This is a genomic window from Pseudoalteromonas sp. NCCP-2140, from assembly GCF_023708065.1.
Taxonomy (GTDB): Bacteria; Pseudomonadota; Gammaproteobacteria; order Enterobacterales; family Alteromonadaceae; genus Pseudoalteromonas.
Genome location: NZ_BRCZ01000002.1, coordinates 403,700 through 461,370, shown reverse-complemented (window position 1 = coordinate 461,370; position 57,671 = coordinate 403,700). Strand labels below are relative to the sequence as shown.

The 57,671-nt window shown below is 40.5% G+C and carries 52 protein-coding genes (2 of these 52 running past the window's edge); 22 read left to right on the top strand and 30 right to left on the bottom strand.

Annotated elements, in window-relative coordinates; genetic code table 11:
* The 4 genes in view from NFU46_RS05970 to NFU46_RS05955 are tightly spaced (at most 54 nt apart) and all read left to right on the top strand, a layout consistent with a single transcriptional unit that may run on beyond the window.
* A protein-coding gene (locus tag NFU46_RS05970) for a M48 family metalloprotease (protein ID WP_251600579.1) crosses the window boundary here: on the top strand, positions 1–642 show its 3' portion. Its footprint begins 819 nt before the window's first position; 642 of the gene's 1,461 nt are visible here — the last part of the coding sequence; its start codon lies beyond the left edge, outside the window; the stop codon is at positions 640–642.
* Between the two features lie 54 nt (positions 643–696).
* Positions 697–1,044 (top strand): arsenate reductase (glutaredoxin), encoded by a 348-nt coding sequence (arsC, locus tag NFU46_RS05965; RefSeq protein WP_054563602.1) that lies wholly within the window; start codon positions 697–699, stop codon positions 1,042–1,044.
* A complete protein-coding gene (gene wrbA / locus NFU46_RS05960; protein WP_251600576.1) occupies positions 1,044–1,598 on the top strand; it encodes an NAD(P)H:quinone oxidoreductase in 555 nt (184 codons plus the stop codon). The genes arsC and wrbA overlap by 1 nt, the downstream gene beginning before the upstream one ends.
* Positions 1,595–2,050: a DUF2069 domain-containing protein gene (locus tag NFU46_RS05955; protein WP_251600573.1), complete on the top strand. Its 456-nt coding sequence runs from the start codon at positions 1,595–1,597 to the stop codon at positions 2,048–2,050. Before wrbA ends, NFU46_RS05955 begins: the two co-directional genes overlap by 4 nt.
* 86 nt (positions 2,051–2,136) lie before the next feature.
* Here the strand turns inward: NFU46_RS05955 and NFU46_RS05950 are convergent, their stop codons facing one another.
* A complete protein-coding gene (locus NFU46_RS05950) occupies positions 2,137–3,474 on the bottom strand; it encodes an ankyrin repeat domain-containing protein (protein WP_054563599.1) in 1,338 nt (445 codons plus the stop codon).
* A gap of 300 nt (positions 3,475–3,774) precedes the next feature.
* On the bottom strand, positions 3,775–4,365 hold the full coding sequence (locus tag NFU46_RS05945) for a phospholipid-binding protein MlaC (protein WP_251600728.1): 591 nt from the start codon (positions 4,363–4,365) through the stop codon (positions 3,775–3,777).
* A gap of 238 nt (positions 4,366–4,603) precedes the next feature.
* Between NFU46_RS05945 and NFU46_RS05940 the strand changes: the two genes are divergently transcribed.
* Positions 4,604–5,140 carry an acyloxyacyl hydrolase gene (locus NFU46_RS05940; RefSeq protein WP_405030605.1) on the top strand — a complete coding sequence of 179 codons (537 nt, stop codon included), beginning with the start codon at positions 4,604–4,606 and terminating at the stop codon, positions 5,138–5,140.
* A 39-nt stretch (positions 5,141–5,179) separates the two neighbouring features.
* The gene (locus NFU46_RS05935) at positions 5,180–5,326 is read left to right on the top strand and encodes a DUF2897 family protein (RefSeq protein WP_175080216.1); all 147 of its coding nucleotides are present in this window, start codon (positions 5,180–5,182) and stop codon (positions 5,324–5,326) included.
* A gap of 33 nt (positions 5,327–5,359) precedes the next feature.
* Here the strand turns inward: NFU46_RS05935 and NFU46_RS05930 are convergent, their stop codons facing one another.
* Complete coding sequence (locus NFU46_RS05930; protein ID WP_251600570.1) at positions 5,360–6,727, bottom strand: YjiH family protein; 1,368 nt, start codon at positions 6,725–6,727, stop codon at positions 5,360–5,362.
* Between the two features lie 71 nt (positions 6,728–6,798).
* Complete coding sequence (gene bamC / locus NFU46_RS05925) at positions 6,799–7,860, bottom strand: outer membrane protein assembly factor BamC (protein ID WP_175082799.1); 1,062 nt, start codon at positions 7,858–7,860, stop codon at positions 6,799–6,801.
* Positions 7,861–8,228: 368 nt separating this feature from the next.
* On the opposite strand from bamC, the gene NFU46_RS05920 reads away from it, so the two are divergent.
* Together NFU46_RS05920 and bcp are read left to right on the top strand one after the other, a co-directional pair.
* Positions 8,229–8,762, top strand: coding sequence for a glycine cleavage system protein R (locus NFU46_RS05920; RefSeq protein ID WP_054553746.1), 534 nt, complete (start codon positions 8,229–8,231; stop codon positions 8,760–8,762).
* Between the two features lie 10 nt (positions 8,763–8,772).
* Positions 8,773–9,252 (top strand): thioredoxin-dependent thiol peroxidase, encoded by a 480-nt coding sequence (gene bcp / locus NFU46_RS05915; protein ID WP_055199277.1) that lies wholly within the window; start codon positions 8,773–8,775, stop codon positions 9,250–9,252.
* Between the two features lie 156 nt (positions 9,253–9,408).
* Here the strand turns inward: bcp and queE are convergent, their stop codons facing one another.
* Positions 9,409–10,074, bottom strand: coding sequence for a 7-carboxy-7-deazaguanine synthase QueE (gene queE, locus NFU46_RS05910; protein ID WP_251600567.1), 666 nt, complete (start codon positions 10,072–10,074; stop codon positions 9,409–9,411).
* A gap of 122 nt (positions 10,075–10,196) precedes the next feature.
* Between queE and queC the strand changes: the two genes are divergently transcribed.
* Positions 10,197–10,877 (top strand): 7-cyano-7-deazaguanine synthase QueC, encoded by a 681-nt coding sequence (gene queC, locus NFU46_RS05905; protein ID WP_282658480.1) that lies wholly within the window; start codon positions 10,197–10,199, stop codon positions 10,875–10,877.
* An 88-nt stretch (positions 10,878–10,965) separates the two neighbouring features.
* On the opposite strand, the gene NFU46_RS05900 is transcribed toward queC, so the two are convergent.
* Together NFU46_RS05900 and gshA are read right to left on the bottom strand one after the other, a co-directional pair.
* Positions 10,966–11,574: a hypothetical protein gene (locus NFU46_RS05900; RefSeq protein ID WP_054551741.1), complete on the bottom strand. Its 609-nt coding sequence runs from the start codon at positions 11,572–11,574 to the stop codon at positions 10,966–10,968.
* A gap of 137 nt (positions 11,575–11,711) precedes the next feature.
* On the bottom strand, positions 11,712–13,286 hold the full coding sequence (gene gshA, locus NFU46_RS05895; protein WP_251600563.1) for a glutamate--cysteine ligase: 1,575 nt from the start codon (positions 13,284–13,286) through the stop codon (positions 11,712–11,714).
* A 392-nt stretch (positions 13,287–13,678) separates the two neighbouring features.
* Here gshA and NFU46_RS05890 point away from each other — a divergent pair, with 392 nt between their 5' ends.
* Positions 13,679–15,226: a PAS domain-containing methyl-accepting chemotaxis protein gene (locus NFU46_RS05890; protein ID WP_251600560.1), complete on the top strand. Its 1,548-nt coding sequence runs from the start codon at positions 13,679–13,681 to the stop codon at positions 15,224–15,226.
* A 59-nt stretch (positions 15,227–15,285) separates the two neighbouring features.
* Here the strand turns inward: NFU46_RS05890 and clpB are convergent, their stop codons facing one another.
* From clpB to rluD, 3 genes are all read right to left on the bottom strand, one after another.
* Positions 15,286–17,862: an ATP-dependent chaperone ClpB gene (gene clpB / locus NFU46_RS05885; RefSeq protein WP_251600557.1), complete on the bottom strand. Its 2,577-nt coding sequence runs from the start codon at positions 17,860–17,862 to the stop codon at positions 15,286–15,288.
* 98 nt (positions 17,863–17,960) lie between these two features.
* Entirely contained in the window at positions 17,961–18,683 is a 723-nt protein-coding gene (gene pgeF, locus NFU46_RS05880; RefSeq protein WP_251600554.1) for a peptidoglycan editing factor PgeF, read from the bottom strand.
* A gap of 5 nt (positions 18,684–18,688) precedes the next feature.
* Positions 18,689–19,666 (bottom strand): 23S rRNA pseudouridine(1911/1915/1917) synthase RluD, encoded by a 978-nt coding sequence (gene rluD, locus NFU46_RS05875; RefSeq protein ID WP_058585463.1) that lies wholly within the window; start codon positions 19,664–19,666, stop codon positions 18,689–18,691.
* A gap of 129 nt (positions 19,667–19,795) precedes the next feature.
* On the opposite strand from rluD, the gene NFU46_RS05870 reads away from it, so the two are divergent.
* Positions 19,796–20,554 (top strand): outer membrane protein assembly factor BamD, encoded by a 759-nt coding sequence (locus NFU46_RS05870; protein ID WP_054561898.1) that lies wholly within the window; start codon positions 19,796–19,798, stop codon positions 20,552–20,554.
* A gap of 323 nt (positions 20,555–20,877) precedes the next feature.
* Here NFU46_RS05870 and NFU46_RS05865 read toward each other — a convergent pair whose 3' ends face one another.
* Positions 20,878–21,216 carry a P-II family nitrogen regulator gene (locus NFU46_RS05865; protein WP_054551748.1) on the bottom strand — a complete coding sequence of 113 codons (339 nt, stop codon included), beginning with the start codon at positions 21,214–21,216 and terminating at the stop codon, positions 20,878–20,880.
* 139 nt (positions 21,217–21,355) lie between these two features.
* On the opposite strand from NFU46_RS05865, the gene NFU46_RS05860 reads away from it, so the two are divergent.
* Complete coding sequence (locus NFU46_RS05860; RefSeq protein ID WP_251600552.1) at positions 21,356–21,937, top strand: Tfp pilus assembly protein FimT/FimU; 582 nt, start codon at positions 21,356–21,358, stop codon at positions 21,935–21,937.
* A 67-nt stretch (positions 21,938–22,004) separates the two neighbouring features.
* Positions 22,005–22,538 (top strand): GspH/FimT family pseudopilin, encoded by a 534-nt coding sequence (locus tag NFU46_RS05855; RefSeq protein ID WP_251600549.1) that lies wholly within the window; start codon positions 22,005–22,007, stop codon positions 22,536–22,538.
* Positions 22,539–22,552: 14 nt separating this feature from the next.
* Here NFU46_RS05855 and NFU46_RS05850 read toward each other — a convergent pair whose 3' ends face one another.
* The 14 genes from NFU46_RS05850 to murJ all read right to left on the bottom strand — a co-directional run bounded on the left by NFU46_RS05850 (position 22,553) and on the right by murJ (position 41,157).
* Positions 22,553–22,987, bottom strand: a complete 435-nt coding sequence (locus NFU46_RS05850) for a type IV pilin protein (protein WP_251600722.1) — start codon at positions 22,985–22,987, stop codon at positions 22,553–22,555.
* 188 nt (positions 22,988–23,175) lie between these two features.
* Complete coding sequence (locus NFU46_RS05845; protein WP_405030610.1) at positions 23,176–26,373, bottom strand: pilus assembly protein; 3,198 nt, start codon at positions 26,371–26,373, stop codon at positions 23,176–23,178.
* 414 nt (positions 26,374–26,787) lie between these two features.
* Entirely contained in the window at positions 26,788–29,862 is a 3,075-nt protein-coding gene (locus NFU46_RS05840) for a PilC/PilY family type IV pilus protein (protein WP_251600543.1), read from the bottom strand.
* Between the two features lie 14 nt (positions 29,863–29,876).
* A complete protein-coding gene (locus NFU46_RS05835) occupies positions 29,877–30,359 on the bottom strand; it encodes a pilus assembly protein PilX (protein ID WP_251600540.1) in 483 nt (160 codons plus the stop codon).
* A complete protein-coding gene (locus tag NFU46_RS05830; protein WP_251600537.1) occupies positions 30,347–31,342 on the bottom strand; it encodes a PilW family protein in 996 nt (331 codons plus the stop codon). Before NFU46_RS05830 ends, NFU46_RS05835 begins: the two co-directional genes overlap by 13 nt.
* A 1-nt stretch (position 31,343) precedes the next feature.
* Positions 31,344–31,898: a type IV pilus modification protein PilV gene (pilV, locus tag NFU46_RS05825; RefSeq protein ID WP_251600534.1), complete on the bottom strand. Its 555-nt coding sequence runs from the start codon at positions 31,896–31,898 to the stop codon at positions 31,344–31,346.
* Positions 31,899–32,078: 180 nt separating this feature from the next.
* Complete coding sequence (locus NFU46_RS05820) at positions 32,079–32,789, bottom strand: LytTR family DNA-binding domain-containing protein (RefSeq protein ID WP_220095046.1); 711 nt, start codon at positions 32,787–32,789, stop codon at positions 32,079–32,081.
* Complete coding sequence (locus NFU46_RS05815) at positions 32,786–33,811, bottom strand: sensor histidine kinase (protein ID WP_251600531.1); 1,026 nt, start codon at positions 33,809–33,811, stop codon at positions 32,786–32,788. The genes NFU46_RS05820 and NFU46_RS05815 overlap by 4 nt, the downstream gene beginning before the upstream one ends.
* A 38-nt stretch (positions 33,812–33,849) precedes the next feature.
* Entirely contained in the window at positions 33,850–34,779 is a 930-nt protein-coding gene (gene ispH / locus NFU46_RS05810; RefSeq protein ID WP_251600528.1) for a 4-hydroxy-3-methylbut-2-enyl diphosphate reductase, read from the bottom strand.
* Complete coding sequence (gene fkpB / locus NFU46_RS05805) at positions 34,779–35,219, bottom strand: FKBP-type peptidyl-prolyl cis-trans isomerase (protein ID WP_055020954.1); 441 nt, start codon at positions 35,217–35,219, stop codon at positions 34,779–34,781. Before fkpB ends, ispH begins: the two co-directional genes overlap by 1 nt.
* Positions 35,216–35,716, bottom strand: coding sequence for a signal peptidase II (lspA, locus tag NFU46_RS05800; protein ID WP_251600525.1), 501 nt, complete (start codon positions 35,714–35,716; stop codon positions 35,216–35,218). Before lspA ends, fkpB begins: the two co-directional genes overlap by 4 nt.
* A gap of 9 nt (positions 35,717–35,725) precedes the next feature.
* Positions 35,726–38,551 carry an isoleucine--tRNA ligase gene (gene ileS, locus NFU46_RS05795; protein ID WP_251600522.1) on the bottom strand — a complete coding sequence of 942 codons (2,826 nt, stop codon included), beginning with the start codon at positions 38,549–38,551 and terminating at the stop codon, positions 35,726–35,728.
* A 25-nt stretch (positions 38,552–38,576) separates the two neighbouring features.
* Positions 38,577–39,503 carry a bifunctional riboflavin kinase/FAD synthetase gene (ribF, locus tag NFU46_RS05790; RefSeq protein ID WP_054561912.1) on the bottom strand — a complete coding sequence of 309 codons (927 nt, stop codon included), beginning with the start codon at positions 39,501–39,503 and terminating at the stop codon, positions 38,577–38,579.
* A 73-nt stretch (positions 39,504–39,576) separates the two neighbouring features.
* Positions 39,577–41,157, bottom strand: a complete 1,581-nt coding sequence (gene murJ / locus NFU46_RS05785; protein ID WP_285835530.1) for a murein biosynthesis integral membrane protein MurJ — start codon at positions 41,155–41,157, stop codon at positions 39,577–39,579.
* Between the two features lie 243 nt (positions 41,158–41,400).
* On the opposite strand from murJ, the gene rpsT reads away from it, so the two are divergent.
* Entirely contained in the window at positions 41,401–41,661 is a 261-nt protein-coding gene (gene rpsT, locus NFU46_RS05780) for a 30S ribosomal protein S20 (protein WP_054561913.1), read from the top strand.
* Between the two features lie 95 nt (positions 41,662–41,756).
* Here rpsT and NFU46_RS05775 read toward each other — a convergent pair whose 3' ends face one another.
* Positions 41,757–42,140: a response regulator gene (locus tag NFU46_RS05775; protein WP_054561914.1), complete on the bottom strand. Its 384-nt coding sequence runs from the start codon at positions 42,138–42,140 to the stop codon at positions 41,757–41,759.
* A gap of 150 nt (positions 42,141–42,290) precedes the next feature.
* Between NFU46_RS05775 and NFU46_RS05770 the strand changes: the two genes are divergently transcribed.
* The 3 genes from NFU46_RS05770 to smrA all read left to right on the top strand — a co-directional run bounded on the left by NFU46_RS05770 (position 42,291) and on the right by smrA (position 43,799).
* Entirely contained in the window at positions 42,291–42,734 is a 444-nt protein-coding gene (locus NFU46_RS05770; protein WP_251600520.1) for a hypothetical protein, read from the top strand.
* A gap of 100 nt (positions 42,735–42,834) precedes the next feature.
* Positions 42,835–43,080 carry a hypothetical protein gene (locus NFU46_RS05765; protein WP_054551958.1) on the top strand — a complete coding sequence of 82 codons (246 nt, stop codon included), beginning with the start codon at positions 42,835–42,837 and terminating at the stop codon, positions 43,078–43,080.
* A 137-nt stretch (positions 43,081–43,217) separates the two neighbouring features.
* Positions 43,218–43,799: a DNA endonuclease SmrA gene (smrA, locus tag NFU46_RS05760; protein ID WP_054561916.1), complete on the top strand. Its 582-nt coding sequence runs from the start codon at positions 43,218–43,220 to the stop codon at positions 43,797–43,799.
* Positions 43,800–43,861: 62 nt separating this feature from the next.
* Here the strand turns inward: smrA and NFU46_RS20450 are convergent, their stop codons facing one another.
* Complete coding sequence (locus NFU46_RS20450) at positions 43,862–43,996, bottom strand: hypothetical protein (protein WP_258535966.1); 135 nt, start codon at positions 43,994–43,996, stop codon at positions 43,862–43,864.
* A 97-nt stretch (positions 43,997–44,093) separates the two neighbouring features.
* Positions 44,094–45,014 (bottom strand): glyoxylate/hydroxypyruvate reductase A, encoded by a 921-nt coding sequence (locus NFU46_RS05755; protein WP_175082044.1) that lies wholly within the window; start codon positions 45,012–45,014, stop codon positions 44,094–44,096.
* Between the two features lie 123 nt (positions 45,015–45,137).
* On the opposite strand from NFU46_RS05755, the gene NFU46_RS05750 reads away from it, so the two are divergent.
* Positions 45,138–46,856, top strand: coding sequence for a lysophospholipid acyltransferase family protein (locus NFU46_RS05750; protein WP_130166992.1), 1,719 nt, complete (start codon positions 45,138–45,140; stop codon positions 46,854–46,856).
* Between the two features lie 50 nt (positions 46,857–46,906).
* Here the strand turns inward: NFU46_RS05750 and dapE are convergent, their stop codons facing one another.
* Together dapE and NFU46_RS05740 are read right to left on the bottom strand one after the other, a co-directional pair.
* Positions 46,907–48,085 carry a succinyl-diaminopimelate desuccinylase gene (gene dapE, locus NFU46_RS05745; protein WP_130166991.1) on the bottom strand — a complete coding sequence of 393 codons (1,179 nt, stop codon included), beginning with the start codon at positions 48,083–48,085 and terminating at the stop codon, positions 46,907–46,909.
* 70 nt (positions 48,086–48,155) lie between these two features.
* Entirely contained in the window at positions 48,156–49,574 is a 1,419-nt protein-coding gene (locus NFU46_RS05740) for an MATE family efflux transporter (RefSeq protein ID WP_130166990.1), read from the bottom strand.
* 234 nt (positions 49,575–49,808) lie between these two features.
* Here NFU46_RS05740 and NFU46_RS05735 point away from each other — a divergent pair, with 234 nt between their 5' ends.
* From NFU46_RS05735 to NFU46_RS05720, 4 genes are all read left to right on the top strand, one after another.
* Positions 49,809–50,462, top strand: coding sequence for an OmpW family protein (locus NFU46_RS05735; RefSeq protein ID WP_054561921.1), 654 nt, complete (start codon positions 49,809–49,811; stop codon positions 50,460–50,462).
* Positions 50,463–50,838: 376 nt separating this feature from the next.
* On the top strand, positions 50,839–53,007 hold the full coding sequence (locus NFU46_RS05730; protein ID WP_251600518.1) for a CapA family protein: 2,169 nt from the start codon (positions 50,839–50,841) through the stop codon (positions 53,005–53,007).
* A 9-nt stretch (positions 53,008–53,016) separates the two neighbouring features.
* Positions 53,017–54,912, top strand: a complete 1,896-nt coding sequence (locus tag NFU46_RS05725; protein WP_251600515.1) for a hypothetical protein — start codon at positions 53,017–53,019, stop codon at positions 54,910–54,912.
* Positions 54,912–57,671: the 5' portion of a poly-gamma-glutamate biosynthesis protein PgsC/CapC gene (locus tag NFU46_RS05720; RefSeq protein WP_251600512.1), read on the top strand. The gene runs 354 nt beyond the window's last position; only the first 2,760 of its 3,114 coding nucleotides appear in the window; its start codon is at positions 54,912–54,914; its stop codon lies off the right edge, out of view. The genes NFU46_RS05725 and NFU46_RS05720 overlap by 1 nt, the downstream gene beginning before the upstream one ends.

The window sequence follows — 57,671 nt, the reverse complement described above, 5'->3', positions numbered from 1 at the left end:
TTTAACCTAGCAAAGAGCCGTGTTATTGCTCGCTATCAGCAAAAGTCAAAAGCCGCGGAAGATTTATTTCGTAAATTAATGCGTGAAAATACCGTTCATAACGACACTGCACTTAAATATGGTTTGGGTATTAGCTTGTTGGACCAAAAAAAGCTTGATGAAGCAGCCAGCATTTTGAATCCATTGCTTGAGCAAGATCCAAAGAACTTATTTTATATTGATACCCACACCGACTTACTCATTGCACAAGGTAAAGCGAATGAAGCAGTAGAGTTTTTAGCTAAGCTAGATATCGATAGACCTAACAATCAGGTGATTGCCTTAAACTATGCAAATGCCGCTATTGAAGCTAAACAATTTGAGCTTGCTGAACGTATCTTAAAATCTTATTTATTAGCAAAACCTGAGAACAATCTTGCCAAAGAGCTCATTGCTGATGTCTATAAAAAGCAAGAAAATATGGCTTCCTACCATGAAGCGCATGCCGATGTGCTTGCCCAATATGGCGCTTATTTAAAAGCTGCTGATGAAATTCAAAAAGCACTAAACTTTGTTGAGCCAGAAGAGCTAGTTAAACAACAACGTTTAAAAGCCCTACTTACACAATACCGTCAATTACAAAAAGAGCTTGCGAGACTTTAAGTCTCGCGGCGCTTGCCCTAAAATAAGCCAAATTATTAAATGTGAGAACACACTATGTCTGTGACTATTTATCATAATCCACGTTGTTCAAAATCGCGTGAAACACTTGCCCTATTAGAAAGCAATAACGTACAACCAAGTGTTGTTGAATACCTAAAAACACCGCTTAATGAACAACAAATCTCGACTTTAATTAGCCAACTGGGCTTTACTTCAGCGCGTGAATTAATGCGTACTAAAGAAGATATCTACAAAGAGCTTGAGCTTAAAAACGAACAAAACGAAGACAAATTAATTGCTGCAATGGCTGCCAATCCAAAACTAATCGAGCGCCCAATTGTTGAAAATAACGGCAAAGCTGCTCTAGGTCGTCCACCAGAAAACGTATTAAGCGTACTTTAATGGCTATAAACATTGTTGTGCTATACCACTCAAGCCATGGCTCTGTAGAAGCAATGGCACATGAGATAGCCGAGTCGATTGAGCAACAAGGTGCATCAGCTTTATTGCGCACGTTCGTAAAGCGTCAGCCACACGATATTGTGATCAGTAAAGATGATCTAATTCATTGTGATGGCTTAGCCTTTGGCACCCCTACTCGATTTGGCATGATGGCCTCACAAGCTAAGAGCTTTTGGGAAACCACTAGTGATCTATGGCTCAAAGGTCAGCTAATAGATAAGCCTGCTTGCGTTTTTTCGTCATCAAGCAGTATGCACGGTGGTAACGAAGCTACCTTGTTGAATCTATCACTGCCGTTGTTACATCACGGCATGATGTTACTTGGTGTGCCTTATGAGGTACCTGAGTTATTAGCAACTGAAACCGGCGGTACGCCGTACGGCGCGAGTCATGTGGCCGGTAGCAATAACAGCAATGTGTTAAGTAAAGACGAAATTAAAATTTGCCAAAGCGTTGGAAAACGCTTGGCACTGATTGCGAGTAAATTAAAATGAGCTTGGAACCTAAGCTAAATCAGCCTGTTGCCAAAAAACCAATTACAAAACGATTCCAACGTTTTGCACTGATTGGTTATATCGGCTTATTAGTTTTAATGCCAATTTGGCTGTTTTTAATTGCCCCAAGAGAAGGCCACAGTAACGCCTTTATCTTTATTGTTTATATACTGCCTCTACTATTACCGCTTAAGGGCATTATTCAAGATAAGCCTTATACCTACGCGTGGGCGAACTTTATCGTGATGTTCTATTTCATCCATGGTTTTACATTACTGTGGGTCGCACAAGAACAGCTGATTTGGGTATTACTTGAGTTAACCTTTGCTAGTCTGATGTTTATTGGCTGCACCTATTATGCTCGCCATCGCGGACAAGAGCTTGGCCTTAAGATACGCAAATTAAAAGAAGAGCTGGCCGAAGAAAAAGCCGCTCATGAACACGATAAATAATACCGATTCGTTTATCAAAAAATGAAACAAAAAACGGCAACTTAGGTTGCCGTTTTTTTATGTCACTTTATATAATTTTTATGCGATCACACCAACTCTGCCAAGGTGGCTAGCGCTACAATACTTGCCAGACCCACTTGGCCTATTAAGCTAAATAATGAGAACAGTCTTAAAATAAACAGCCCCCATGGATGGCGAATATGCGGATAAAGCGCACAGCGTTTCAAGCTTGTGGCAAAGAAAAAGCATAAGATCGAAACCAGCGTAAAACTCAGCGTTAACTCACTTTTAATAGCAATGCTATCGTCAAAAAAGAAGAACAACTGCACAGGTAGTAACACAGTTACAATCGCATGTAGTAAGTGCACTTTTTTAACGCGATCAAACTGCCCTTCTGGCGAAAGCTCTTTAATGCCAAAGTCATGCTCAAGGCACTTGACTAAGTTATCCGCTTTAATGCTAACTGCTAGTCGGTAGCAACTTAGACCGTCATTGTTACGAACTCTAAAGTCATAGCCCGCTTTTAAAAGCAATACCAGTAAAGGTCCATTCTCGGCTAATACAGCGTAATGTAATGCTGTATTACCTTTATTGTCTTGGGCTTTCTTATCTTGATGTTCAAGTATTGTCTCAACAACATTCACATAGCCTTTTTCAGTAGCCCACATAAATGCTGTTTTACCGTTTTCGTCAGCTAAAGCCCCGGTTGCGCCTTGCTCAATAAAACGCTTTGCCATGGTTTGTTTAGCATTTTCGTGACTTAAATGAGCAAGCAAAGCTTGTTCTAGTAACGATGCTGAATCAACATCTGGTGATACAAGTTTTAGTAAGGTGAAGTAATCTTCACCGTGAGCAACTTTTTCAGCCGCAAGCGCTGTTAATGGTTCAAGATCAGCCACTGAATCAGGAATAAAACCACTAAAACGCTCTCTAAAGTCAACTTCGGTCCATAGCTCCAATACATCGTCCGCAGACATTTTTGCACCGTGATTAAGAACATGTTCAATCACAGTAAAATAGCGACGATTAAATAACTGGTGGATGAGAGTTATAGGCGTTTTAACAGCCGATTGAGCAAATGCGCTAGCATACTTCTCTAAGCGCTGGCATAACATTAAAACAAGACTTTCAGGGGTGTAGTCGTTTTCTAAAAAATGCGTTTTCATAGCATTAATATAATGCAACGCAGCTTCATCAAACTCAGAAATATGTTGGAAATAACACTCTTCAAACGGTTCAAGAGGAGTTAACCAAGTAAGGTAGTAAATAGGCGGAAGAACCGTCGTACACACACCGTCATCTTCATTAGTAGAACGACATGCCGGCCAAGCTTCTAAAGCATCTAAAATATAGGCCCCGTTTTGCTCAGCTAATCCTTTGATTAGTAACGGGTATTCCTTTGGCCATATCAGTACATTTTCCATTAAAAAAACACAACTCCGCTGCACATTATTCGATGTCTTATTAAGCAACTAGTTATAGCAAAATTTAACTGACAGTTTGCTTAATATTGCGACCAATAACACAGTATCTGAACAGATACTTTGGTAAACAAGAAAAGTAGCATGATTCTACCACAGAGGGTTACAGGTGCTAGCGCAAAGTAGGTGATTTTTAAAGAAAATAGAAAAGCAGCGGCACATGGACGGTACTCACTGCTTGGTTGGAGACTGAAAGTAGCTAAAATGCTCGATGAGGTGAAGGTAATCGAGCTTTCGGCTAACTTACTTACTTGCTAATTCGCTTGTGACTTCGTCAATACCTACTTGACTGATGCGTTGCAATACTTCTTTTTGCTTCGCGCTTAACAGTGAAATACCTTCAGCAACGATATCGTATACTTTCCACTGCTTATCTTTGCCTTGACGTAATTTAAAGTGCAGATCGATGGCTGGCGCATTATCATCAACAATTTGCGTTTTAACAGTTGCATAACCATCGTCGATGAGCTGCGATTGATCAAAAATAACTTTTTGCCCTGTGTATTTCATTAGTGCGCCGGCATAAGTTACTGTTAAGTAATGCTCAACCGCAGCAATAAAATCAACAGCTTGCTCACGGCGTAGGCCTTTAATGTGCTTACCTAAAAGCTTATACGATACAAACTTAATATCCATGTGCGGCAATAAGCGTTTTTCTACAATGTTCGCCATTGCTTCTGAGCTTGCATCGCCTTTTGCATTTACATTTGCGATATCAACAAATAAATCTGCTGTGACTGATTCTAATAGTTGCTTAGGCGAGCGGTCTTCACTGGCAAAAGCAGTTGCAGTAAAAAGAGCTGCAATTAGCAAAAATGAGTTAACTAGTTTGATCATCGTATTCACCTCTCAACGAAAATTTTCGCTAATATACCGATATTAAACCCATAAAAAAAGAAACAATCCGACACCGTTTTAATGCCAATTAAGCACCAATCGATTTTTCCCATAGTTTTCAGTTAATTGCTAAAAAATATGAGAATGTGCACAGCTTCTGTGTTTTTACGCACATTGAAAAGTTCATACCTCCGCCCTTATCTACTTGCTCACAGTCATAATGAGAAGTACCGAGATGAAACTAAAACCCCCACTAAAAGCACTTATGTTAGGTGTAGCCGCCCTACTAGCAACACCGACTTATGCTGCTTCAAACCATGGCTATGCCGTTGATTACATTCAAGGTGAAGGTGATGTAAAAGGCTTAAAGCTAGCCTACCAATACCATATCCCCAATGAAAAGCTGCCCTTTCAACACGCCCGTTTGTACTTCGAGTCTAGTTTTAATATTTGGCAGTATGGCAAAGACAATAAACATCAAACAAATATCGTGTTAGCTATGTCTCCGGTGATCCAATACCCTGTATTTAATGTGAAAAACATACCTGTTTATGTAGAGTTTGGAATTGGCGTTTCACTGTTGGATGACACCCATTTTGCTGGCAAAAACGTTAGTACTCACTATCAGTTTGAGGATAGATTGGGTTTAGTTACAGACTTAGGTGACAACTCAACCTTAGCACTTAGATATTTACATTACTCAAATGCGGGTTTCAAAAGCCCAAACCCTGGCCTTGATTTTATTTCACTGTCTTATGCAAGACGATTTTAAGTGCTACTATATCGCTATGTATATCGGCAGGATTTAAAGATGGAAACTTGGCAAATTATAGCCATTTTTGTTGCCGTATTTGGTGTAGTAATTGGTAACCTTATGTTGCTAAAGCATGCAGCAAAAATGGACTTCAAAGTGCCTAAAAGCGATGATAATGAAGATAAAAAAAGCCCTGATGAATAATCAGGGCTTTTCTATTTAAGACTTCAGCTTAGTTTACACTAACCAGTGTGCCATTAAGACAATCACCGGTAATGTTACTAAGGTTCTTAAAATAAAGATGAAGAACAATTCGATAATATTAACCGGAATTTTGCTACCTAAAAGCAGTGCACCTACTTCCGACATATAAATCAATTGCGTCACACTCATTGCAGCAATGATAAAGCGTGTTACATCACTTTCGATACTACCAGCCGCAAGAATCGACGGAATAAACATATCAGCAAAGCCAACCATAATTGTTTGTGCCGCAGCTTCAGCTTCTGGGACTTGTAATAACTCTAAGAATGGTACAAACGGTTTGCCCATGTATTCAAAAATTGGCGTATATTCAGCAATAATCAAGGCAAATGTGCCCACAGCCATAACCACAGGTAATACTGCAAATACCATATCAAATGCGTTATGTAAGCCTTCTTTTACTGTACCAGCAAAGCCTGGTGCAGTGCGTGCTTTAGCAAGCGCCACATCAAGTGAATGAGAAACTAATGTTTTACCTTCAGGCACTGATTCTGCGTCTTTATCAGGCTCAGTTCCATCTACATAGAGGTCTTTTTTAAAGCGTAGCGGTGGTAAACGAGGCACAATTAGCGCTGCGGCTAAACCTGCTAAACACACTGTTAAGTAAAACGGTGCAAAAAGGTGCTCAAGCTTCACTTGGCCAATCACAACTAAACAAAAGGTAATTGATACAGCTGAGAAAGTGGTACCAATAATAGCCGCTTCGCGTTGTGTATAATGCTTGTCTTCATACTGACGAGCGGTCATCAAAATACCCACACTGCCATCACCTAACCAAGATGCTACACAGTTAACCGCACTTCGGCCTGGCACACCAAAAAGAGGGCGCATAACTTTAGTTAATAAGGTACCAACTAGCTCTAACAAGCCGAAGTTTAATAATAACGGTAATAGTAAGCCCGCTAAAACAAACACAGAAAACAATACTGGCAACAAGTCGTTTAAAACCAGTGCGCCGGTATTACCGGAAATAATCATTTCTGGCCCTTGTTTTGTGTAGGTCAAAACGATAAAAACCATACCCAGTAATCGAACACTCAGCCAAAGCCAACTAACATCAAATAAATGTTTAATTATAAAGAACTTAAGTAATAGCTGCGGTTTAAACAACTTTATCACTAAAGATAAAATACCGGTAATGCAAACAATGCTGGTAATTAAACCCAGTGCAAATGGGCCAATCCACTCTTGCACTGCTTTTGCCATAACAGCAATCGGAATAGTCATTGCTTCACCTATGGGTACCGGCGTCATAAACAAGAAGACACCTATAAGTGAAGGAACGAAAAAGGTAAACAAGGTTCGCAAGTCACTGCGATTTGCTGTGTTTAAGTTAGACATATTTTCAACCTGTAAAAACCACAAAAAGAGCGGCTAAGCTCTTTTTGTGGTGGTTTTGACTTTTTTAATTATTAAATATTGATACCGCGCTGACGCAGTGCATTTTCCAATGCTTGCTGGAGGTCATTCATTGTACCAGGCTCTAATGTCGAACCTTCAGAGTCCATCCAAGTTAAACTTGTGCCGCCATCATTGGTGCGGCTAACAAGAATTTGGTATTGGCCATCTTCAATTGGAAGTTCAGCTAACTCTTCGCCCCAAATTGAATCCCATACGCTTGACTCAGGCTTTTTGTAATCAGCCGTGATCAAACCACGCTCTTGGTCAATCTCTACGATAGTGAAAGATAAGCGTTCTAAGAAACCTGAGAAACGATCAAACACCATGTTGTAATCTTGCTCTGTAACCAGTGCCGCATTACCTTTGTTATCAAAGCCCATTTCTAATGAAATAATGCCTTGCTGTTTACGCATATCAACTTCAAGTTGACGGTAACGATAATCAAACTCTGCAATCACTTGGTTTAATGCACGAACTTCAAGCTGTTGTTGTAGTAATGGTGTTAACGGTACTGAGTCACTTTTATAATCAGCCAGCTTAGAAGTTAACGAAGCTGTACGCTGATGCGACTTTTCTTCAATTGTGAAGATAAAGCGCTGTTGTGATACTTCAGTTTCAGTTTCCCAAAACCAACCTTCTTCAGGTTTAATAATGGCATACCAACCTGTTTCAATTGAATTTGAGGCTTTGTCTTCTTTTAAAGCGGCGGTATTTTTTTCAGCTAGAACAGCTTTGATAGAATCCCAGATAAATACATCTAAATCTTCGATACCATCGTTTTTATCAAAATAAACACGTGCTTCTGTGTCACCTTCTTCAACCCAAGTACCTTGAGCAATGGTAATCACTTGCGCTGGCGGACGGTAGTTTTTAGCTTCAGGATTGTTGTCGTATTGCGCAACATCCATTTTATAAGTTGGATCTTGAGCTGGTTGCGCTAATCCTGCTGGAGCTTTCACCGCTTCGTTAGCACGATAATTGCGTTTGTGGTGCGCTTCATCGGTGAAAACACCGCACCCTGTTAAACTTACCATTACGCTTACAGCAAGCGCCTTTGAGATCCAATACTGCACAGATATTTCTCCTTAGCAAACCCTTAATTTTTTTAACAAATATATGAGTGGGTAATGCCGATTTGGTTCACTGTAAAATCACTTTTAACTTTACATTTATTGTTTTTATGCAAAAAACCCGAATAGATTGGGCTAGCGTAACGTATTTGATTGCTTATCGCCTTGCAAAATTTTAACTATGGTACTTTCTGATGCCCCTAAAAACAAGAAAGAGCGCACTTTATTCACGGCTTAATTAATCGCCGCTATCGTTAACGGAGCAAATTATGTTAAACTTCGCCGCCGTGCGGTATTAAACTCACGTGAAATCAAAGCTTATTTAAGCTTATATCCATTGGTATTGTTATTTACTAGGTATTTAAAATTCCATGACTGCTTTTACAAATCATCAGATAGTGCTCACTGCGATTGGCGAAGATAGACCCGGTATCGTTAGCGAATTAACTCAGTTAGTGAGTGATTGCCATTGCAATATAATTGACAGTCGCATTGCTATTTTGGGCAACGAATTTACCTTTATCATGCTATTAGCAGGTGATATGTCGGCAATTAGCCGTATTGAACATACATTGCCAACTAAAGGTATGGAGCTTGGTCTTTTAACCATGATGAAACGCACAGCAAGTCATGTTGCATGTGAATTTTGTGCCGGTTACACCCTCGAATACACAGGTATTGATACACCAGGAACATTAAGTAAAGTTACGCGCTTTTTTGCTGATAACAACATCAGCATTTGTTCTCTTAAGTCAGACACTTACGATGAAGATGACGAGCTTAAAATGCGCTGCGAACTAGAGTTTAATATTCCTGTAGAAGTCGATATTGATAACTTTAAAGTGAGCTTTGAAGATCTTTCTCGTAGTTTGAACGTAGATTATATTTTCAGACGCATTCGCTAAGGAGCAAAGCATGAAAACAATTAATCCATTACAAGCAGGCGATACAGCCCCTGCTTTTAGCTTACAAAATCAGAATGACGAAACTATCGTGCTAGCTGATCTTTTAAAAGAGCAGCAAGTACTGGTTTATTTCTACCCTAAAGCGTCAACACCAGGTTGTACTGTACAAGCAGAGAACTTACGTGATGAAAAAGCTGAGCTTGCTAAATTAAATACGCGTGTTGTGGGTATCAGCCCAGATCCAATCAAGCGTTTAAAGAATTTTGAAACCAAAAAAGAGCTTAACTTTGATTTACTAGCCGACGAAGATCACGCAATTGCTGATGCTTTTGGTATTTGGGGCTATAAGAAGTTTATGGGTAAAGAATACGAAGGAATTCATCGTATTAGCTTCCTTGTAGGCCAAGACGGTAAAATCAAACATGTGTTTGATAAGTTCAAAACCAAAGACCATCATCAGGTGGTGTTGGACTATTTAGCTCAGAATTAATAGTCACAAGTTACGAGTTACGAGTTACGAGTTACGAGTTACGAGAACATAGTAAAAAAGCGTTGCCATTGTGCAACGCTTTTTTGTTTTTAACTAGAAATATTAAACCCCATGTCTACTTTATCGGGGTCAGATCAGACGGCTGACGGCTAAACCCTAACTAATTCCTAAATACTTATGTACTTGAACCGATAAACGCCAGTTCTTTGCAATACAGGTTTCAATGGCAAGTTTGGTTGCTGAGGTTTTTTGGCTAATTGGTTGTAGATACACTAAACGCGGATTCACACCTGTTTTTAAGAATAAATCTTCGAGCTCTTCCACATGCTTTTGCATTGCCACTGGGTGTTTAATCTCATCAGCTCGCTGCATTGCACTGCGTAATACTTTATAGCCACCACGCATATTAATTTTTGGTGATACAGTCACCCATGTTTGTTCAGGGACTAAAATTTCAAATGTACCGCTGGTTTCAATTTGAGTCGAATAGCCATTTGCGTGTAATAATTCACACACTGGATTTAGGTCATACATGCAAGGCTCACCACCAGTGATCACCACATGCTTTGCGTTGTAGCCACGTTCTTTAAATAACGCTAACACTTGCTCAGCTGTTGCTTCTGCCCAATGATCTGAATCTGCTTTTTTCCCAACAGTGTCATCAAGTGACACTTTATATACGTTATCAACGTCCCATGTTTGTTTTGTATCACACCAAGCACAACCCACAGGGCAGCCTTGTAAACGTAAAAAGATTGAAGGTGTACCCGTAAAACTCGCTTCACCTTGAATTGTTTCAAACACTTCGTTAATTTTGTACAAAAGACATCTCACTTACGACGCGACGGTATAAAATACATACCATCAAAAAAACCAAAAACACGCGCAAAAATTGTTATTTAGGCCCGAGCCGTGTAGTATATCGCGCCCTGAAGTAAACCTCTATCAAAAGTAAGAGCAAAACAGATATGACGCAAAAAGTAGTTGTGATTTATTCCGGCGGTATGGACTCATTTACCGTATTAAATAAAGCCCTGCAACAAGGCCACGAAGTGTATGCCCTGTCGTTCGACTACGGCCAGCGTCATGTTAAAGAGCTTAAAGTAGCTGCTCAAGTATGTGAAAAGTTAGGTGTTTCTCACAAGATTGTTGATATTTCAGCGATCAACCAGTTGATTGGTGGCTCATCACTAACTGATGATATCGAAGTACCAGAAGGTCATTACGAAGAAGAAAGCATGAAGAGCACAATTGTGCCTAACCGCAACATGATTTTACTATCACTGGCTGTGGGTTATGCGGTGTCTTTAAAAGCCAGCAAAGTTTATTACGGTGCCCATTCAGGCGATCATGCTATTTACCCGGACTGCCGCCCTGAGTTCGTACAAAAAATGGATGATGTTTGCCGTATTGCCAATTACGACGCTGTTGAAATTTTCAGCCCGTACTTAAACAATACCAAAATCGACATTTTGACAGACGGTTTAAAAATGGGTCTTGATTACAGCCAAACATGGACCTGTTACAACGGCCGCGATAAAGCCTGTGGTAAATGTGGTGCTTGCCAAGAGCGCTTAGAGGCATTCGCATTAAATAAGGTTACCGACCCTCTCGAATACGAATAAAGCACAAAAAAAGGCTATCAAATATTTGATAGCCTTTTTTATAAATCAATGTTGTAAAAACTTAACATCCAAAAACTGTGTTAATTTACTAACTAAATAAACGTTCAAACCAGTTTTTGTCTAAATCGGCTTCACACTTTTTGAGTTGTGCGCCATAGCGGCTAGCTCGATGTTTAACTTTATTAGCAACGCTCATTAGCCATTTTTTACTTTTATAAGTACCTCGCTTATAGCCGCCCCACCCTTCGTGGTAATTTAGGTACTGCGCGTAGGCGTCCCATTTTGAAATACCATTTACTTTATGAGTTTTGTAAACAAACCAGGCCATAAAGTCGATAGCATCATCAAAATCATCTCTGTCTGCACCGCTGTTACCTGTTTCACGAATGTAATCTGACCATGTTGGGGTTTTTGCTTGTGAGTAGCCATATGCAGAGCTAGCACGTCCGATTGGAATTACCCACAAGAAATATTCCATTGGCGGCGCTGCATCATGACGAAATGAGCTTTCTTGATACATCATGCTCATTAGCACATGCTTTGGTGAACCCCATTTTTCTTGTGCATCACGAGCATCGTAATACCAGTCAGGTTTTTCTTCAAAAATCTTACATATATCATGAGGTTGCTCAGGAGGAGCCGTTGCACAACCAGCCAAAGATGCGGCCAGCGATAAAATAATTATACTTTTTTTCATTTTTTTATGGATCTCGCTGAACTTTTTCTCATCAGGTCAGTCTGAACTTATGAATGCAGCAGTATAGCATTGTTTCATCCCTGAAGAATCTTTGACGCAGCCTCCCTAGGCTGCGTTTTTTTTATGCCTTCACCATACTAAGCTTTAGCAAAATAGTCATCTAAAAATGCAGTGAAAGATACACTGTCTGCTGCTTTAACTTCACGCTCTTTAAGTACAGAGTCAGTCGCTTGCTTTGCCAAAAATGCTTGATCATAAAATTGGTAATCAGCATCAAGGTGGCTTTGCTTGTACTGCTGTGCAAGTGCTAAAGCGAAATGACCATTATCTTGGTTCTCTTTTGCCAGCGCACTAACATATTTGCCAGAGAACGTTTTACTTGGATTGTTCACCCAAGTTGCAAGCTCAGCTATGGTTTCGCTGTAATAACTCACGCCATATGCATTATCCATGTAACGGGCAACCTCAGATAGCTGAGTAAAAATTGTCTCGGCCCAATCAGTTAGACGCACCATCTCACCCTGCTTGTTGAGCATTAGCTCTGGGTCTCGACCTTCATTGACAACCGCATCAAGGTTAGTAGTGCTTAATTTTTGCTCTTGCCAATCCATTTCTGGCGAGTCATTCAATAAGCAATAAGTTAAGAATACGTCTAAGAAACGAATTTGCTGTAAATCGATACCCGTTTCACTAAACGGGTTAACATCAAGCGCACGTACCTCGATGTATTCTATACCGCCGCGAAGTAATGCATCTGTCGGTGTTTCGCCAGAGGCTGCATTACGCTTAGGACGAATTGGCGAGTAAAACTCGTTTTCGATTTGTAGAATATTTTTATTTAACTGCTTTGGCTCCGCACTCGTGTAATCATCAATATGACCATAGATATCCGATGGTGTATGAATTGCTTCTTTTAAACCCGCTACATATTCTTCTAGTGAGTTATACATAACACGTAAAGACGATTGCGCACTATTAGTATAGCCAAGGTTACCCAAACGCAGCGCTGTGCCCACTTCTAAATAAAGGGTGCCTTTACCTAGCTTTTTGAATGGTAAATCAGTTTCGCGCCCTTGTAAGAATGAACTACATAATGCTGGTGATGCACCAAATAAAAAGCTGATCAACCAAAGCTCACGCTTAAAGTTACGAATAAGCCCTAAATAGCCATTCGAAATAGAGTCAGCTAATGTACCTTGGTTGCCGTTTAAGCTATACAGGCTTTGCCATAAGCTCTCAGGGAAAGAGATATTGAAATGCACACCAGCAATGGCCTGCATCATGCTGCCATAACGGTTCTTTAAGCCTTCACGGTAAAGTGTTTTCATGCGGCCAATGTTTGAGTCACCAAACTGTGCGAGTACAATGTCATCTTGATGTTCAATAAAGCATGGCATACTGATCGGCCATAACAGCTCATCGTCCATCTGCGATAAGGTGAACTTTTGCAAGTCTTTTAGCTGCGCGAGTGTTTGCTCTGCAGATGTACTAACCGGCGTGATAAATTCTAAAAGTGATTCTGAAAAATCAGTGGTGACATGATCATTCGTTAAAGCGCTACCAACGCCTTGTGGATGACCTTGCTGTGAGATAACACCACTTGGTTTAATCCTTAATGCTTCTCGCTCGATACCACGTTGAATCCCATTAATTGCGTTAGGAAATTGTGCCGTTAACGCTTCTAGCGTTTTATTTAAATCATGTTTTATCAAAAATGCTTCCTCGAGCCGCGTGGCTGTAATCCTAAGTGTATGGGGGCAAAAAACAATTACTCAAGTCAGAAATATCAGTTTCATTATTTACCTATACACTCGAAGCTCAATCTTGCCATTGTGAGTCACAATATACAATTGCTTTGGTGGCACTTCATTGTTGCTTAAACGGTTAAAAATACAATTTAGGCTTTTTCCTTGAGGATATTAGGTCTTTTAACTAATATAAAAGAATGAGGCTAAACATAATATTTCAGGCAAGATATTGTTTTAGATCAAAGGGAAGATGAAATTATTAAAAGTTTCACAGTTAACACTATGTCCCCCCTTCCCTTACATTTTTCTGAGACTATAATCCGCACACCATAAAAAAGTATATTTCGAGGACTCATATGCGTCGTGGGCAAGAAATCGTCAATCAAGAAGTGACATACTCAGATAATCAAGAGCTTGTCTCTACCACAGATTTACGCGGTGTAATCACATACGTAAATAAGGAATTTTGTACTATAGCAGGTTACACCGAAGAAGAGCTTCTCGGAAAAAATCATAATATTGTACGCCACCCAGATATGCCTAAAGCGGCATTTAAAGAGATGTGGGAAAAACTTAAAGAGGGCCACTCTTGGCGTGGCATGGTAAAAAACCTCTGTAAAGATGGCCGCTACTATTGGGTCGATGCGTTCGTTACGCCTATTTATGAACATGGTCAGCTAGTTGGCTATCAATCAGTGCGTACCAAGCCATCTGAGCAATTAAAAACCCGTGCGATGGCACTGTACACTAAAATAAATGGCGGTAAATCAATCGCATCATTTCGTGAGAATATTTCACTTAGACAAATAGTGTCTGCGATTTTATTGCTTGCAGGTATTGTTGGTTTAGCTGTGACCACCTCATGGATGGTTGCTTTAACCGCATGTGCCCTTGTAATACTACTTTTTGCTTTAAATTATGACGAACTCGTTGTTACGCCAAGCCACTTAAAGCAGCAACGTGCAGAGTTTGATTCAGTATCACGTTATGTGTATTCAGGCTCACACCCATTTAGTATTGCTGCCTATAATCAGCAAATGCTGTTCGCTAAGCTTAGAACTGTGTTGGGCCGTGTTAAAGACTCTACTTACTCCTTCAAAGACATTGCTACCAACTTAGATAAACAATCGTCACTAACCGAGCAAGGTATTGCTGCACAAGGCCAACGTTTAAGTGATATTGCTACGGCAATGACACAAATGAGTGCAACTATCGGCGAAATTTCAGCAAATACTCATCACACTGCTGATAAGGTTAAAACCACTTACCAAAGCTGTAACGATATCAAACTGCATATTGAAGATAATAGCAGCATGGTGTCTGATCTAGCTAACCAAGTAGAGCAAGCAGCCACTACCGCTGACTCTCTTGCTAGTGAAGCTGACAAAATAGGCCAAGTAATGAGTGAGATTGAAGGCATTGCTGAACAAACAAACTTATTAGCGCTGAATGCAGCCATAGAAGCAGCACGTGCCGGTGAGCATGGCCGTGGTTTTGCGGTTGTAGCAGATGAAGTACGCGCACTTTCTTCACGTACTCAAAATGCGACGGCACAAATTCATAGCTCAATTAAAGAAATACAAGATACGTTATTCAGCTGGTCTAAAGTGATGCAATCAACTAAAGCGCAAGCAGATAGTTGTGTTGATACGACTGCTCACACTCAAACTGAGCTTGCGAGCATCTTCGCACAAATTAATGAAATATCAGGCCTTGCCACTGAGATTTCGACGGCTGCTGAGGAACAACAAGTTGTTAGCACCGATATACGCGAAAATGTAGAAAGCATTAAAGGACACAGCGAAGAGAACTTAAAGCTTAGCTACAACGTGGCTAAAGATGCAGCGGGGCTTGTTGAAGGCTCACGCAAAGTTAACGATATGCTGTTAACCTTTAAAGTTTAAACTTAACTGATACAAAAAAGCCGCATCATAATTGATGCGGCTTTTGTTTTTAGGGCTAATTAACGACTCGAGAAAACAAGTCCATTCTCATCAGCATCAATATGGATGATGGCACCTGGTTGGTAATCGCCACCGAGCAGGCGCTGTGCTAATGGGTTTTCAATGGTATGTTGAATAGCACGTTTTAAAGGCCTTGCCCCATACACAGGATCAAAACCACTTTCAGCGATGCGGTCTAAAGCTGCATCCGTAACTTCAAGAATGTAGCCTTTTTCAGTTAATCGCTCACGTAGCTTACTTAACTGAATGTCAGCAATTTCCTTAATGTGCTCATTAGCAAGTGGATGGAATACCACGGTTTCGTCGATTCGGTTAATAAATTCAGGACGGAACTGACTGACTAATACGCCCATCACTTTTTCTTTTAACCCGGCATAATCATTTGAACCGGCTTGCTCTTGGATAATATCGGAACCCAAGTTAGAGGTCATGATGATCACCGTATTTTTAAAATCAACGGTACGGCCCTGACCATCCGTTAAGCGGCCATCATCAAGCACTTGCAGTAAGATGTTAAATACATCAGGGTGCGCTTTTTCGACTTCATCCAATAAAATGACGGAATACGGACGACGGCGTACCGCTTCAGTTAAATAGCCACCCTCTTCATAGCCAACATAACCCGGAGGTGCACCGACTAAACGTGCCACCGAGTGTTTCTCCATAAACTCCGACATATCAATGCGCACCATGGCATCTTCAGTGTCAAACATGAAACTGGCTAGTGCTTTGGTCAGCTCAGTTTTACCTACCCCTGTCGGGCCTAAGAATAGGAATGAACCGATTGGGCGATTTGGATCAGCAAGTCCTGCGCGAGAGCGACGAATTGCATTCGCAACAGCTACAACGGCTTCATCTTGACCAATCACCTTGTGGTGTAATTGATCTTCCATTTGCAGAAGCTTTTCACGTTCACCTTGCAGCATTTTCGATACCGGAATACCTGTCCAACGCGATAAAATCTCAGCGATTTCGTCTTCACCTACTTGGTTTTTAAGCAAGCTCATTTCTTGCATTTCAGCTTGTGAAGCAAGGTCGAGTTTGCGCTCAAGTTCAGGGATACGACCATATTGCAGTTCAGACATACGCTGTAAATCGCTGGCACGGCGTGCCACATCTAAATCAAGACGTGCCTGCTCAAGTTCTGCTTTGATAACTTGCGTGCCTTGCAGTGAGGCCTTCTCAGCATTCCACACTTCATCTAGTTCGCGGTATTGCGCTTCTAGTTCAGTGATCAGTTCTTGCATTTCGGTGCGGCGCTTTTGACTTGCTTCGTCTTTTTCTTTCGCCAACGCATTATCTTCCAGTTTTAACTGAATAATACGACGCTCTAGCTTATCTAAAGACTCTGGTTTTGAGTCAATTTGCAAACGAATTGAAGAACCCGCTTCGTCAATTAAATCTATTGCCTTATCTGGTAATTGGCGATCGCTGATGTAACGGTGCGACAACTGCGCCGCGGCAACAATGGCCGGATCGGTAATATCAACTGAGTGATGCAGCTCATAACGCTCTTTTAAACCACGTAAAATCGCAATGGTATCTTCAACCGATGGTTCATCAACAAATACCTTTTGGAAACGACGCTCAAGTGCCGCATCTTTTTCAATGTATTGACGATACTCATCAAGGGTTGTAGCTCCCACGCAATGTAACTCACCACGGGCAAGTGCTGGTTTTAGCATATTACCTGCATCCATTGCGCCGTCTGTTTTACCTGCGCCTACCATAGTATGGATTTCATCAATAAAGAGGATGACTTGGCCTTCTTCTTTGGCAAGTTCATTCAATACTGATTTTAAACGCTCTTCAAATTCACCACGGTATTTTGCGCCAGCAACCAAAGCACCTAAATCGAGCGATAATACTCGCTTGTTTTTTAAGCCTTCAGGTACTTCACCATTGATAATACGTTGTGCAAGGCCCTCAGCAATCGCTGTTTTACCTACACCCGGCTCACCAATTAACACCGGATTATTTTTAGTACGGCGTTGTAATACTTGGATAGTACGACGAATTTCGTCATCACGACCAATGACAGGGTCAAGCTTACCTTGCTCTGCTCGCTCAGTTAAATCGATGGTGAATTTTTTTAATGCCTGACGAGTTTCTTCAGCATTTGGGTCTTCTACTTTTTGGCCACCACGAATGGCTTCAATTGCAGATTCGATCTTGCTAGAAGTAATATTCAGCGCTTTAAAAATGTCGCCTAATGGACCTTTATCATCACACGCGGCAAGAACAAACAACTCACTCGAAATGAATTTATCTTTTCGTTTTTGAGCATATTTATCGCATAAGTTAATTAATGAAATCAGGTTATTTGACAGCTGAACATCGCCACCAATACCTTCAACTTTAAACTGTTTCTCGATTTCTTGGGATAACTTGGTGTTTAACTCATCAGCACTGACGCCTGCTTGTGCAAGTAACGCACGCACACTTGAACCATTTTGCTGAAGCAATGAATACATTAAATGCACAGGCTCAATAAATTGATGATCGCGCCCAAGTGCTAATGACTGCGCATCTGAAAGCGCAGATTGAAATTTACTTGTAAATCTATCTAAACGCATAAGGGTTTACCTATTAAAAAATCTAATTGCTTAATTAATGGGTATGCTTAGTGATTTGTTCAAGTAAAAGAAGAAAATTTAATCGCAAAAAAGGCGTATTAATTGCGCCAGATCAAGCTAGCCATACGGCCTGTTTGTCCATCGCGGCGATAAGAGAAAAACAGTGATTTGTCAGTGACGGTGCAGTGCTCACCACCATACATTTTGACCACACCTAATTGTGCCAATTGCTGGCGTGCTAGTAAGTAGATATCAGCCATGTATTTTTCGTGCTTGGCTGTAAAAGCTTGTTGATGCTCTGGGTTTTGTGAGCAAAAACACTCTTTAACTTCTTGCCCAACTTCAAATTGTAAAGGACCGATGGCTGGGCCTAACCAAGCAATAATATCGCTTGCTGGCGCTTGAAAGTGCGAAACCGTGTTTGCCAATATACCTTGCGCTAAACCACGCCAGCCACCATGGACAGCAGCGACTTCATCCCCAGAACTCGAGCAAAGCAATACTGGTAAACAGTCTGCGGTCATTATCGCCAGCGGCTGCTTTATTAAACGGGTGTAAAGCGCATCAGCAGAGCGTAGTTCGCTTAAATCAGACTGCTCATCAATCACGACTACATCGCTGCTATGTGTTTGGTTTAACCACACAGCAGGATTAGGCAGCTGATTTGCAAGTAAGGCACGATTTGCAAGCACGGCTTGCTCATCATCACCAACATGTAAACCCACATTAAAACTATCAAAGGGTGCAACTGATACACCGCCCTGTCGGGTGGTACTCAGCGCGCTAACAGAGTTTGGGGCAGTCCATGCTGGTGTGATCATAACGCTTAAAACTCGATATTTGGGTTTGCTTTAGTATCAGCGCGCAAAGCTTCTGTCATAGCTGCCATATCATCTGGAATTGGCGCTTGCCAAGTCATTAGCTCACCAGTGATTGGGTGTGCAATTGATAGCTTAACAGCATGTAATGCTTGGCGTTTAAAGTCGCGTAGCATTTGAAACAGCTCAGGTGTAGCACCTTTTGGCGGGCGCGGACGACCACCATACAGTTGATCGCCAACTAATGGATGATTTAAATAAGCCATGTGTACACGGATTTGGTGAGTACGGCCTGTTTCTAGGCGTAAACGTAAGCGTGTATGTGCGCGGAATTTTTCTGCAACACGGTAATGCGTCACAGCTGGTTTGCCCATTTCATGCACGGCCATGTGAGTACGTTTTGTTGCATGTCGACCAATTGGTTTTTCAACCATGCCACCTGCTGTCATTGTGCCATTACAAATTGCTTCGTATTCACGGGTGAAGTTTTCACGCTTTTGTAAAGCAGAAACTAAATGAGTTTGTGCCGGAATTGTTTTCGCCACCACCATTAAACCGGTGGTGTCTTTATCTAGACGATGCACAATACCTGCACGAGGCACATTAATGATATCAGGGTAATGATGTAGCAAAGCATTTAATACCGTGCCATCTGGGTTACCCGCACCAGGATGTACAACTAATCCCATAGGTTTATTGATCACCAAAATATCATCGTCTTCATAAACGATGTTTAATTTGATATTTTGTGCCTCGTATTCACGAGGGGCTTCGATGGTTGTTTCTACACTCACCACTTCGCCACCGAGTAGTTTTTCGCGCGGTGTGTTTAATATTTCGCCGTTTACAGTGATTTTATCATCCAAAATCCACGTTTTTATACGTGAACGAGAATAATCAGGGAACAATTGCGCTAATACTTGGTCTAGACGTTTACCGCCAAGGTCAATTGGAACCTCGGCTTGGAGAGAAATTTGCTCTGACATTAGTAACTTTACCCAATTTACCAGTGCAAGCTGTGCTCGACTGGGTTAGAATCGCTTTAATATAATACGTATAGTTTACTCGGTTTTCCTCACTTGGCCTAGCCGAAGACATCGAAGGTAAGAAATAAAATGATAAATAAAATAGGGAAACGTGCGTTCGCCATAGTTTTTTCAGTATCTGTACTTGGCTTAGGTGCCTGTTCATCAGCGCCAGATCAAGAAGATATCCAACGCGTTCCTAATAAATCTGCGCAAGCTTTATATGAAGATGCAAAACAAACATTAGATTCAGGCTTGTATGCTCGTGCAATTGAGCTATTAAGTGCTATTGATTCTCGCTACCCTTTTGGTCCTCTATCAAAACAAGTACAAATGGACTTAGTGTTTGCGCATTATCAAGCAGGTAATACTGAACAAGCACTAGCAACTATCGACCGTTTCATTCGATTAAACCCGAACCACAAAGATTTAGACTACATGTATTACATGCGTGGCTTGGTAAACATCAAAGCGGATGAAAACGCATTCCAAGAATATTTTGGTGTAGACCGTGCCGACAGAGATGCAAACCGTACTCGTGTCGCATTTACTGATTTATCAACACTTTTAAAACGTTTTCCTAACAGTGCCTACGCACCAGAAGCGAAAAAACGTTTAGTGTGGCTACTGAATAAAATGGCACGCTACGAGTTAAAAGTTGCTGAATACTACTATGAGCGTGAGGCATACCTTGCTGCTGCAAACCGTGGTAAATATGTGGTTGAGCACTACTCACAAAGCAGCTACCTTGATCAAGCACTAGAGATCATGGAAAAAAGCTACAACAAACTTGGCTTACCTGAGCTAAGTGAACACGCTAAAGCAACGCGAGAAGCTAACAAGCGTTAAAACAGACTAAAGCAAAAAGGCGCCTTAGGCGCCTTTTTTAATGTTTGCGATCGAATATACCTAAACCACCCCAAGGTGCGAGTTTCAGTTGGAATTAAAAGCGATTTAGGCAAGGCATTGATTGCAAGTAATAGTGGTTCTATTGTTAAAATCAATAACGCAGTATAAATCGCTTTTAAACCAACCCTTTGGGCGCTCACAGGCACTGACTTTCATCGTTGTTATTTCTTAAAAGGGACTACCATTCTTGCAAAGTAACGCCTTGATATTAAGCACCTGTGAAACGCTGAATTCTGCATCTTGAGGTGGCTTGGGTATACTAATTAAATCGCGTCTTCATCTTCTTCAGCGGTACGAATACGTACGACACGCTCAACGTCAGTGACAAAGATTTTACCGTCACCAATTTTACCTGTTTGCGATGTTTTAACGATAACATCGATAGCACGGTCAACATCTTCGTCGCTTAATACGATATCTAGTTTAACCTTAGGTAAAAAGTCCACCATATACTCAGCACCGCGATAAAGCTCGGTGTGCCCTTTTTGACGGCCAAAACCTTTTACTTCGCTTACCGTCATACCTGTGATACCGACATCTGACAATGCTTCGCGTACATCATCAAGCTTAAATGGTTTAATAATTGCTTCGATTTTTTTCATTATAACCAGCTAGTTTTTAACATTATTTGCGTCGATTTTAGACAATCTAAGAAAGCATAGCAAACATACTGATCAAATAGGTGCACTCTTTTTACATCATGATATGATTAGTTAACAACTTGTGAGTGAGGTACAAGCAATGAAAAACGCCATTCAGCGTGGTTTTACGCTTTTAGAATTAATGATTACTGTTGCCATTGTCGGTATTGTTGCCACAATTGCATTGTGGGATAGTTCAGACACATTAGAGAGCAGCCGTGCAGAAAATTACTTATTAGATCTGCAACGTATGATCAGCTTTGCACGTGCCAAAGCGGTCAGCACGGATACAATTATGACAATTTGCAGGGGATGGGAAAACAGAATCAAAGGAGATCGAGTAAGTATTTGTCATCCCCTGCCTAATGAAAGCAATGCAGAACAAGTCATATTTGTGTTTAGTAATGATGAAGCCCGCTATCAATCGAATGTTTTTCAATGGTACGAACCTTACTATGGCGATGAAGTATACAGAATGATTGCACCGCCTCATAAAAACGATCGACTCGCATATAGTGGAGATGCTTATATTATGTTTGATACTGGCGGCACTATTACAACAGACGTAGGTACGTTTGTATATTGCCCAAATCCTGATAATGATGATAATAATAAAGCCTTACAAGTTTCCAAATCAGGCACCGCCTTATACCTTGGAGATACTGACCTAACCTGTGGTTAAATAATTTGACAAGCTTATAGGTACATCTATAGTTTAATAAAAGGTCAAATTTTGGGAGTCTTCAAGGATGAAGACAAGCAACTTTACGTGCTATAAAAAACGTGGCGCTGCACTTATCGAGATCATGATTGTTTTATCAATCTTAGCCATCTTATTAAATATTGCTTTGCAAGAATTTAAACCCTTTCTAGCCAATAATCGGTTAGAAAATCGTATCACCCTTATACAAAGAGCTCTTAGGATAGCGCGTTCAAATGCAGAAACGAGCAATTCTGTTATTACTTTTTGCGCTCTCGTTAAAAACCAATGTGATAGAGAGTATTGGCACAAAGAACTTACCGTATTTGTAGATAATGGAGATATTGGCGTGTTTGACGAGCGTGATACTGTTATTTTTCGGCTTGAAGCAATCAATAAACAAGACATGCTTACTTACCCACGAAATTCTGTGAACTTCCGCCCAGATGGTACTGCGGGTTTTAATACCGGCACATTTGTTTATTGCCCCGAATATAAAAAAGCAAGCCTTGAAGGGCTTGCTTTGACTGTCAGCCAACCTGGCCGTGTTAGGTTAAAAGACACAGACAGATGTCAGCAATAAGCAGTTATGAAAAACTAACGTCCCCAGCAAACAGCTGAAGACTCGGCCGTGCCTCTATGCCGCTGAATACCACGGTCGTCTATGAGAAGCCTAGTACATTCTGTATCTTTCAACGGCGGGCCTGCAATTGGAATTGCAGTAATATAAAAGACAGTTCGACCAACTTCATTTCTAACATCTAGTTTTAGTCGGTAATATCCATTTTCAGTCGGGCTTGCAACACCAAGCACATCTAAACTGGTTGCATACTGTCGGTTATCTACAAAGTATTGTTCTTGTTTATTTGCAGCATCTAATAAAGCCGTAATTGCCTCTGCTCGTGCGGTACGTTTAACATACTCAAAATAATTGGGTACAGCGATACTTGCTAGAATGCCCATGATAGCAACAGCTATCAATAGCTCTATTAGAGTAAACCCTGACTGGTTATTTTTTTTCTTAACTTTCATATAGATTTCACCAAAATGTGTTTCTAAACCGTTCAAATAGCTGTTATCCATAATAGGTTCAGAGCTAAATTATTGCAATTAACGCTCGACATTAAATACTCAGAAAAATCAGATCTTACAAGTGCCTAAACTGCACTGTAAACCAAAGGTATATACCTCAGCCAAAAAATCTGGCTGAGGTAAGTGGGCTATTGGTTCGTATCGAATTGTTCACGTTTATAAATAAAAGTTTGTTGTGTTTTAAAGCCAAAGCCAATTGGCACAGCATCACTAACGAGTTTAATTTTACCATTTTCAACTGTCAGTCCAGGGCCTAAAATTTCTTGCACCTTAAATGGGTTTTGCTCACCTTTTATGCCAGGGCCTATAGTCAAGAACTGGCTTTGCTCTTTTACCTTCTCACTTGTATTATCATCACAGAAACCATCACTATTACCATCCACACAGCTGTCACCCACACCAAAGTAAAGCTGAGGTGTGTCAGGTACATCATTAGAAGTAGTAAACTTTAAGTTGTCATATACTTTGGTGCCATAATGCAAATGGAAGGCGTACAAACTACCAGAGCCCCCTGTTAGCGAGCATTGATTCACTAAATCTACATTAGAGGCTGGTGAAAAACTGGTAAAGTAAGCCACGCCGCCAATAACAGTACTAGCCGCTAAAGACTTTTCACCAGTTGCTGGTAGGTTGTAATACCAACCGCTAAATTCGCCCAGCTCTACTTCAAGTTCAGTAAATTTATCTAGGTCATCTAGTGCATTGCCGAATGGATCTGAGCCCACATCCATTAAATCAGCTTGAGTGATGGGCGCTGGAACATCATTTCCAATAAAAGACTGAGTTACCGTATTAATGTCGCGTATCATAAATAGTTGATCATTTGCGGTCGTAGATAACGGTTTAGAGCGGTTTCCGCTGCCAATTAATACAGCATCAAATGGGGTATCGATACGTGTGGTAATTGATTCACCTTGGTACGTCGTTTTCGATACTTTGCTGAACATAGTTCTAGCAATCATCGGCTTATAGAAAAAACGACGATCTTGGGTAGCTAAAGTTCCACCTAAACTAGCTAATTTGAAATGTGTCCATGGTTCTTGTGAGTCATTATAGTTCGGTGATGGCATATCAACTCGCCAAATGTCTCCACCAGTATCTGTAGCATATAGTCTATCAACAAAGCCGTCGTAGTCAGAATCTAAAACTGTGATATCTGAAGCAATACTATGCGTACCCGTAAATCCATTTTCATTCGGCGTTAACGCCCATATTTTTTTACCTGTTTCAGCATCGACAATAAAGATACCTCGCCCTTTACTATCGTTAGTTCGAATAACATTGTCTTTGTTGGTATCATAACCTGCACCAAAAATAAGTACTGGCTTATCTTTGTAGCCACTAAGGTTAATGTAGGTAACTGTTGGCTTTGACCAGCTTTGTGCAAGCTCAGCGAAATCTCCAGTGCCACCAGTTATAGGCTCATCCCATAGTAATTTTGGTGAGTCAGGGTTTGTGATATCAAGAGCATAATACTTGTTACCACCTCGTCTTAAGCCAAAAAATGCCCAAACACGATCCGAATCATTAACTACGCCATCACTATTTTTATCATCAAAAAATATTGAAATAGGCCCATCAACACCATATACCTTGGTATCTGCTTGGTTATCACGAAGTGGCTTTATAATTTTATATAAACTTCTTGGAATAAACGCCCAGCTCTCACTAAGAACATCGTTTTTATCTTGGAACATATGCAAGTATCCAGCATTAGTGCCAATTAAGATACGTATATCATCATTGCCGTAATCAATCGTTACTGGTTTTGAATGTAGTGGATCACCGAAGATGTCTTTACGCGAATCAGTGGTTGAACCGTCTTTGTCTTCATCATCAACATCAAGGCCTCTTGACCAATTTATAAGCTCTTCTACTTCATCCGGTTCGGCTTCAAAGTCAACAGCTGCTTTGGCTATTGTTCCGTAATGGTAGACAACACGATAGCGCGTAAAGTTAAGCATGCGACCGTTGACATTGGTTAGTACTTTTCGCCCTTCATTTGGCACACTCGAAGAGTTTGATAAATATTGGTTTACGCCACCTAACTCAACTGAATTACCATCGGCACCTTCACCACTTGGTAACCAAAAGGTTTTAGCATCTTTATCAATTAAACCGTCTTCATTTAAAGCCTGTTTACCATCTTTATCAATAATTTGATCGCCAGACACTTTTAACTTTTTCAAGTTACCACGCCAACGAGCTCCTGTTTTAGGGTAAAACATCGCATAATAAATTGATTCGCGACTACGGGTTTGGTCTACGTTATTACTTGCCACCGAGGGAGCTGTAAAGCTGTCGTTGACTTCTCGAATTTGTGTGATGGTGTTTTTTAATGCCTCAGAAAGCTGTTCTGCGGTGTTTGCATGTAGGTACTTACCGCCACCTTCGGTGGCTGTTTCAGATAATAAGCGCTTACCATTATCACTCATCCCACTACCAAAGCCTATAGTATATACACGGCCCGTTTCGTGAATTTCAGAGGTGTCTGGTCGAAGGTCAACTTCAACGTTATCAGTACCATGAATGATTTTTGCGAGCTTATGTAAATATACACCAGCAATTTTATCATCATTTGATAAAGAGCTGCCAAAATACGACTCATGCAATGCGCTAATATTAGAGTCTTGTTCGTTATCAGAGCCAGCAGATGGGTCACCGTCAGTCATGTAGATTACGTTAACTGAGTTATCACAGCGCTTTACTTCATCAGGGTTATCAAAAGGAGAGATGTAAGTGTAATTGGTAACTGTTTCATTTTCCCACCAGCACCCCCACCAGTTACATTTTCTTACTCTATTTGTTGTTGATGTTTTACTTTCGACTGAAGTATCGCGAAATAGCTCATTCACTTTTTCGCCATAAAATAAGCTTTGCCCGGTAATATAGAGATATGCTTCCCATAACGTTTCAGTCAGTGGCGTACCACCGTCAGCAGGTAAATTGGCAATCGTCGTTTTCAACGTTGACATTGGCGAGCCGATACCTGCCAGTACATAGCCGCCATTGGTGCTATTAAAGCGCATTAAACCAAAGTCGATGTCATCATTACCATCTATAAGTTTGGTAATGGCGTCTTGCGCGACACCTAATCGGCTGTCAGAGCAGGGAATATACTTTCCGCCAGAAATACCACAACTCCCACCTGAACTTGTAGAAAACGCCATACTGCCCGAGGTATCAAAAACAATAAGGACGCGTGGTTTTTCATCTAAGTCAAGATTATGGTTAACGTAAAGTTCAATGTCTTCTGCATGAGCATGCATACTGAACATTACAAAACAACTAGTCAGTAACTTGCGAGCTAAGCTATTTATCCTCATCACACATCTCCGCCGAAAACCTCTTTCGTAATAATAAATTATTCTTATACTGATTATTTGAAAGTAAAAATAAAGGACTATTAAAACATCATTTAAGCCCAAATAACTACTTCTTATATTATAGACAATCAATTAGAATTAATACATAACAATTAAGAATAAAAGGCCAAATATAACACTTTTTACTATAATAGCTTAGCTACAGAAAAACATGGGTAAGACACTGCAAAAAAACAGCAACCAACAAACTGATAAAAAACAACTTTTTAAAAATAGAATTATTATAAATAGAAATAAAAAACAGTGAAAAGGCACTATCCTTTAGGATAATGCCTTTTAAATTTAATTTAATTTAAAATAGCAAACTTATTAAAGCGTAAACTAAAATAAAGCCCCTTAATTTATTAATTATCTTTAGTTATCAAAGTCGAACAACTCTCGCTTATAAATATACGTTTGTTGAACTTTAAAGCCTAATGGCTCATCACTCATTAATTTAATTTTGCCATCAACAACTTTTAAAGCTGGCCCTTCAACACCTTTGGGTACAAACGGTGCTTCCTGATTAATAATGCTAGGCCCAACTATTTTAAAGATACTCTCTCCATCGACATCCACATCAAAAAATAATTGTGCGGTGTCAGGTACATCAATCCCTGTTTCAAACTTCAATTGCTCATATGCCTTTGTCCCATAATGAAGGTGAAAGGCATACAAACCACCTGAGCCACTTGCTATAGAACATTGTGCAGCAGAACTACTCGAATCAGTTGGAGGTGTAAAACTTGTAAAATATGCAACACCGCCGATTACGGTACTAGCTGCAAGTGATTTTTCACCATCAAGTGGCAAGTTGTAATACCAGCCTTTAAATTGTGCCAATTCAATTTCTAGTTGTGTAAATTTTTCTACGTCATCTAAGCTATTACCAAAAGGATCAGAGTTCACATTCATCAAATCACTTTGATAAATCGTCTCTGGAACATCATCGCCCATAAATGACTGCGTAACTGTATTTATGTCTCTAATCATATATAACTGATCATTTGCTTTTTTAGATAACGGCTTAGCTCGGTTCCCACTTCCAAGTAATACTGCATCAAACGGGGTATCTATTCGTGTAATAGTCGATTTACCATTAATGTTTGTTTCAGTTACTTTGCTAAATAAACTGCGAGCAACAACTGGCTTATAAAAAAAGCGGCGATCTTGGCTTGCTGTTTTAGCACCTAAACTCGCTAACTTAAAATGAGTCCAAGGTTGTTTTGAGCTTTTCGGATTATCTGAGGGCATATCAACTCGCCATACATCACCACCTGTATCAGCTGCATATAACCGGTCTATATATCCATCGTAATCAGAATCAAGTAAGGTGATATCTGCCGCTATGCTGTGTTTGCCTTGAAAACCATTTTCATTCGGTGTTAAAGCCCATACTTTTTTCCCGGTCTCTGCATCAACAATGAAAATACCTCGGCCTTTAGAGTCCTCACTCAACGAGCTATTATCTTTATTAGTGTCGTACCCCGCCCCAAAAATTAGTACAGGGCGCTCTTCGTAGCCTTTCAACTTAATAAAAGCAATAGCAGGTTTTGACCAAGTTTGCCCAAGCTCTTTAAAATCCCCAGAGCCTCCAGCGATTGGTCCGCCCCCCCACATTAAATTAGGTGAATCTGGATTTGTGATATCAAGCGCGTAATATTCATTACCTCCTCGTCTGAGACCAAAAAATGTCCAAACGCGATCCGCATCATTAACTACGCCATCATTATTTTTATCATCAAAGAAAACAGAAATAGGCCCATCTACACCATAGACTTTTGTACTTCTCTGGTTATCTCTTAATGGTTTGATAATTTTATATAAACTTCTAGGTATGAATGCCCAGCTCTCTTTCAGTACGTCATTTTTATCTTGAAACATATGCAGGTAGCCCGCATTTGTACCTATTAGAATTCGAACATCATCATTGCCGTAGTCAATAGTTACGGGTTTTGAATGAAGAGGGTCACCGAAAACATCCTCGCGTGTATCTTCTGTTGATCCATCTTCGTTTTGGTCGTCAACATCACGTCCACGTGACCAATCAATTAGATCGAATACTTCATCTGGATCTGATTCAAATGCAACAGCTGCATTATATTTATTACCATAATGAAAGATGACTCGGTAATCTGTAAAAGGTAACATCCGACCATTGACATTGGTTTGCACTTTTCTATCTTTATTAGGAATGCTTGATTGCTTTGAAAGATAAAAGTTTACACCACCAAGCTTTACATCACTTCCATCTGCCGCTTCATTACTTGGTAGCCAAAAAGTTCTTGCGTCACTTTTAATTGAACCACTACTATCTAATGCTGTATTGCCTTTAGAATCAATGATCTTACTGCCAGAAACTTTTAATTTTTTTAAATTGCCACGCCAACGCGCATTTGTACTTGGGTAAAACATTGTATAATAAAGCGCATCTCTACTTCGCGTTTGATCTGTATTATTTGATGCTATTGATGGCGAAGAAAAGGTTCCCCCTTCTTCTCTTAAAGCAGCGAATGCTAACCTCAGAGCTTCAGAGAGTTCTTCTGGGTTAGTAGCAAGGATATAGCTTCCGCCACCTGCTTTAGCTGTTTCCTCTAGGTTTTTTTGCCCTCTCTCAGTTAAGCCATTACCAAATCCAATTGTATTAACGATACCGCGGTCGTGAACCTTTGACGTTTTAGGGTACAAATCTATCTCGATATCTTCTGTACCATGAATTATTCTTGCAAGCGGGGCTAAATAACTCTCACCGTTGAAATCATCCAGATATGTTGTTGCAGGCTCCGAGAAGTAATGTTGATGTAGTAACTCAATATTTTCATTTCTTTCATTATCATGTTGAGGTGAGCCATCACTTATCATCATAATATGAACATCATTGTTACATCTGGCGTTTTTTGTGAATGTTGAATCTAAAGGCGAAATGTATTTATCACCTTTTTCTGCAGTGGTATCACGCAGCTCAGCAGGAAATAGGGCACCAAAGTCAACTGTTTGCCCGGTCAAATATTGATAGGTCTCCCATAATGTTTCTGTAATGGGCGTACCACCAATTGCGCTATTATCCATAATTAATTCTTTTAATTTGCTGTGCTCAGTTCCCAATTTTGCTCTGACGTAACCACCATTACTAAATGGAGAAAAACGAATAAAACCAAATTCAACATCAGGGTTTTCATCAATTACTTGTATAAGAGATTTTTTAGCCGCTGCTATGCGGCTATCTGGGCATTCCATCCAGTAACCATCAACTGGGTGATAACATTTAACCCCTGTATTAGCAGACTGCATCATACTCCCAGAGGTATCTAGTACAAAAATAACGCGGGTTTTTTCATCAAGATCTTTGTCATAGTTAACAAATAGCTCGGTATCATCTGCATTTGACATAAATGCTATGACTATTGCACTGGTAAGGATAAATTTTTCTATTAAGCTAGATACTTTCATAATCGACTTCCTTCTTAACCACCAGTATTTAAACTCGCCATTTCTTGAGCAACACCTGTGCTTATTGTCAAAACATGAATACTTTTTCTACCGTAAGTAATAGTGCTATCGACTTGAATCATGTTGCATGACACCCCTGAAGTGAAGTTGTACTTTCGAGGGCAAGGCAAGTCCAAAGCGCCATTATTTAAGTTAGTCATAGTATTGGTTGTATCGCCTATGCTTCCCATATTAAAGCCCCCTTCAGGTATTTCTGCCGCTTTCATCAGAAAAGCACTATTACCGCCTTGTGCGGCCTCTGCAGCTATAACTTGCTGAACATTACCAAATAATTCATTTTCGGCGACTTCACGCTCTTGTACAGCGGTCGTTATTTTTATATCGATTGAGCTACTATTCATTAGAGTGACAGCAATACCTGTAACCGCAACCACCATGATCAACGCAACGATTAATACAACACCTTGTTGTTTTTTGGGTAGATTTACATACGCCATAAATTAGCCCCCACATTGTTCAGCCTAATAGTTGTTGTAAAAAGAGCCCGCCTATAATTGTCATTAAATGTCAGCACTCGACTGCTTGCGCCTTCTCCTAAGGTGTATTTTTGATTAGTTACCTGTAAATTTGCATCAGGCATCAGAGTTCTGGCTAATAAAAACACCTGTACCGTTAATATTCCCCGGCGATTTTCCCAATCGGTTTCTGTCATATCAGCAATACTTTTATAGGTATCTACGCGACTGTTATTCGTGGTATCCAGGCCAAATACAAAATGAAGGTTTTCAACCCCTTCCATGATAGTTTCTTTTCTCATGTCATCATTTACTGTTAGTCTCATTCGCTTTAACGCAGGGACTTTGACCCTTTTCTTGTTAAAAGTAAAAGTTTGCTCAGAAATGTAGTAGACATGATGTCGATAACGCCAAATTGTTGCATTACCATTAATTGAACCAGCAGCGATTGTCCCACGAGCGAAAAGCCCAAACTCTTGCTCTGCGACAAAATAAAAAGTGTCGCTGCGTGTTCGATTAGGTTGAATTTGTAGCCCTTCTAAAAATTTCACCTGTAAAATATCAGAGTTAGTTTTAGCATCATTAATACAACCTAAAGCATTGGCTGAACTCGCTTCTATTGCATAAACCGAGCGAAAGTTTGTATTTGCATTAGCATCTGGAAAGCTTGCATTGTTCAAACCAGCAGAGCAATCATTCCCTGGGTTACTCACTGAAGTTCTGTTAGTATTGTCACTTGAAAAGGAATCTTCGTAAAAGGTGCCCCAAAAGCCGATTTGCTCTATATCACGTTGCATGATATTTAATGCCAAACGTCCTGTTTCCTGTAATTCACCAATCGCCATGGTATCTTTTGTAGTTACTTTCATGCTGATATACGTAAACATCACGCCACCAAGAACCAAGCCACCAATAAATAAAGCGACCATCATCTCAACCAGCGTAAATCCATTATGCTTATTCATATCAAGACCTTAAATAAATATAACTATCAAGAACAACTAAACGGCGGCTATCATTTGCAGTACCACAGTCAACGTCACTATTCTCTTCACTGGCTGAAAACTCTTGCCTACCTTGCCAGCTGATGACAACTTGGATATTAAACTCATTTGCATTCCCCGCAGCGACTGGCGTGCTATTTATACAAACAGTTGCATCATCTAAAGCGCCAGTATTCTCTCGTGCTTTAATAGCACGTATCCATTGCTGCTTATCAAATGCTGCAATTTGCTGTGCAGAACATGCGGCATTAAAACATGGTTGCGTAGCACCAGCTGATGATTGGCTACTAAATTCTCCATTGTACAAACCAGCAAAGCCTGATGAATCATTAGCCCGCATACGCTGAAGAATATCATTTCCAAGTGCAATTGCAGCAGAGCGTTGTAGCGCATCAAAGCTTGCCTGCTTAGCTTTTGCTTGCAGGGCCACAGCGCCTAATAAACCAAAGCTTAAAATAACAAAGGCAATAAGTACTTCTATAAGGGTAAAGCCTTGCTGCTCAAAATGTTTAATCATGGTGAAGTTCATGGATACTTTTACATACAGTAAGAGTATTACGACACAAATAAATAACAATCTGTATATGGACGAGCGGTCAAAATGCGCGATAAACGGTACTTAACCTTACTCAAAGTTAGATAATGACTACTAACGGAAGAGGTTATTGAAGATGATATGCAGCAATGTAGATTTTTATTATTTACCCATTACAGCTTTAACATTTTTTAGCTCTCGGCGACTAACTGCCAAAGGCTCTTCAAACTGCTTCATCGTAACTGTATGCCCACCTGAAGATGGAGTATTAAGGCTAACAATATGTTGCTTATTTACAAGGGTATTTCGATGAATTCTAAGTAGCTGCAGCGGATAGCTTTGCTCTAGTTGCTTTAAACTTTGCTCAACAAGTGCCTCACCTTCAAAAAACACTACTCGGGTATATTTTTGCTCTGCGATACAGCAAACCACATCATCTACATTAACTCGTCGTATTACACCTGCAAGTTGATAACTAATGTAGTTATTTTCGGGGGCGGTTACTTGAGTACGGTTTAATTTACTCAGTTGCGTCATTGCTTTGGTTAATGCCTGCTCAGACACAGGTTTAACTAGATAGCCATCAACAGCGAGCTCAAATGCAGTTAGAGCATGTTCTGAATGGGCCGTTAAAAACATAACTGCAGGCGGGATCGAAAACTGTTTTAGCTCTGCAGCCACCTCAAGGCCGGACTGCTTAGGCATATTAATATCAAGCATCACTAAATCGGGCTGTAGTTGCTTACAAAGTTCAATTGCTTGCTCACCATTACTTGCTTCACCAACAATAGTGCAACCCTCATTTGCAGCTAATAAACGTTTTATACGTGCCCTTGCTAGTGGTTCATCATCAGCAATCAAAACTTTTATCATGCATTCCTCTGCTTTGGTATTACCAGCTTCACTCTAAATACATCATCACGAATTGTGGTCGTCAGCTGTGCTTTTTGTTGATAGAAAAGCGCCAAACGTTGGCGGATATTATCCAGTGCCATCCCATTTCCTGTTCGTGAGTTATTCACTTCTGCAGCTACAGGATTCGTTATAATAAAGGTATAAGCTTTATCCGATTGATGCATTTCAACAGAAATATTGCCTTGTTCTGCTGGCTCGACGCCATAAAATACAGCATTTTCAATAATCGGCTGTATTGTTAAACACGGTATATCAATGTCTGGCAACTCACCAAGCAATTTCCAGCTTAATGCTAGGCGTTCGCCATAGCGCCAACGCTCAAGGGCTACATACTGTTGGCACAAAGTAATTTCGTCAACAAGCTTTATGGCTTTACCACTGCGCATAGCAGCCTGTGACAGCGCCGCCAGCGCTAAAATTGCTTGTTCAGCCGCGTCAGCATCATAATGTGTCAGCTCAGCTGCAGTGTTCAAACTATTAAACAAAAAGTGGGGGCGAATTCTTGCTTGTAAGGCATCAAGCTCAGCCTGCGCTAACGCTTTCGTTTGTTGCTCTTTCTGATTATGAATAAGCAGGAATTGGCTGAACAACGCGGTGACCAAAAATATGATCAGTAAATTACTGACAATAAAATTAGCTCTCGACTCCATAGCGAACACATCTGAAAACACGAACAAAAACAGCCAGCTAAAAACAGACGTTAATGCCAGTAAAGTGGATATCAGAATAAATAACTGCTTTGAATGTGACAGTTTTGTAAGTAAGGCCCGGCACACATATAGCAACGACAAGCTTGAAAGAAAGACAAGATGTAAAAAACAGCTAAATATAGCAAGGCGTAACCAAACATCACCTAAACTCATGGGTGAGAAGGCGAGCAAAATAGCAATGACTTGGCTGACGATCAGTGTAGCAAGGACACCACGAGATTGAAAAAGAGCCGCAATCAGCAAGCCGTTTGAATTTGGCTGTTTGCTCATGGGCTCCTCTTTTAACTGTTGACTACTATTTGCTTAGATTAGCGTAGCTCAACAGGAACGGCAAATACTATGTTCTCTTCTTCACCAGGATTTTCAACAACTTGATTGCCACCCAATTCTTTTAGACGAGCAATTACTTGTTGAACTAAAACTTCTGGTGCAGATGCACCTGCAGTCACACCCACTGCATTGACACTGTTGAACCAATCCGCTTCAACATTACTCGCATCATCAATTAAATAAGCAGTGGTGCCCATTTTGTCAGCAAGTTCTCGTAAACGATTTGAGTTAGAGCTATTTTTAGCCCCTACTACAAGCAGAACATCCACTTTATCTGCTAAATCTCGAACTGCATCTTGACGGTTCTGCGTGGCATAACAAATGTCATCTTTACGCGGGCCATCAATCGCCGGAAACTTAGTACGAAGTGCATCAATCACATCTGCCGTATCATCTACAGATAACGTCGTTTGGCTACAGTAAAACAGGTTTTCAGGGTTTTTAACCGTTAAGCCTGCAACATCTTCAGGAGTTTCTACTAAGTAAATACCACCCGCTTCGTTGTCGTACTGCCCCATTGTGCCTTCTACTTCAGGATGGCCATGGTGACCAATTAACACGCATTCAGTGCCTTTACGGCTTGCGCGTGTTACTTCCATATGCACTTTTGTTACCAGTGGGCACGTGGCATCGAACACTTTAAGGTCGCGACGTTTTGCTTCATTGCGGACAGCTTGCGAAACACCATGTGCGCTGAAGATAACAATGCTGTCGTCAGGAACCTGATCTAGCTCTTCAACAAACACGGCACCGCGATTTTTTAAGCCATCAACAACATATCGGTTGTGAACGACTTCATGGCGCACATAAATTGGCTTTTCAAAGATATCCAGTGCACGCTCCACAATACTAATTGCACGGTCTACACCTGCGCAAAAGCCACGTGGATTCGCTAATAAAATGTCCATTAGCCTGTTACCTCTAAAATATCAACTTCAAAGGTTAAGCGCTGCCCTGCAAGAGGGTGGTTAAAGTCAATCGTGACTGAGTCACCTTGAACTTCACGAACAAGACCCGGAAGCTCTGTGCCATCTGGTTGAGTAAAGGCAATAATATTACCTACTTCAGCTGGAGTATCTGCACCAAACTTGCTGCGATCAACATAATAAATGTTATCTGGATTCGGCTGACCAAATGCATCTTCTGGCTCTAATGCAAATGACTTACTGTCACCAGCCGCTAAACCGAGTAAACATTTTTCAAAGTTTGCTGTCAGGCTACCATCACCCATTCGCAATTTTGCAGGTTTATTATGTACCTTGGTTGAATCGGCTGCTGAGCCATCTTCTAACTTAATTGAGAAATGAAAGATCACTTCAGAGTTTTCACCAATTACAGCTTGGCTCATGCTTGTTGCTCCTTAGGACTTTCGCCTGTGAAGGCATCAAATAAAAGTAATGCGGCACCGATACAAATTGCACAATCGGCAATATTAAAAACAGGAAAGTGCCAGTTTTCGTAATATACATGCAGGAAGTCAATGACATAGCCATAAGCGATGCGGTCGTATAAGTTGCCAATCGCACCGGCTAATACTAACGCATAAGCAGAACATAATACTTTGTTAGACGCTGGCAAACGTTTCAACCACCACACTAAAAGCACACTGATCGACACTGCAATTAAACTAAAGAACCAACGCTGCCAGCCACCTGAATCACTTAAAAAGCTGAAGGCTGCACCATAGTTATGTACATAAGTGAAATTAAAGAACGGCAGAATATCAATCGACTCTTTGTAGGCCATGGTGCTAACGACTAGTGATTTTGTCGCATAGTCTACTACCAAAAGTAGTAGACTAAGCCATAACCAAACCAAGCCACTTTTTCCGGCTAGTTTGCTCACAAACAACTCCTATGCGAACTGACGCTGTTCACCATCGCCATCAACATTGCTTACACAACGGCCACAGATCTCAGGGTGAGCAGGATCAGCACCTACATCATCACAGTAGTGCCAACAACGCTCACATTTTTCAGCGGTTGTTGCAGTAACTTTAATGTATAAGCCATCAATTTCTGTAGCTTGTGTATCTTCTGGCTGTGCTGTCACAGTTTCAACGGTTACGCCTGACGTTAATAGTACAAAGCGCAGTTCATCACCTAATGCAGCTAATTTCGCGCTTAGCTCTTCACCTGCATAGATGCTTACGTTTGCTTGTAATGTAGCACCAATAACTTCTTCTTTACGAGCAGCTTCTAGTACACGGTTTACTTCATCACGCACGTTAAGGATTGTTAACCAATCATCGTTGCTGAATTTACCTTGTGAAGAGGCTTGCAAGCCATCGTACCACACTGAAGTGAATACAAATTTGTCACGCTCACCTGGTAATGCTTCCCAGATTTCTTGCGCGGTGAAGCTTAAGATCGGTGCCATCCAACGCGTCATTGCTTCAGCAATATGGTAAAGCGCAGTTTGACATGAACGACGCGCATGGCTGTCGCTTTTCGCTGTGTATTGACGATCTTTGATTACGTCTAGGTAGAACGAACCAAGCTCACCAGTACAGAAGTTCATTAGCTTTTGCGTTACAAGTAGCATTTGATACTTGTCGTAAGCCGCTAAGATTTCATCTTGAAGTTCAGCTGCACGGCCCACAATCCAACGGTCAAGCTCAACCATGTCTTCAATAGCAACTTGATCAGTTTTTGGATCAAAACCATTTAAGTTCGCAAGTAAGTAACGGCTCGTGTTACGAATACGACGATAACGATCTGCTGAACGTTTAAAGATTTCATCAGATACAGTCATTTCAGCTGTAAAATCAGTTGATGCAACCCATAAACGTAAGATGTCAGCACCTAGCTTGTTCATCACGTTTTGTGGCGAAATTACATTGCCTAATGATTTAGACATCTTGCGGCCATTTTCATCAACCGTGAAACCATGTGTTAGCACTTGCTTATATGGCGCATGACCATTGATAGCAACCGATGTCATCATTGAAGACATAAACCAACCACGGTGTTGATCAGAACCTTCTAAGTAAAGATCTGCAGGACCGGTTAAATCTTCACGTGCATCAACCACACATGCGTGAGTCACACCTGAGTCAAACCATACATCCAGCGTATCTTGTACTTTCATGTATTGCTCAGCGTCATCGCCAAGTAAAGTAGCTGGGTCTAAGTCATACCAAGCTTGAATACCTGATTTTTCAACCAGCTTCGCAGCTTCTTCAATTAGCTCTTCGGTATTCGGATGAAGCGCACCTGTGTCTTTATCAACGAATAATGCAATTGGCACACCCCATGTACGTTGACGTGAAATACACCAATCAGGACGGCCTTCAACCATGTTTGCAATGCGGCTCTCGCCCCACTCAGGTAACCACTCCGTCTTTTTGATTTCGTTTAATGAATCTTGACGAAGGTTAGCTTGGTCCATACTTACGAACCACTGTGGCGTAGCACGGAAAATAATAGGTGTTTTATGACGCCAGCAATGTGGGTAGCTGTGCGTAAGCGCATGATGATGCAATAACGCATTGTTTTCAGTTAATACGTCAATAACGCTCGCATTCGCTTTAAATACGTGCTGACCTGCAAACATTGGTGTGTCAGGTAAGTAAACACCGTTAGCACCAACCGGATTAGCTACTTCTAAACCATAAGCAAGACCTGCCGCGAAATCCTCTTGACCATGACCAGGTGCAGTATGAACAACACCAGTACCAGAATCAGTCGTTACGTGATCGGCAACAATCACAGGCACTGTGAAGTCATAGAATGGGTGAGCAACCTGTAAGTTCTCAAGTGCGGCACCTTTTACATAACCGAGTACGTGGTAATGTTTGAAGCCATAACGGTCCATAGCATCTTTAACTAGCTCAGAACCTAAAATTAGACGTTGCTGTGCACCTTCATCATCAATTTGAACAAGGGCATATTCAAGCTTTTCGTGAACTGCTACTGCACGGTTAGCTGGTAAAGTCCAAGGTGTTGTCGTCCAGATAACTGTACTAACTGCACCTGTACCTTCATGGCCTTCAGCAAGTTCAAACGCATTGATTACAGTATCTTGCTCAGCGAATACAAAACGCACATCGATTGCTGGAGACTGTTTATCTTGGTATTCAACTTCCGCTTCAGCAAGTGCTGAACCACAATCTGTACACCAATGAACAGGCTTAGCACCTTTGTGTAAGTGACCATTTTTAATGATGCGACCAAGTACGCGAATTGCATTCGCTTCAAAGTCAAAGTTCATTGTTAAGTAAGGCTTGTCCCAGTCACCAAATACACCAAGACGTTTAAAGTCTGTTTTTTGACCTTCGACTTGTTTTTTTGCGTATGCGCGACATTTTTCACGGAACTCAGCAGCAGACACCTTAACGCCTGGCTTGCCTACTTTCTTTTCAACCATTAATTCAATTGGTAAACCGTGACAGTCCCAACCTGGCACGTAAGGTGCGTCGAAGTCAGACAAAGTTTTTGACTTAACAATAATATCTTTAAGAATTTTGTTTACCGAGTGGCCTAAATGGATATCACCGTTTGCATACGGAGGACCGTCATGCAAAATGAAGGTTTTTTTACCTTTTTTAGCGCTGCGAATTTGACCGTAAAGATCGTCTTCATACCATGTCTTAAGCATCTTTGGTTCACGTTGTGCCAAATTGCCGCGCATTGGAAACGCTGTTTCCGGTAAATTCAAAGTATGTTTGTAGTCGCTCATTAATCCTACTTTCCGTATCGGCTACCTAATTTAAACCAAAACACTGCTTAGCGGCGGTTACATCATCTGCAATCTGCGCCGTCAGTTGTGTTAATGTCTCGAATTTTTTCTCATCGCGAAGCTTTTTAATTAGCTCCACGTGCATAAATTGTCCGTAAATGTCTTGCGCAAAGTCGAAAAGATGGACTTCTAACAATGCGCGTGTTCCATTAAATGTGGGTTTGTTGCCAATATTTGCAACCCCATATAATTCTTTATCACCAACTTTAGCTCGTACCGCAAATACCCCATTTACAGGGCATACTTGGCGTTTTAGTGCTATGTTGGCAGTTCTGAACCCTAATTCACGACCTTTCGCCCAGCCATGAATTACACGTCCAGAAATCGCATAACCATGACCTAACATGGTTTTTGCATCTTCTAATTGCCCTGCAGCAAGCGCATGGCGAATAAGGGTACTACTGACTCTATCATTGAGTCTGCGAAAACTTGCAGTACTTTTCACATCCATGTTCAGCTCAGTGCCCATGGTTTTCAGTAACGCAAAATCGCCACGACGACGTTTGCCAAAACAAAAGTCATCACCAACAGTTAATGCTTTAACGCCTAGCTTTTCAACCAGTACTTGGCTGACAAACTGTTCTGCTTCCATGTTGGCAAATTGCTGATTGAAGCTAATGCAAATCACTCGCTCTACGCCTAATTTAGCAAGCAAACTGAGCTTATCACGTAGTCGCGTTAAACGCGCGGGTGCATTATCTTTAGCAAAAAACTCTTGTGGCTGAGGCTCAAATAACATCACGGTACTTGGCAATTGATGCTTTTCTGCGTCTTGCAACAAGCCTTTAATCACTTCTGCATGACCTAAGTGCACGCCATCAAAATTACCAATGGTCAACACACAGCCATAATGCTGCGCGCGAATATTGTGAATACCTCTAATTAACTCCATGCCACCTTTTTGCCTTTATCAGCGAGCCCAAAACATTGATATCGGGCTTGAAGGGCCGATTATAATCTTTTTTTTAGTTTGATTCAGTAGTTGCAACACTTTTTATCGTATTTAGTCGCACACCTAAAATAAATAAGGCCGCAAAGTAAACAAAAACCGCCAGCACTAATAACCCACTCAACAGCAACACTTGCTCAGTAAAGTGCCATGTTTTCCACGTAAATTGCTGGCCAACATACCATACTGAAGCAGCCATTAATAAACTTGAAAACAAACACTTAAAGGTGAAGCCCAGACTCATCGTAGAAAACTGATAAACGCCTTCTTTACGTAATTGATGATACAACAAATAGGCATTACAACTGGCCGACATCGCAGTTGCTAATGCTAAACCCAAATAGCCAATAAATGGAGCCAACATAATGTTAAACACCATATTTAACACCAGTGTTTTAATGCCTATTTTTACCGGAGTTTTAGTATCTTGACGTGAATAAAAACCTGGAGCTAACACCTTGATTAACATAAAGCTAACCAGTCCCACTGAGTAGGCCATCACACCGTAACTTACCGCCTTTACATGATCAATTTCACCATTTTGAAACGCACCATGATCAAATAAAACCGTAATAATGAGCGGGCTTATCACCATTAAACCAAACATGGCCGGCAAGCCTAAGAAAATAACAAATCTCACCCCCCAGTCGAGGGTTAGTTGGAAATCTTTTGTGCTTTTGGTGCTATGTAGCTTAGACAATGCGGGCAGTATGACCGTTGCTATACCGATACCAAATAAGCCAAGAGGAAACTCAATTAAACGATCTGAGTAGTAAAGCCACGCGATAGAGCCGGTCATCAACATCGAGGCGATCATGGTGTCGAGTAACAGGTTTATTTGACTGATAGACACGCCAAACAAGGCCGGTAGCATAAGTTTTCGGACTTTCTTAACGTTTTCATCTTGCCAGCCCCATTTAGGGCGGCTCAACATGCGGGCACGATACAAAAATGGCAACTGGAACAATAACTGTACTAAGCCCCCTACAAACACGCCGATGGCAAGCGCGTATGCCCCCACCGAAAATTTATCGTGTAGAAAAACAGCACACGTGATAATTGATACATTCAACAGCACAGGGGTAAATGCCGCAACAGCAAAGCGATTATATACGTTCATAACCGCACCACTTAGAGCAACCAAACTCACGAAAAATAAATAAGGGAAAGTCAGTTTTAACAGTGCACTAGCAAGTACGAACTTTTCGGCATTTTCGCCTCCTTGCCACCAGTCGATAAACCAGCCAGTGCCAAATAAAGCAGCTATGACTGGAGAGGCAACCACCCCAAACAAGGTAACGATTAATAAAATAGTACCTAGGGTACCAGCTGCTTGAGCCACAAACAGCCTGACTTTATCATCGCCTTGTTGCTCTTTTATCTCAGATAAAACCGGCACAAAAGCTTGGGCAAAGGCTCCTTCGGCAAACAAACGTCTTAAAAAGTTAGGAATTCGATTGGCAAATAAAAACACATCCGCAGCAGCACTGGCACCTAGCAGATTTGCCACAACAGCATCTCGTACTAACCCTAAAATACGCGAGATCATCGTCATTGCACTAACAATCATCCCAGAACGAAATAATCCTTTTGCCACCTTAAACCCATTATAAAAAAACTTCTAAGATGGGCGATTATGCCTAAAATATCCTTAAAGCACTAGGCTCGAACCCGACCCTTTGTTACAATAGCGATATTAACTGCTAAAGCGGCAAATTGATGTTCGTTATAAGGAGCAGTTTTTCTTGAGATGTCAAAATTTCGTTGACATTCATGATAAAAACAGGCATATTCCACGGCCTTTAAATTAAGCTTATTTTAAGATTGTTAGGAGCAAACCTTGGCTAACATCAAGTCTGCAAAAAAACGCGCTATTACGAGCGAAAAAAATCGTCAACATAACGCAAGCCGTCGTTCAATGATGCGTACTTACTTCAAAAAAGTAGTTACTGCTATTGAAGCGGGCGACAAAGAAGCTGCACAAGCGGCATTCGCTGTTGCAACACCTATCCTAGACCGTTACGCAACTAAAGGTCTAATCCACAAGAACAAAGCAGCTCGTCATAAGAGCCGTTTAGCAGCTAAAATCAAAGCGCTATAATTTGTTTTTGATGAATATGAAAAAACCGGCTTTTGCCGGTTTTTTTTTACCTGTAATTTAATTAGGCACTTTCTAAATGCCCAATAATTAATTAGCTAGACAATTTCGAGCTCTGGGTAGAACTTTTTCAGCATAGCGGCAATCTTCTTAGGCGTGAAAGGTTTTACTACAAACCCTTTAGCGCCCTTCTCAATCGCTTCTTTAACGTTTTCTACTGTTGAATGGGCTGAAACCATTACTACGTTTGCTTCAGGCGAAATTTCGTTGATTTGCGAGATAATCTCTTTACCATCCCCATCGGGTAATTCAATATCTAAAAAGATAATATTGAATTCTTTTTCTTTACATGCGCTTAAACACTGCGCGGCCGTAGAAGCCTCACGCACATTGTCGATACCTAGGTGCATTAATGTTTGATTTAAAAAACTGCGAACCGTGCCTACGTCGTCCACAATAAGAATTGAAAGCTGCGTATCCATACTATTCCTCTTAACTATGAAGATAAACACTCATTGCACTTAAGAGTGTAACGCATTTAAGCTATAAGTGATTTGAATTTGACTATTATATCAAAAACTTCGTTATAATCTCATTATAGAGACCTATATTAAAAAGGCCAGATAAGCTTTATGTCTAATAAAATAAAAAAACAATCTTTGCTTGGTAAAACCCCCGAACGAAAAAAACCAACACAAGCAAAGCGCCAAAGACCAGCCCCCCAACAACAAGCACGCGCACAAGCTGCGCAGCAAAGTGCACCTGAAATTGAGCTTAAAAAAAGCAAAACACGCTGGTATGCGCTCGCAGCAGTTGTATTAATTCTGCTAATTACGCCCAAACCTGTGTTAATCACTTATGAAAAGCTAGGTATGGTCTCGCAAAGTGTATTTTGGCCAGGGGTTTTTGGTTATGGTGCAAACTTATTTGATTCAACCCTCAGCCCCCGTGCAGACCTAAGCCGCAACATTATTTACTTGTGCCAGGATAAGCGCAAACCAGATACTTGCCAGAAGTATCGCGTGACAGAGCAAAGTGGTTTTTTTGCTGCCATGAAAAAGCTAATAATGGATTAAAAAATCTAATCCGAAAATTTAAAATTACTTGGTTGAAAGCTGTGTAAAAGATCACCATAATGGCGCTCCTTTTTCAACACAGACACGATCAGATACGACCATGCTAAACGAGCTAGATTGGCTTTTAAACTTAACGTTACTTGCACTAGGACTAGGTGCATTTTTTATTAACCAGCTTACATTACTGCGTTTTGCAGCGATTAGCGCGTGTAGTTTATTATTTTTATCGTTTAGTTTAGATCTGATGTCATCAAGCGTTATCTCAAATATGAGCTTGGTGTTGATCAACACATTTTATTTATTCAAGGTCTACACATTTGGCCAATTGAATATCAATCAAGGTTAATCTTCTCCTAAGATAAATTGATAGAATAGGCTATCCCATCTATCAGCTTTTATGCCCAAGCAGCCCCCTGCTTGGGCTTTTTTTTACTTACAAAATGATTGAACTGAGATACCATATAGATTATTTGGAGGTACCTTATGTCATTAAACGACTTCGACTTATTTCTCTCATCAATGGAAGACGTAAAACCTCTTAAGCATGACACTGTTCAGTTTGATTCTACGAAACAGGGCCCTTCTTTAGCGCAACAAGAAAAACGTAAAGCAGCTGAGTGTGATTTAGCAATTGATGAAAACTATTTACGTACTGAATTCGTTGAGCTATTAGATCCTCATGCCATATTGGCATTTAAAAAAGATGGCGTACAAGGCCAAGTATATAAAAATCTGCGTTTAGCTAAATATCAACTCGATGCCACGCTTGATTTGCATGGCCAGCCTCTTCAACGAGCGCGCAGTACGCTTTTTAATTTTATTGATGACTGCCATAAACGAAATATTCGTGTCGTACTAATTCGCCATGGTATTGGTATCAAAAATAAATCACAGCCGGGTATTTTAAAGAGCTATACCAATAAGTGGCTGCAAGAAATTCCAGCGGTTTTAGCCTTTCATAGCGCCCTTAAGCATCATGGTGGTAGCGGTGCGACGTATGTGATGATTAAAAAGTCAGACGAGAAGAAACACGAGAACAGAGAAATCCATTCAAAAAGAAGTTGATAGAATAAGTGATTGAAGTGCAGCACAAAAACATGCTGCACATATTAACTATGATTGGTTGGTTATGATTGGCTAACTTCAATAGCCTGAGCTGGCTGCTCCGACGCATTCGCTTGATTAAACCATGCTGAAACACCAAGAACGATTACTGACACTACGACTAGACTAAATTTAGCTCCACCTTGATTAGATTTCATAACGCCTCTTTTTTATTGTTGTTTTTTTATTGAGCAACAACAGAATAGCAAAGTTACAGATGTTAACAAGGTGTATATTAAACTAATTTGTAATGTGTCAATAACCTTTTGTTCTATCAACCTGATTTATTAGATTTTTACCTTCAATTAATCTTTTGACATTACCCGCAATTTGCAAAGTCACAGTCTCTAAATCTGACAATGCAGCACAGTGAGGTGTTAAGGTCACCTTTTCATGAGACCAGTAAGCATGCGACTTAGGTAAAGGCTCTTCGCTGAACACATCAAGGGTAGCGCCTCGTAATTGCTCACTATCAAGTGCTTCAAGCAAGTCTTCATCGACAACATGCTTACCTCTGGCAACATTAATAAGCACCGCATGATTTTGCAATTTACTTAGCAGTGATTTGTTAATGATACCCTGAGTGTGTTGGTTAAGTGGCAACAAGCACACGAGATAATCAATTTGACCAAGCATGTCATCTAACCCCTGCTGTGTGTAATAGGTACTTACTTCAGCATCGTGTTTTTCACTATTAGACCAAGCACTCACTCTAAAGCCATTTGCGAGTAAACGCTTAGCACAGGCTTTACCTAGTTCACCATAACCCAAAATACCCACATGTTGATGTGAATACGCTCGCTTTGGCTTCCAAGTACTGGCTGATTGTTTTAAATAATATTCTTTGAGTCTCAGCTTGTGTGCCAACACATGGGTCAACACGTACTCTGCCATATCATTTGCAAGATTATCATCAACAATTCTAACAACGGGGACGTGCGCCGCTATCTTCGTTAAGTCGATGCTATCAACGCCTGCACCAAATGAAGAAACTGCTTTTAAATTTACCAGCTTAGGCCATAAATCAGCAGGGGCATTCCAAGCCAGTACAAACTCTACAGCTTCGTAGTCGGTGCATTCAGACCAAAGCTGCACGTCAACCTCTGGTAATAACGCTTGTAATCGAGCAATTAATTGGCTGCAATCTCGGCCTGTTACAGCTACAAGTAAAATCATTGTCTTCTCCATTTTGCCTCGTACTCGAAGCGCTCTTTAAAAAGTCACACAACTGCAACCTAACTGTCACAGCGAACTCTTACCCTAATCTCATCGCTGAAAGCGTTTATGTTTGAGGTTTGTATGATCAGTGTTGATAAAGTAATAGAAGCAAATTTACCACAGTTAGAAAATTCACCAAAAGTAAAAGGCTTAGTAAAGAAAGGTCTGGGTTATTTATTACATGAGCAAGAGTTTGTTGCCTTTGGTGATGCATACCCACATTTACAAGGACTTGAGTTTGTAGAGCAAGTACTTGATGAGCTAGACTTTGACACGCGCTACAAGCCAAAGCAAATGGAACATATTCCTAGTGAAGGTAATGTCGTTATTGTTGCTAACCACCCTATCGGCTCTCTTGATGCATTAGCGCTGATAAAAGTCTTATCAAGTGTGCGCCCCGACTTAAAAGTCGTTGCAAACCGCATGCTGATGTCAATCACTCCGATGCACTCGTTACTCCTTCCCGTTGATAACCTCTCTGGTACAAGTAAAAAGAAAGAACTTGCTAATATCCAAAAGCATTTAAAATCAGACGGTGCGTTATTAATCTTTCCTGCAGGTGAGGTGTCACGCTTAAGTCCAACGGGCATTAAAGACTGTAAATGGAATACTGGCTTTTTGCGTATGGCAAAGAAAGCCAACGCACCTATTTTGCCAATTTACATTAAAGCGAAAAACAGCCCATTATTCTACGGCACCTCAATGATCTACAAACCCTTAGCCAGTTTGTTGTTAGTCAAAGAGATGTTCAAACAGCGACAAAAATCATTAGAGTTTGAAATTGGCGCTTCCATCCCACCTGAGTCATATTTAATCGAGAATTTAAAAGACAAAGAAATAGCTCAGCTGATAAGAAAGCAGTTGTATCGACTTATCACTAAAAAGCCTCTGCCCTTAAAAACACAAACCCCTATTGCCAGTCCAGAAGCAACGAAAGACCTTAAAAAAGCCATCGAAGAGTGTGAGCTATTAGGTGAAACCTCTGATGGTATGAAAATTTACTTATACCAATACTGTGGTAGCTCACCAATTTTCCGTGAACTAGGACGACTACGTGAAATTGCGTTTCGGGCAGTCGGTGAAGGCAGTGGCAAACGCCGAGATATAGATAAATACGACATGGATTATCAACACCTTGTACTGTGGGATGCTAAGCAACTTGAACTAGTCGGCGCATACCGACTTGCCTGCGCACAAGACATTATAGAAAAACATGGCCGCAAAGGTTTATATACCGACAGTCTATTTAGCTACAGCGGTGATATGGCGCCGTATTTTGAAAAGGGCATTGAGCTTGGTCGCAGCTTTGTGCAACCCAAATACTGGGGCAGAAAGAGCCTAGATTATTTGTGGTTTGGCATTGGCGCATTTGTGAGCCGCTACCCGCAATACCGCTATTTGTTTGGCGCAGTCAGCGTGTCTAACGCGCTCCCCGAGCAAGCTAAATCGCTACTTGTTCACTATTACCAACATTATTATGGTGCAAAACAAGTGTTAGCTATCCCCAATAATGAATATCGCCATACCGAATCACAAAAAGAACAATGTGCTCAGTTATTTGCTGGGGATGATATTAAAGAAGACTTTGTTGAACTTAAGCATGTACTTGCCAATATCGGCGCGCAAGTCCCAACCCTATTTAAACAATACACAGAGCTTTGCGAGCCAGGAGGTGTGCAGTTTTTAAGTTTTAGCATCGACCCTGAGTTTAATAACTGCATTGATGGTTTAGTGCTTGTCGACTTAGATAAAGTGAAAGCGACTAAGGCCAAACGATACTTAGGACAGACACGCGAATAGTCGTTATAAAATAGCTAAAAAAGTCGGCATGCTCGCCGACTTTTTTCTTTTTAATTAAAGATATTTCTAAGTGCAGCTAAATATATTTGCTCAATAGTTTTTAAATCTGCGATAGGAACATGCTCATTAACTTGATGAATGGTATGGTTTCGCACCCCACATTCAATCACTTGTGTGTGCTCATTAGCAAAAAAGCGGCCATCTGATGTGCCACCACTGGTACTTAGCATAGGGAAGCTGCCAGTTACTTCATGCACGGCTTGTTCAAGCTGCTGCAATAAGCAATTGCTTGCTTGATGCAGGGTATAAAATGATTCACACGGGCGTTCCCAAACAAGCGTTAGCTGCGATGCTAGATCTGCCAATGCAAACTGAATTTCTTCTTTAACGTCTTTACTTTTGTAGCCATGACTATAACGTACGTTAAACGTGAGCTCACACTGAGCAGGAACAAGATTATCTACCACATTGGCAATATTAATTCCGGTCACTTGCAGTGTTGTAGCCGAACTAGCTTCATCTTTGTGCCAGCTAATTGCCGTTAGGCGCTTCACTACCTCTGCACTTAAATGCGCTGCGTTTATAGTGTTTGCTGGATAGGCAACATGCCCAGCTTTACCTTGAATAGATAATCGAGCAGACAATGCTCCCCTTCTGCCATTTTTAATGGTATCACCCACATGCAAATGACTCGTCGGCTCGCCTACTAAGCAACCATCAAGTACAACACCTTGTTTGGCTAACCGCTCAGCAATCAATAAGGAGCCGTATTCAGCCTCGCCCTCTTCATCTGAGGTTATTAACCAGTAAAATGTGCCGCGTTTATTGCTATTTTGCGCTAAAAAACGTTTTGTTGCGCAAAGCATAGCTGCAACACCGCCTTTCATATCTGCTGCGCCACGGCCATAGACACTGCCATCGACTATCTCGCCACTAAAAGGTTCAACTCGCCAATCACCTTCTGCAGCAGGGACCACATCAATATGGCCAGAAAAAGCAACGATAGGGCCTTCACCAAAGGTGATTTTAGCAATTAAATTAGTAACATGATTAAAGCCAAATACTTCACAGTCAAAGCCGAGCTGGCTTAAGTTACCTTCAAGCCAATCAATTGCACCCGCTTGAGCAGGCGTTACCGATTTAAATCGGAGCAAGGTTTGTAATGTTTCTACCACATCTGATTGCACCGAGAAGTGGGTTGCTAACTCTGCATTTGATATCAAACTCATAATAACCCTAGTCAGTTAGAAAGCTTAGGTTATTACAACGAGAGTTTATGACCGCAGTGTGAAACTTAAATTAATGATTTCCTTCTTCGATGAGGGTTTCTTGGGTTACCTTGGCAATATCTTTGTCTTCTTTGGTTAATTGTGTTCGTTGCCAACGACCAGCTGCGAACCAAAGATAAGTAATGATCGCCACAAGCACATTTGTAATAGCAAAGGAATACCAAATTCCCTGCGGTCCAAGTGAGGTATGCTTAGACAAAATATACGCTGCAGGAAATTGAATAACACATTGCGAAAGTAGTGACACAACCATTGCATTAAGCATGTTTCCTGAAGCCCTAAATGCAGCAACCACACAAAGCTGCACGCCTATTCCGCCCCAAGTTAAACACATAACGCGAATGAACTCTGCGCCACCAGCAATCACAGACTCATCATCAGGAATGAAAAAAGCCACAAAGTATTCAGCAAACAGATAAGCTACAACGCCCACTAAAGTTAGGCCTAGTAACCCCCACAGCGAGGCTAAACGTGTTATTTGTGCTGCACGCTGTGGATTTCTTGCCCCCATGTTTTGACCAACCAAGGTTGAAACAGCCATTGAAAGACCCATTGCAGGGATCATCACCATTTGTAAAATATTAGAACCAACACCATAAGAGGCAATGGTGTGTGTACCAAAGCTGGCAACCAAAAACGACATAATGATTAAGCCAAAGGCTCGCGCAGAAAGTTCAACCGAGCCAGGAGCCCCTAAAAAGAAGGCTTGTTTCATATATTGCCAGTCTGGTTTAAAGCTTGAGAGTTTAAGTTGGATGCCGTGGCGGCCTCGCAAAAACACCCATACCCCGATTGCAGCCGCTAAGCTTTGCGTGATTAGTGTGGCTAGTGCAGCCCCCATTACGCCAAATCCAGCAAAGTCACCAAAACCAAAAATCAGTAAAGGGTCGAGCACAAAATTGAGTAATACAGTAGCGCTTACAATATAAAGCGGTACCTTGGTTTGCCCTATGCCACGCATTAAGGCTTGAAACATGGCATAAATAAATACAAACACAACGCCAATAAAAGATACATGCATAAATTTAAGCGCATCACCAAACACTTGATCTTCAACACCTAATAAAGTCAAAAAGTAAGGAGAAAGCACATAGCCTATTAAACCAAGTATGGTTGCGGTAATTGTCACCATTAACATAGTTTGTGCAGCAACATGGTTTACCTTATCTTGCTGACCAGCTCCCATGTATTGAGCGGATAAAATAGCGCCCGCCATTGCCAAACCAGAGCCAATAGCAATCACCAAAAAGGTAACTGGCATACTGACAGAAACGGCAGCCACTTGTTCTGCCCCTAAGCGCCCTACCCAAAATGCATCGGTCAACTGATAAGCAGACTGCAAAATATTGATTAAGATGATCGGGATACCTAATTTAAGTAACGCTTTTGAAATCGAGCCATGAAGAAATAAGTGCTGCGGATCAGCCATGAAAAACACCTAATAAGCAAATAACACTGTTAGTTTACCAGCCGCAACTGAATATAGAGTCAATAAGAGTCAATCTTTTTTTTGCTGTACCTGTTTAAAAACTTAATCTAAATCAATAAATGGCTTCACTTAGTTCAAACATTTTTGAAACTTTGATCTAGAACAGGTTTTGTCCGCTTCAAGTTAGTAATAATAGCCTCAACCAAATAAGACAAGTAGTTCGCGGAGAACAACATGAAAACTAAATTAAGCATTGCATTACTTACTTCACTATTAGCACTCTCTCCTGTTGCAAACGCAAACTTAAGCGTGAACGTAGGTGCAATTAATGTAAACCCTGATAACGACAGCTCAAAAATCAATGAAGCACCAACGTTAGGTCTACGTGCAGATGATGATACTCAGCTAGGTATTACTGTAGATTATGCGCTTGATGACAATTGGGTAATTGAATTAGTAGCAGCAACACCTTTTAGTCATGATGTTCAAGGTGCAGGTGGTTTAGCAGGTAACAAAATTGCGAAAATCAAACATTTACCACCAACACTTTTAGCGCAATACCACTTCTTAGACTCAACTTATAAGTTCCGTCCATTTGTGGGTGTAGGCGTAAACTATACTGTTTTCTTTGATGAAGAGCCTTCAGCTGCACTAAAAGCAACACTAGGCACTGACGATGTAGAAGTTAAACTAGATGATTCATTTGGCTTTGCAGCTCAAGCTGGTTTTAACTACATGATGAGTGAAAACTGGGGCCTACATGGCATGGTTTCACTAATCGACATCGATACAGACGCTACCGTTTATGCAGATGGTGCAAAAGCATTAACTTCAACTGTAGAAATCGACCCAGTTGTTGCTATGTTCGGTGTGAAATACAAATTCTAACTTTCATTTTGTGAAAGCCCATACGCACAAAAAGGCCATTTATTGGCCTTTTTTATTTTCTTCTGACTCATAACTCACCTTGTAAAAACAGTTTAATTATTAGACAGCAACACCTTCTAATGAATTTAAACTACACTTCAAAAATACATCGCTTCTTTTTATTAGTTTTTAAATTTCATTTAGTTAAACAACCACTATATTGAGATTTGTCACTTCAATATCTGAATTTTCAGAGCTAAAGACGTGTTGTTCCTAGTCACTCGCGATTATAAAATGAGTGTAATAATTTTGACCTATTTAATGTAAATTAGTTGTCAGCGCGAGGTGTTAATTGAAATTAGCTTTCTATTCTTTGGTCTTAATTCTCTGCGCGGCTTTGACATCGTGTAAAGTCAAAGATCCTAGCGAAGATAAACCAGAACAACTAAAGCAAGATTCAATTAGTGACCGTGAAGCATTAATTGCCGGTACTGCTGACATCGAATTTTCAGTAATAGACGAAAATCAATCACCTCTTAGCAATGTCACTATTACTGTAGCGGGTCAAGAATATCTCTCAGATACAAATGGTCGTGTTTCAATCAATAACCTTTCATTTGGTAATCATGCAGTTTTCATTTCACAAGAAGGCTATTTTCCTAAAGCCGGCATTTTGGTGAATCAACCTAACTTTTTGACCTCTCAAATTCAATTAGAAACAAAACCTGCTAACTCAAAAAGCTTACTCTTTGCAGGTGATACTATGTTTGGTAGACGCTTCCTAGACCCTAAACTGGATACAATGGGTACATCAGTGCCAGATGTTAGTAATGCGCTAATTAGACCAGACTCAGCACGAGAAGACAGTATTGAAATTACGACTCAAGTAGCGGCACTTTTTCGAGCCGCTGACTTTTCATCAGTAAATCTTGAGTCGCCAGTGACGACAATGCCAACAAATGTGCACCCGACCAAAGAATTCAGTTTTTTTTCACTACCAGAATCAGTGCAAAGCCTGTCAGAAATTGGCATTGATTATGTTGGCTTAGGGAATAATCACATCTATGACTATTTACAAAATGGCCTTGAAGATACCTTACTTGAAGTCTCAAGTGCAGGGTTTCTTAATAGCGGCGCTGGTCTTAGTGCTACAGAGGCTTTCAAAACTGTATCGCATAACCTTGAAGAGGTTAACTTAACGCTTTTTGCAGCAACGACAATTACGGGGAAAGAACATCAATACACGTATGTTGCTGATGAAAATAAAGGTGGGGCTGCAGATTTAACTAACTCAGCAGAGGTAAAAGCTGTGCTTGAGCAACTTGACCCTACTGACTTTGTAATCGCGCAAATGCACGGTGGTGATGAATACTCATATACACCTTCACCCTATATTGGTAGTCGATTTGAAGTTCTTTCATCGCAGAACACCGACTTATTAATTGGTCACCATCCTCATATTGCTCAAGGGTTTGCTGTATATAATGAGATACCTGCAGTACTAGGTTTGGGCAACTTTGTATTTGACCAACCAAGACTAGACACTTTATTAGGTCTTGCTGTGATGCTTGATCTTGATACCCAAAACCAAACTATTAATCGCGGCTTCGCCTATCCAATTTATTTAGAAGACTATAAGCCTCGATTCACAAATGGATTTTTAAGTCATTATTTATTAAGAAGAATCGCTGAGCTTTCTGATGATAATATTACCCTTATCCCCCGTGAAAACTATGCAGAAATATACTTTACAGCTAATCAAGCTAGTAAAAACTCTCAGCAAGTAACCATAGAGATTGACGCGACTACAGACATCATCGATTTAAGACAGTATTCACCCTCTTCGGCAGCCTATGTTTCATCTATTGAAGTGAACAATGAAGCGCTTGATAGCCTTTTACTTGGCCGCGATATTATGGTGTTTGGTGATTTTGAGGATTGGGACAATGACACCGACGCCTTTGAAGTAAGTCGCTGGGATCACAGCAGTGAAAGTGTTTTACCTTGCACTGATAACCCGTTTAATGGCTTGCAGGCTCTATGCTCAACGCGTGATCGATTTGATAATACCCCTTCTATCATTCCATTTAGACATACAATGCGAGTAATGGAATTAACCGACGAATCAGGTGAACTTGATCTTAGTAAAGACTTTTCATTACTGACCTATTTGCAGTCTGAGAACGGGGGGCAGCTCGAAGCGTTATTAACCTACACCACTGAAATAGATGACCTTACCTTTGCTGAAAACCAAGTTCCAGTCAGCGAAGGAGGCGATCAGCCATGGCACGCTTTTAGTCATGATTTTAGTTTACCTTCAGATGAACAAACGCTTGGACCTAAAGAACTTCCCCCTCGTGGCGTTAAGTTACAGTTTAGGCACTACCCACCAGAGACAGGTGAAGCAATCACTCGCCTAGATGATGTCGCTATGATCAGCTGGCAGCAAAGTATTAATCTAGAAAACGGACAATGGAAGACCGATAAAATGCACGGTTTCGACTTTTTAAAAGTCAATTCAAGTGGTGAGGTAAGTTTAAAACTTACATTCACTGTACTTGATTAAGGAGGAATTTTGGCCGCATTACAACAGTTGTTGCGATTAGCGCGACAAAGAGCCTTTTGGTTCACTGTTTTCTTATTTGCTATTGTGCTTGTTAGTAACCTGCTGAATATATTTCAAGCAAGTGATGCATTTTTCTATAAAAAAATAAGCTCATTTAGTAGCACTCAGCAAACAAACGTTGTGCTCATCACAAGTGAAAGCCTCAGTGCTAATCATTCAGACTTAGTCACTCAACTAGCCGAGTATCAGCCAAGAGCAATCATTATTTTAGCTGATGAGCCACTACAACCGGTGATCAAGGAAGGGGTTTTCTACCCTTATGACGGTAGTAAGTATTGCATGCCAAAAGTTGATATTTGGGCTACCTATCAAATGCGTATCCCTGCTGTAGCTAATTTTGAATGTGAAAGTGTCTGGCAAGCAGTTTTTAATTATCACCATGACAAATCTAGACTGATTAACTTTAGGTTAGACGTATCTGCACTGCCTAAATTTACTGCTAAGCGAGTACTTAACTACGACGTAATGAGTGAACAACTCGAAAATAAAGTAATCATTGTTGGTCAACAAGCTGCAGAATTTAATGTAAATATACATGCTCCTAAACTTGAAGGACTAAATGATCCTTTACTTCTCTTTACTTATATCGCTGATAGCCTTGAGAAAAACAGTACTATAAATGAGCTTAATTTTGCTATATCGGTAACATTTGCGCTGGTATTTGTATTTGCTTTACTGTTTTTCTATCAAAAAATATCTATAAGTTATTCATTTCTAGTCGCTTTCGGCATAACTATATTTTGGTGTGCAGCCGGCTACTTTTTAGTGAACTTTACAAAGCTTTTCATTCCAATTGGTCAATACACCATACTGACATTCGCGACTTTAATCTGGGTTGTGGTTGCTCGCAAAATTTCTGAAGACAAAGAGCTCACAGCCGATGTAAATAACATCCAACAAATGATGATGGGCCGTTATATTCCGCAAAGCTTTATTGAGCACCCATCTCCGTGGGATCCCATTATTCAATTAATTAGTCAGCAACTAGATCTGGAGAAGTCAATTTTTCTTGCCCGAAAAGAAGACGATCACCGAGTAGTCGAAATTCGCGCAATAAATTGTCAACTAGATGATATTCAAGAAATGAGGCGAGACTATCAACGCACACCTTATAGTAATGCGTTAAAGTCTTTAGGTATAGTGAAAATTAACCGTCCCTTTTTTAAACAAATTATTGACGGTGAAATCGAATTCATTGCGCCACTTGTATACGCTGGTGATGTACGTGGATTTTGGGCGCTATCAATTGTGCCTAACCAAAGCTTTAATCAGCAGGCGTTTGAAAAAAACGTTAATAAGTTTGCAGCTCAAGTTGCTGAGCTGCTATTTCATTACCATATTTTTAAAACTACACAGGCGAAGAATCACACTCTAATTAATCGACTACTTACATTTAAGCTTCATGAACCAGTTAGTCAGAAGGTAAAAAGCTCGCTTAACGAAATGGAGCAAAAGCTAACCACCTTAGAGATGGTATTTAACCACACAAGCCCTGCGACTGTTTTATTTAATTTGTTTGGTCAAATTATTCAAACCAATGCCTCTTTAGAGCACTTTGCTAAACAGCACAAAATTGCTATTTTTGAAACGACAGCCCTTGATTTACTTTGTCGAAGCTGTTCACTTGATATCGAAACGGCAAAAGGGAAATTACGCTACATAACCTTAAATAAAGCCACTGTTGAATTACCTGCGACCCTAGGTAAACAGTCTTATACGCTTATTATTAGGGCGCTTCATTCCGATAACACACAAACCGCGTCAGGTGCGCCTTTTCAAGTGTCAGGAATATTATTTGAATTTATTAACGACACTTCTGAAGTAACTCCAGAGGGTAAGCTTTGATGGACTTCGTTTTAGCGCTTTTTCCTGCAGGTAGTGGGCTGGGTCAATCAGTTATTACAACTGTTTGGGTCGGAACTGCTGTTGTATGCCTACTTAATTTGCGCTTTGGTTTTCCACTAACAGGCCTTGTCGTTCCTGGTTATATTGTGCCTCTACTCATAATTAGCCCCACTTCAGCGGTAGTTATCATCATAGAAGCTATTGTTGTGTATGGGTTTATGCGAGTGAGTGCAAGTTACTTGATGGAGCGCTTTGGTTACAGTGAAATGTTTGGCAGAGACCGCTTTTTTGCCATCATCTTAATCAGTATCTTAGTCCGTGTTTGTATGGATACGCTATTTTGGCCAATCGTTGCTGATCAATTAAGTCAGTGGGATATTACCTTTGATTATGCATCCCAGCTTTACTCTCTGGGTCTTATTATTATCGCATTAACAGCTAATGTAATGTGGAATGGCGGTTTTAAATATGGTCTGAAAGTAACCTTTATTCAGTTATTAATCACCTATATGTTGGTGCGATTTGTACTCATGCCGTTTACCAATTTTAGCATCGCTAATTTAGGTATTATGTATGAAGCTGTTGCTGCGTCAATTATTGCTGCCCCTAAAGCCTACATTATTTTAGTTATTACAGCCTTTTTAGCCTCTCGAGCAAATTTAAAATATGGCTGGGAATTTAACGGTATCATGCTGCCTGCGTTATTAGCTTTACAGCTGACGCAACCAAGTAAAATTTTAACCTCATTTATAGAAACTGCCGTTATATTAGCGGTAGGTAGTTCTCTTATTCATTACACTCGCCTAAAGCATGCACACATAGAAGGTGCTAGACTATTGATGCTATTTTTTACTATAGGCTTTATTTTTAAGCTTATTTTAAACTATATCGTCGTTTGGTTCTTTCCTACGGTTAAAGTGACCGATACATTTGCATTTGGGTATATGCTCGCTACTTTACTTGCCCTTAAAATTTATCAAAAGAATGCGCTGGGCTTGGTACTTAGGGCTACTTTTCAAACTTCCGTCATAGGTGGAAGCCTTGCAATCATTGTTGGCTTTTTAGTCATGCTTGTGCCTTCTTTACTAATAAAACAAAGTATTAGCCCTGAAGCAGAAAACTTACAAGTCATTACACTTAACCAACAAGTTAGTCAGTATAAAAGCTATTTATATACCACTCACTCAAACAAAGTAACGGTAAGCAGCTATAAAGCGAGTCAGGCTGTATCTGACTTCAAATATGCTGTTTATCAACTGAACCAAGCCATCGAGAATAGACAAAAAACGGGTCACCTCAGTGCGCTCTTCAATTCTATCGGTTTCAAGCTTGTGAGTGATGAAAACTATGTATATCTAATAGATATTGTTGAAGATCAACAACGTGGTTTATTTGTAATTAATAAAACACCACAAACAAATTTAATCATCACTGTGCCTTACCCTATTACTGAGGGCCTTGCGAGTGACTCAGCTGCGCTTATCTTCCAGCATTTAAAAAGCAAAGCACTTGTCTTTGGTGCAACAAAAACACCTCAGATAACGTTAGCAAAAGAAAATCAACAAAGCGCTTTTTACCAAGCTTTTATCAATGTATTAGAAATTAATGAGTTGCTACAGGTACGCGAATCTAATCGCTATACAGCCGCTTTACTCAAGAGCACGCCTAATGATGTACAAAGCCAATATTGGATCTTTAACCGACTACCAGAATCAATAAGTCAGCGCGAGATCCATGAATTTTTGGGCAGTGAAGCAACTTTTTTTGGTAAAGCAGCGAAAAGTAGTTTACCCGCAACAGACTTTACGGGCTCTATGCTTGAGGTGTTTCTTGATGGAGATAATTACACCAATATTTTGGCATATATATACCGTGAAAATTATCGCTATAGTAATTTAAAACTTAATACAATTAATGAAGATATAGCCCAAATTGTCGATGATTTTTCCGCTTATATCAGCAGTAAAGGCAGTCTCAATTATCAACCATTAACAGACAGCCAAGTAGCTCTTTGGGAGTTTGAGGTCTTAACACCACTTTATAGATTAATTGAACAAATTGGTAACACATCTCTTAATGAAGATGTTTTAAATCATCTTAAGCAGATCAATAGCACAGCCGAATTACTGAATTATCAGCTACAACTTGTACAAAATAACAGTGGACGATACCTACTGCTTAGCCCAATGCAAAATGACAATGCCGAGGCTCTAGGGCAAGGCTTATATGCATTTTCACTGAGTAAACATGAAGCAATCAGTTTAAGTGTACCAAGGCCAATATTCGAAGGTAATACGTTAAGTTTCGCAAGTGAGCTTTTCACTAATTCAAATGCTGCCAACTTATTAATTGCAGGTGCACATCCTTATGCGCACCCAAAGGCTAATGTACTTGCAGCGAATAATGTCGATTCATTATTCAATGTAGTTCATCAAAGTTACTCGCGCTTTAAAGCACAACAGCCAAGCTTAAATATACAAATTCGTAGCCACAGTGCTCCATCGTGGATCCGTCCTAACGCAATAGCTTTTTCAAACACCCAAGTAAGAGATATCGCAACACCTCTAATGGAAAAGCTTTCTAAAGACTTAGGCAATTTAGGAGTTAGCTACCAAGTGGTCGAAGGTCACAAAGCCACTAGAGGCCTTGAAATCGGTAGTTCGCCACAGTACGGATATCAACAGTTTAACGCAAACAGTGAACTGGCAACCTTGTGGATCGCATCTGATTTTAAAGAACAGTTTTCAATTGATCAAAAT

Excerpts from the sequence above, each read along its gene's own strand:
- arsC (WP_054563602.1), top strand. The coding sequence starts at position 697 with ATGTCTGTGACTATTTATCATAATCCACGTTGTTCAAAATCGCGTGAA.
- wrbA (WP_251600576.1), top strand. The coding sequence starts at position 1,044 with ATGGCTATAAACATTGTTGTGCTATACCACTCAAGCCATGGCTCTGTA.
- NFU46_RS05955 (WP_251600573.1), top strand. The coding sequence starts at position 1,595 with ATGAGCTTGGAACCTAAGCTAAATCAGCCTGTTGCCAAAAAACCAATT.
- NFU46_RS05950 (WP_054563599.1), bottom strand. The coding sequence starts at position 3,474 with ATGGAAAATGTACTGATATGGCCAAAGGAATACCCGTTACTAATCAAA.
- NFU46_RS05940 (WP_405030605.1), top strand. The coding sequence starts at position 4,604 with ATGAAACTAAAACCCCCACTAAAAGCACTTATGTTAGGTGTAGCCGCC.
- NFU46_RS05935 (WP_175080216.1), top strand. The coding sequence starts at position 5,180 with ATGGAAACTTGGCAAATTATAGCCATTTTTGTTGCCGTATTTGGTGTA.
- NFU46_RS05930 (WP_251600570.1), bottom strand. The coding sequence starts at position 6,727 with ATGTCTAACTTAAACACAGCAAATCGCAGTGACTTGCGAACCTTGTTT.
- NFU46_RS05920 (WP_054553746.1), top strand. The coding sequence starts at position 8,229 with ATGACTGCTTTTACAAATCATCAGATAGTGCTCACTGCGATTGGCGAA.
- bcp (WP_055199277.1), top strand. The coding sequence starts at position 8,773 with ATGAAAACAATTAATCCATTACAAGCAGGCGATACAGCCCCTGCTTTT.
- NFU46_RS05900 (WP_054551741.1), bottom strand. The coding sequence starts at position 11,574 with ATGAAAAAAAGTATAATTATTTTATCGCTGGCCGCATCTTTGGCTGGT.
- NFU46_RS05890 (WP_251600560.1), top strand. The coding sequence starts at position 13,679 with ATGCGTCGTGGGCAAGAAATCGTCAATCAAGAAGTGACATACTCAGAT.
- clpB (WP_251600557.1), bottom strand. The coding sequence starts at position 17,862 with ATGCGTTTAGATAGATTTACAAGTAAATTTCAATCTGCGCTTTCAGAT.
- pgeF (WP_251600554.1), bottom strand. The coding sequence starts at position 18,683 with ATGATCACACCAGCATGGACTGCCCCAAACTCTGTTAGCGCGCTGAGT.
- rluD (WP_058585463.1), bottom strand. The coding sequence starts at position 19,666 with ATGTCAGAGCAAATTTCTCTCCAAGCCGAGGTTCCAATTGACCTTGGC.
- NFU46_RS05870 (WP_054561898.1), top strand. The coding sequence starts at position 19,796 with ATGATAAATAAAATAGGGAAACGTGCGTTCGCCATAGTTTTTTCAGTA.
- NFU46_RS05865 (WP_054551748.1), bottom strand. The coding sequence starts at position 21,216 with ATGAAAAAAATCGAAGCAATTATTAAACCATTTAAGCTTGATGATGTA.
- NFU46_RS05860 (WP_251600552.1), top strand. The coding sequence starts at position 21,356 with ATGAAAAACGCCATTCAGCGTGGTTTTACGCTTTTAGAATTAATGATT.
- NFU46_RS05855 (WP_251600549.1), top strand. The coding sequence starts at position 22,005 with ATGAAGACAAGCAACTTTACGTGCTATAAAAAACGTGGCGCTGCACTT.
- NFU46_RS05850 (WP_251600722.1), bottom strand. The coding sequence starts at position 22,987 with ATGAAAGTTAAGAAAAAAAATAACCAGTCAGGGTTTACTCTAATAGAG.
- NFU46_RS05845 (WP_405030610.1), bottom strand. The coding sequence starts at position 26,373 with ATGAGGATAAATAGCTTAGCTCGCAAGTTACTGACTAGTTGTTTTGTA.
- NFU46_RS05840 (WP_251600543.1), bottom strand. The coding sequence starts at position 29,862 with ATGAAAGTATCTAGCTTAATAGAAAAATTTATCCTTACCAGTGCAATA.
- NFU46_RS05835 (WP_251600540.1), bottom strand. The coding sequence starts at position 30,359 with ATGGCGTATGTAAATCTACCCAAAAAACAACAAGGTGTTGTATTAATC.
- NFU46_RS05830 (WP_251600537.1), bottom strand. The coding sequence starts at position 31,342 with ATGAATAAGCATAATGGATTTACGCTGGTTGAGATGATGGTCGCTTTA.
- pilV (WP_251600534.1), bottom strand. The coding sequence starts at position 31,898 with ATGATTAAACATTTTGAGCAGCAAGGCTTTACCCTTATAGAAGTACTT.
- NFU46_RS05820 (WP_220095046.1), bottom strand. The coding sequence starts at position 32,789 with ATGATAAAAGTTTTGATTGCTGATGATGAACCACTAGCAAGGGCACGT.
- NFU46_RS05815 (WP_251600531.1), bottom strand. The coding sequence starts at position 33,811 with ATGAGCAAACAGCCAAATTCAAACGGCTTGCTGATTGCGGCTCTTTTT.
- ispH (WP_251600528.1), bottom strand. The coding sequence starts at position 34,779 with ATGGACATTTTATTAGCGAATCCACGTGGCTTTTGCGCAGGTGTAGAC.
- fkpB (WP_055020954.1), bottom strand. The coding sequence starts at position 35,219 with ATGAGCCAAGCTGTAATTGGTGAAAACTCTGAAGTGATCTTTCATTTC.
- ileS (WP_251600522.1), bottom strand. The coding sequence starts at position 38,551 with ATGAGCGACTACAAACATACTTTGAATTTACCGGAAACAGCGTTTCCA.
- ribF (WP_054561912.1), bottom strand. The coding sequence starts at position 39,503 with ATGGAGTTAATTAGAGGTATTCACAATATTCGCGCGCAGCATTATGGC.
- NFU46_RS05775 (WP_054561914.1), bottom strand. The coding sequence starts at position 42,140 with ATGGATACGCAGCTTTCAATTCTTATTGTGGACGACGTAGGCACGGTT.
- NFU46_RS05770 (WP_251600520.1), top strand. The coding sequence starts at position 42,291 with ATGTCTAATAAAATAAAAAAACAATCTTTGCTTGGTAAAACCCCCGAA.
- NFU46_RS05765 (WP_054551958.1), top strand. The coding sequence starts at position 42,835 with ATGCTAAACGAGCTAGATTGGCTTTTAAACTTAACGTTACTTGCACTA.
- smrA (WP_054561916.1), top strand. The coding sequence starts at position 43,218 with ATGTCATTAAACGACTTCGACTTATTTCTCTCATCAATGGAAGACGTA.
- NFU46_RS20450 (WP_258535966.1), bottom strand. The coding sequence starts at position 43,996 with ATGAAATCTAATCAAGGTGGAGCTAAATTTAGTCTAGTCGTAGTGTCA.
- NFU46_RS05755 (WP_175082044.1), bottom strand. The coding sequence starts at position 45,014 with ATGATTTTACTTGTAGCTGTAACAGGCCGAGATTGCAGCCAATTAATT.
- NFU46_RS05750 (WP_130166992.1), top strand. The coding sequence starts at position 45,138 with ATGATCAGTGTTGATAAAGTAATAGAAGCAAATTTACCACAGTTAGAA.
- dapE (WP_130166991.1), bottom strand. The coding sequence starts at position 48,085 with ATGAGTTTGATATCAAATGCAGAGTTAGCAACCCACTTCTCGGTGCAA.
- NFU46_RS05740 (WP_130166990.1), bottom strand. The coding sequence starts at position 49,574 with ATGGCTGATCCGCAGCACTTATTTCTTCATGGCTCGATTTCAAAAGCG.
- NFU46_RS05735 (WP_054561921.1), top strand. The coding sequence starts at position 49,809 with ATGAAAACTAAATTAAGCATTGCATTACTTACTTCACTATTAGCACTC.